The organism is Chitinophaga sp. GbtcB8 (genome assembly GCF_019091455.1).
In the GTDB taxonomy this organism is placed as follows: Bacteria; Bacteroidota; Bacteroidia; order Chitinophagales; family Chitinophagaceae; genus Chitinophaga.
Map to the genome: position 1 here is coordinate 57,672 of NZ_JAGXJN010000007.1, position 57,671 is coordinate 115,342.

Sequence of the window (57,671 nt, forward strand, 5' to 3'; positions counted from 1 at the left end):
CGGCATAGCGTTTTACAAAAGGACCGTCTGCATCTTCCAGCAATGCATTCTGAATGGGTACATAGTCGGCATTTACCAGGTCGGCATACAGGTAACAACCTTTTTCAAACAGCGCGGCATTATCTTCCACAGATACCTCTGTTTGATAGATCATGCCACAGGCTCTTGCCAGCAGGGGCTGGCGCAGGATGTGGGCAAACACCTGTCCCCAGCTCAGATCATCTTTAGTAGCCCAGCCAGGTTTCTTCTTGGTGTCTTTACGGATGGCGCAGTGGTAGCTGTCGTCCGTACGGGCATTGGGATGGCGGGGACTGGTGAAGTTGAATGATTCCCGGTAGCTTAGCGGCAGGTACTTACGCACGCTGGTTGATTCGGGGATCACTGCTTCTGCTTTATCGGTGGTATTGTCTACATTTATTTTTGCGCCCAGGTCAGCTGCAATAGCCTGCAGCAATGCTTTTTTATTGGCCGCTGCGGCGATGGCTACCGGTATTTTCACCGGCACACGGCCTGCTGCGGTGGCATTGCTCAAAGGCCACTCATCCAGCCCTTTCACCACGCCTATTTCGAACTGCGGTACCAGGTCGGCAAAGGGTGTGGCGTTATCATCCGGGGCTGGTAAGCCGGTGGCATATGGGGTGAACGGGTCCTGGTTGCGGGGGATCAATACAATGTTCAGGGTTAATTTTTTCCCGTCAAATCCCTGGGGAAACACCATTACTGTATATCTTCTCTTAGCTTCCATGTGTGCTGTTTTTGTAATGAATGATTAGGAGGTGATATGGCGGCGCTTATGCGATCTGCCGGTCTTCACCCCAGGTTTTTGAAAAGCTGATATCGATGATGAGGAAAATGCTGATGTCAAGCGCAAAGGTTACCTGTGCGGAGGTTTCTGTTTTATTGCCGGTCTTTTCTACAATGCCTTTGGCTTCTATGCTGATGGTTACACATACCAGGCCGCCCAGCAGATCTGCGTTTCCGCGGAACAGCATCATGGCGGTGATCACTACCTTATCCTTATCTGCATACATTTCAACACCTACCATAAAGGTTACGCTGGCATGGCCTACCACCGGCAGGCTTACTACTATTTGCACGCCAAAAGCAAAAGCCAGCGTAAGGTTGGGGCCTACTTTGGTATCGCAGGCTATCTTTACATCCACAGAGCCCTGGGCAAAAATAGAACCCACGCCTACGGACATACACATTACACTGAGGCCGCCATGGAATTTCAGGAAAGCGCCTGCTGTGGGCAACAGCTGCCCGGGATCAGTAGTAACCTTTAATGCGGCGTTGAAATACACACCCACACCTAAAGAGGCTTCCAGCTTCAAAGGTGTTTGCGCACTGTTATACAGGTCGTCTGTTGACGGAAAGCGCACCAGCGGAATATCTTTGGTGGCTTCAAATTTATATTCCCATATTTCACCGCTGTTGCTCATGGCAATCTTAAGCCCGCGTTTCATGGCTTCTGCATAATTGCCCTGGCTCAGCTGCGCAAGCACTTCCAGTATGTCTACTACCGGCTGCAGCGCATCACTGAACTCTATTTCCGGCACCGGCAGGCCTATGCCGCTATCCCCGCCTTCATAACCGCTTTCCTTGTTTTTGCTGGCATCAAAGTTTCCTTTGATGGTCATCAGCTTTTTCATATCGCCCAGGTCCACGATCATGGAGAGGTTGTTTAAACGGCTCTTCCATTGATTGCCCATATCGCTGGCAAAGGAATCTACATCAAAATTCAGCTTGCCATCGCCATAAGCGCTATCGGGCTGGGGATGTGTTTTTTTCTTGGTGGTGGCGTAATGAATGTAAATACGCAGGGCCTCCGTATCTACCAGCGGTATATCAAACGGTGGTACGTCAAAGTTCATGGCTTTATCCACCAGGCCGTCAATGCCTTTCTGCAACATGTTCATGCCCTGGTTCACTACGGATTCGCCTACTTTTTCCGCTTCTACCTTTAACAGCTCCAGCACCTGTGTACCCCCGTCTGATAACGCATTGGTAACAAAAGCTACGGCTGCATTACCGGCGCTGTCTATACCATTCAGCATAGGCATGGCCTTGCCGAAATTATCTATGGCATTGCCGATGTTGGGGAAAATGCCGTTGCCGGTCATCAGGCGGTAAGCATCTGCAAAAATGGGCGGTGTTTTACTTAACAGCATTTTTTGCAGCTTGCCATAAGATGGTGTAAGGAACAATGCTTTTTGCGTGGCCGTGCTTTGCAGGTAACCAAAGTTAATAGTGCTGCTGCCGGGTGCACGCAGTATTTCCAGCGGATGCGCTATGCGTAATAGCTGGCTGGTTACTACTGCAGGATCCACCACTACATCTTTTTTCCATTTACCGGTACGTATAAGCGGTACCGTGGTGCCGGTAGGCAGCGGCGTAACATCGCCTGTGCCGGCATTATGCGTTATCATGGCCCAGCTGCCATCTTTTGGCAGGAACACATTACCACGCGCGGCTACTACAAATACCTTGTTACCGCCGGCATCTACAGACGGGTTCACATCAAAGCGGTTCAGCCGCATCTGCTGATCGCTGTTGTTAATATCTACCACGCAATCCAGGTCGCCGCCAATGCTGTCGTTCTGCAAAGCCAGCAGGGCCCGCAGCTGGTCTACGGTCAGGGGTTTGCCGGCAGGCGCTACCTGCACATAACCCAATATTTTTTTAGATACCACGCGGTGCTCAATATGTCCCTGCACTACATTTTCTATTTCCACATCCGCATCAAAATATACGCCGCCGCATTTCACGGGTTCATGCAGGGCATTGCCGGTGGTATTGGTATAGATCTGGCCTTTGATACCGTTGAGGTAATCGGCGCCAATGGCTATATCATTGGTATCTGTGTATTCTGCTACAGAAGGCGCATCCTTGATGTTGCGCACATTGAACAGGCCTTTAATAATGCCGGGATGAAACTCATAAGGCTCATGCTCTGTTACAAAATCATTGGGGTTGGTGGTGTATGGGTCCACCCCTTTCTTTTTATAACGGTAAGAGAAATCAAACTTACCGTCGCTCTCTGCTTTCCAGCCGCTGTCTGTGCGGTACACATAACCGGTACCGGTGCGGAACAGCGTAATGGTGCGCACTACGCGGATGCCCCAGGGGTACAAAATGCTTCTTACCTGTATCACCTCATGCGCAGTACGGCCCAGCATCACATCAAAGCGCGCCTGGCTGGTTTGGGCCATGGCGGCGGAAGGGCTTAACCAGTTGCTGAACATGCTGGCGCCGTAACCGGTAATATCTATACGGCTTACAGGCACGCCCCTGGAATCTTTTACCAGGTTGGATAAGCTGAGCACACCCGTCAGAAATTCATTGTTGAATATTTCCGTTACACGGTGCCCCAGGTTACTGCCAATAGTAGGCTGGCCGACAACGTTTAACAGGTTATTCAGCTGCACTACATAACCGGGGAACATCGGCGAATCATTGCCCAGCTCCGGATCGGTTTTACCAAAGGTGCCTGCTGTCATGCGCAGCTGTATGCCGCCCTGCAGCTTGTAGGTGCCATCTGCCTGCTTGCGGAATACGGGCCGTATATTGGCCATATCCGGCTTTTTCGGCTCTATAAAGTGTTTGGATACATAGTTGATCGCTTTTAAACCAAATGGCAGCGTAAAGGCGGATACCGTGAAATTCTGCGGGTTATTCTTAAACTCATCCAGCAAAGAATTTACTACCGGTATAGGCGCCAGGGCCACGGGTTTGGGATTGTTGTTCCAGATGCGGGTAGGACCGCCATCATCCGGGAAGTACATAAACCCTGCTTCGGGATCCATGGGCAGCTTGGGCGAGGTATTGTCCAGCGGGTTATCCCGGTCCGGCGGTGTAAGGTTAATAACCGGCTCCCAGGCAAATTGCGGCAGTGTAAAGGAACGCACCAGCACACCGGGTGTTTTTACCTGCATACCTTCCACAATGAATGGGAAACCGGTATTGGTGGCCACTACCGCGGCTTCATTCACAGCAGCGCCACCGGCAATGCCTGGTGTGCCCGGCACCACGGTACCTGTTCTTACAATGATCATTTGCCCGCTAACGCTGATGCCTAACTGATTGGCGTTGCTGCTCACATCCAGCAGGGCAAAGGGCTCTGCATTCAGGCGGTTGCCTACAATGGCATTGTCCCACAGGTTGCCGTAGGTATATCCCTTGTTGGCTTCTGCGATCTGCCCCTGTAAGGCTTGTCCGTCCAGTGTGGTATCTAATGCAGGTTGCTGCTGGTCTGGTATGGTAGCTGTAAAGTCCGGGCGCAGGGTTAGCTTTTCCAGGAAAGCATTATTTTCTGCGCTTGTTTTTTCTAAAGAGGCGGCATTAATTTTTACGGCAGTGCTTACGGCGCCAAAGGACTTCAATGCCCGCGGCGTAACAGTTAGTTTGGCATTACGCGTTAGCGCGGCGCTGCGTGTAAGTATATTGTTGCTCACAGCCGGCGCGGGCGTTGGTGTGGGCACTGTTGCCGGGGTACCGGGCAGGTTGGCAATATCGCCAGGGGGCAATGCGCCAAAGTGGAAACCGGTATTCACATCATCTGTTTCCTGGTCAATGGGACTGTATCTCACGGCGCATAACAGCATGCTGATGGGCGTGGCTGCCAGGTTGCTGCGGGTGCCTCCCTCCCGGCCAAATAAACGCTCCCAGGTGCGCAGGTTGCCCACGTAAGGATCGGGTAAGGTAGGTAGGTAACGGTATAGCACAAACGCCAAAAAAAAGTTGGCACGGGTTACCTGCTGCCAGGTTTCATTACATTCACCGAATAACAAACATGCATTCACCGGGGATACAGTGAACACAGCATTTTCCAGCGCAATGGCCACCGGTTTTATAACCGGCGCTGCGGTTGCGGTGGTAATGGTATTATCGGCAATAATGTTATCATCATACAAATAAATTAAACGGCGGGTATCGCTGGCGCCCAGCATCAGCAGCGATGAGCGGGAACGGATATCAAACACTTCCCCGTTCACCTTTACCGGCCGGTCTGTTTTAAAATCACTGTTACATACCGTGCTCACAAACTCCTGCGCCTGCGGGCTGTTACTGCTGTAAAAGAAAGGGGAATTAGCGGTGAATGTGAGGTCTACGGAAGAACGGCGCGGGTGCTGTGCATCTTTCCAGAGATCCAGGTGCTGCGATGCCCCGGTAATATCGGATAAGAGGTCAATGATCACAATTGCGCCCGGCGTGCCTGCTATAACGGGCTGGGTCAAACGAACATCTTCTTCCTGCAGGTTGGTCCATACGGCACGCAGGCCTGCATCACATTGTAATAACAGGCCGCCGTTGCCTTCTGCTTCCAGCGGGTTATTTACATCCAGTACTGCTGCCGCCAGGCTCCAGTAACTATTTAAGACAGGCGCTGTACCGGAAAAAGTAACAAAGGGGCTTTTGCTTGATTTAATGGAAAGCTCTGCTACACTGGATTTCCAGGGTACCAGTATTTGATGAAAGGTATCATTATAAATGAGGGCCGGGTTAGGTACGGGCTGGTAATCAAATTTAAGGGAGCTGCCATACAGCTCGCATACGGCGCTGCCGATGGTCATGGTGGAAATACGTTTTGTATTGCCGTTCCAGGTAAAGTTCCAGGTATCCGGCAGCTGGTATTTAGCTGCACGCGCATCACTGCCGTAAGCGGATGTACCTGCTGCACCATCATCTGCATCCTGTACCAGCTGCAGGGCAAAGTCCATGCTGGTGCTGGGGTTCAGGGTGATCTTACCATTCTGCATGGTGGGCGCCAGGCTTAGTTTCAGCGTACCGCCTTTTACTTTTACCCCCACAAACCTATCCACCGGTGCGGTGGCGGAAAGCAGCCGTGCATTGATCCACATGCTGCCGGCTACAATGGTATAGTTGCTGGCAGCAGTACCAATAGGCACTACACGGCCTACGGATGCGGAGAACAATAATACCGGCTGTGTGCCCATGTATAATGTAATAAGCTTTACTACGCGGTACACATCGATCCATATTTCCCTGCCTTCATTATTGAGGAAAGGGCCCATGGTATCAACTGCTTTTGCGCCTGCGGCCCATTCCGGCACACTGCCCGACAGTTGGGCGCTGCGTACCGGTACGGTGCGCACATACACACGTAAACCATCATCTGTTTGTTGTTGGGATGCCTGTTTTGCAATAGCTGCAATGTTATCAAGACTGGCAGCGCTGATCTTTTCCCGGGCATAAAGATCTGAGTTGGCAAAGAGCTGCTCACTACCGGTATCGTCGCTATGCGCCAGGGATGCGGCTATGCGCTGGCGGGCCTGTTGCAATGCTTTTTCCTGCTCCGGTGTTGCAGCCTGCAAATGGCCGGTAATGCCTTCCAGCAACGACGTTAATTGGGGTTCCGTCATGGTGTCCTTGATTAAATAAAATGAGAATTTGGGGTATTCAGTGTTGGCCTGTCTATTGGGGTAGCAATTCCGAACGTGATTTAAAACTACAAATATTCTATAGAAAACAAAAAAAATAAATGCAAATTGAGAAATACTTTTACTGGCATTATAAAATTGCTGAAGACTCTTATACAATAGGATGCATACACATAACGGGATCCGGCATGCCGGAGATCTGTTACACCCAAGACGGATCCTCAGTGGCAAATAGTCAAATCCACGAACTTTCCCGGAAAAATGTTATATTCAGCAACATTCAAATCTAAATTCCATGTGTAAATTTATTATCAGAACTGGTAAGCATCATCAGTTCTTCTTTGATCTTAAAGCAGAAACCGGAGACGTTATCCTTTCCAGCGAAGCATTCCATACCAAGGCTGCCTGCAATACAGGCATAGAAGCGTTAAAGGCAGTAGCAAGTGATGACAACAAATTTGAGCGAATGAAGTCCGCAGACGACCATTTCTATTTCGTTATAAAAGCCGCGAATGGGAAAGCAATTGCGAAGAGTGTATTATTCGCTAATCCGGCAGACAGGAATGCTGCGATTAAGAGTATTGAGACTGAGGCGCATGATGCGGTTACGGTAGAACAGTAAAGCAAATCACTTACATTATGATGACCGCAAAAAAAAGCCCCCGCACTCTTGTGAAGAACGGGGACGAATGTGTACAACTAAAATAAAATGAAAAAAAATGCAATAAAATTAAAAATGCTTGTCTTGTTTGTTTGTCAAAAGCTGAGGACTTCAGGGATTTGAACCCTTTGAAATAAGAACCTTTGGGGGGTATTTATCACAGCAACCATGCTGTCCTTTTGTAGTAATTCAAAGATACTGCATTTATTATTACTCACAACTTTTTTTCGTACAAAACTTTTCCTGATCTTAAAATAACTGCAATGAATGAATGCGGTGTGCGCAGCTCATTTGCAACCTCTTCCGGTGTATAGAATAAACAGTCCACTCTTGTTACAGAAGAATAGAACGTGCGCCGGATATCCAGTCCCCGCAAGTGTTTTGGCAGGTCGCTATGTTTTATTACAAGTATGTCTATATCACTCTTACTGGTTTGCACGCCTTTGGCGTATGATCCGAATAAGTAGATCTTATCCGGATCATAACGCTGTATCAGGCGGTTGGTTATGGTGTCTATAAAGCTATCGATCATACGTTAACTATTCACCTGGTATTTGATCACGATCAACATTTCCCTGATCTCATCTTCCGTTAATAATTTGTAGCCGGCAGCAGCTGTTTTTTTGATCTTAATTTGCAGCGGGGCCAATACGGCGGGTGCGGGCAGCGCTTTATCCGCAATATGCCACTGCTCCCCTGCTACCCTGGCGGCGGTGAGCAGATCGGTATCTGCATCGCCAAACAAAGGTTTCACCTGGATCTTGTATTCATCCATATTATCCATATAACCGTAACAGGTAATGTTGCTGATCTTCACATTCAGGCTGCGGGTAAAGAACGGAAAGCGGTCTTTGGTAAGCGCAATATCCAGCTGCTGATCTGCATTATTTTCAGGATGCAGGAACTTATACCATGCGCTGGCATATTCATGTTTGGCATCCAGCAGCAGGTAACCTTCTTTCGGCAGTTTGGTCACCACCTGCTGCATCACGGTTTGTTTGAAAGCGCTGCCGCCTTCGCGTGACTGGTATTTCAGGTGAATGATCACATCTGCAATGGTATTAAAGTCAAACTGGTTACATTCCTTTGGCATATCCAAACGCCAGGTGCTGATAGCGCCTGCACCTTCAAACGGCAGAAAACGTTCGTCGCGGAAGTTCAGATCAAACAAACCGCTATCATTCTGCGCGCCGCTGGTAGCGATGGACTGAATAGCTGCAAAGTCCTGCACCAGGCTGGCCGGCTGCAGATCTGTTTTAGTACGGAAGCTATTGGTGAGCAATGTAAGCGTTGCATTAATGCTGGTGTACGGCCCTGTTACACATGGAATGGAAATGCTTACGGATCTAATGCGCCGCATATAATGACCGGGATAATCCAGGTCAAAGAGCATTTCAGCCAGGGGTATTTCGCAGGTGCCTTTGTTCTTCAGGTCTGCCAGCTTTTGCGGGGCCAGGTTAGCCAGTGAAATATGTTTGGTGATCTCATACTGGCGTTTGTTCTGATCCAGGTAAGCAATATCTAAACGTTTCAGATCATAGTGCAGCTTTTCACCTGACAGCAATCCTTTCTTCAAACTATCCCAGTAACCAAAGCTGATGAAATCAGAATCCTGCAGGCCTAATTCAAAGCGGTAAGCCTTCTCCGCTTTCTTGGCCACTTCATAGGCCATTTTATAGCTTTGGAAATAAGTGGCAGAGATCTGCGTGATCATCCAATCATACAACTGCTGATTGGTATACTTACCCCGCATGTATTCATCCGTTGCATGTGCATTGCTGATCTGCAGCCCCAGGTTATCCAATTCGCGGGTGGCAATATTCAGGCGTATTTCAGCAGCGGTGATCTGGCTTTCTATCTGATCCAGCTCTTTGTTAGCCATATCTATCTGGTGCTGCCATTCTTCCCAGCGCCGTTCATGCCCGGCCTTGATACCAGCCATGTTAGAGGAATGCTGGCTCATAAGCGACAGGAATGACAACACATCACTGGAAGCTTTTGCAGCCTGTGCCAGGTTTAAGCCGCCAAACTTGAACTTGGCCAGCGGGCTGCCGCCAAAGCCGGATACACCCAGGTCAATATCCGGGATAAGGGCTATGAGCGATGCGGCCAATTGTACGCCCTGTGCAGCTTCCTGGAAGGTTTGCGCTTCGTTCAGCTTATCAATATTCAATTGCTCCTGTGGTAGTACTTTACTTCGGCTGGCAAAATAATCACGGCGGGCTTCTGTGGTTATTTTGCTGCGGTTTAATCCTTCTATCTGCTCTTTCACTTCACTGATCTGCTGCTTGCGGATGTACTGGTTAGCTTCCAGCACTTTTATTTCCTGGGTAGCACGCAACAGCGACAAGCCTTCTGCATCTTTCTTTTCCAGCACGGATAACAGCGCGCCGCCTAATGCTTTTACATCATTACACAGCTCCTGCGCTTTGGATAAGATGATGTTGAAACGGTAGATGGGTGCATTCACACCGGCATCTTCCATTACACTGCCCAGGTCAATACCTGCGGCTGCGGCCTTTACCAGCAGAGCCGGATCAATAGGCGGCTGGAACAATGCCAGCTGACGGAACACACCTTCTATGTTCAGGCAATGCCTGATCTTATACAAACGGTCTGCTACCTTATCCCAGTAATCCAGCAGCTTATCATTATGCGGTATACAGAAATACAAGGTATCCACATCCGGCAGGTTCACCCGCTGCGCATCTACCACTGCGCCGGTTTTATTTACGGGTACAAAGTTCTCTGTTTCTACCAGCGCGTTGGAAAACTCGTCCAGGTTAGGTTCCAGCGATTCGTATGTTTCCTCGAACAAAGGCGCTTTGGATGGGATGATCTTTGGCCTTGGGCCTAACAGCACGGCTGCCATTACATACAGCTGCGTAGCCTCATTCACAGATTCCATTGAATCCTGGCTGAATAGATTATCCGCCCAGCTCAGTAAGTTGTCAATGAACTTCATTACAATGTTCTTCTGGTAAGCTACGGTGCGGTATTGCGCCAGCAGGTGCGGGTTAAAAGGATTATCGCGCCATTCATCTATCTGCTTTTCCAGCTCGGAGTTGGTTTTAGAGATCTGCAGCATCAGGTTCTCTATCTGTTGCTGGTAATACTGTGCGGAAGTAGTTTCATAGAACGGCCGCGTGATCCAGTACCGCTGGGGAGTTGGTATTTCCGCATGCGTAACCGGATCGGTATGATAAGTGCCTGCGGGGTTAAAGATATAATTGTACCAGCGGTATGCTTCATCAAAACGCTGGTTCTGGCTTAGCTTATTGGCAATGAAATACGGGATATGGAAAAACAATTCCCAGTTATAAATGGCATAAGGGCCGCTCATGTTAAAGTCAACGGTCTCCCTGGGGTACAAGCCTGTAATAAGGGAAGAGGCGCCGTATTCTGTTTTAAAATCAAAACCTGTGTTTGCCAGCTGGGTAGCGCGGTTTAAGATCCCATCTACCCCCAAACCGGCCAGCTTTTGCATGAAAAGCTCCACCATGGGATGGTAAAAAGCAAAACACTCATACCCTACCCTGTATTGCACAGCAGTGCTGCTTGCGGGCCTGGTTACGGTGAACTGTGAACCATTCTTATAATACACGGTGGGCCTGATGAAGAAGCTGCGCTTGCGGTCTTTGAACACAAAAGGATGCAGGGAATCAAACTGGCTGTCCTGGTGGCGGATGACCAGTGAGAAGGGTGTGCGGGAGGTTTTAAATACCACCCCATCATCCAGGCGGTTGCCATCTGCAATTTTTGCTACTACGGGTTGTGTGCCATAGGCATCATTCACCAGGTCATTGTACTTATGATGCACGCCTGTAGGCAAAATAAAATCAGGCTGTTTAAAGCCACTGGGCAGGGTTTGCACCTGGCGACCCAGCTCACCGTAAATATCTGTATTAGCGGTATCTGTTTTAAACAGCTCAAACGTAAGGCCGTTAAAAACAAATTCGGAAATATGCCGCAGCTGTTTACCTGCGGGCGACTGGCTATCAAACTCCGGCGATACGCTGTAGTATAAATGAAAACGCAGCTCACCGGCATTGTCGTAATTGGTGGTTTTCAGGTGATAGCTGTAATCCGGGCGGTAGTGGATGGTGGGCAGTATTTCCTTGGATATTTTCTTGGGCTGCCATTTACCATTTTTGAATACCGTCCATGCGATCTGGATCTTCCAGAACTTGTCCGGCTGCGCATTGGGTAATGAACCTGCGGCGGCGGGCGGTATGGTCATGTTGGGTTTGGGCTCGCCCATGAACACGGGCCAGAATACATGCAGCTTATTGTTGAACATTACAGGCATAATATGTTCGCCCGTGATGTCTGCATCAATCTTTTCCCAGGCGGTCCAGCGGTCGCCGTTCAGGAACTTGCGCATGTAGTAGTTGTGCGGTATACCTTTGGTCCTGCCTACAACATACATAATACTTTGCGGGCCTTTCTGCTGCTCAAACATACCGCAAATATCCAGGCGTGATACTGCTTCCAGCTTTTCAAGGTAGTTCATGAAAGCTGTTTCCACGGATTCATTGGTGATCTCGTTCTGCTGCAGGTCATTTTCCAGCTCCTGGAAAAAAGGCGTTTTGTTATCGCGCAGCTCCGGCTCTATCCAGTTCTCCGGGTACAGGAACACTTTGCGGTTAGCTTCCCAGATGCGGTAATTCTTCATCCACTTCCACTGGTTCCATTGCGGATCTTTTTCACTGTCGATGATCACTTTGTTATTGGCTTCCAGGTTCATGAAACCGCGCTGCACAAACAGCTGGATAGAGCCATTGGCCTGCACCATACGTGATGTGAGCTGGCAGGAGCTCATCTCCACATCCACCAGGTACCAGGCATACAGATCATCTTTTGTTTTCCAGTTATTGGCTGCAGTAGCCAGATTGGCCAGCATATAGGCACATAGCGCATCGCGCTTTTGTTCCCGCAGCACATCCTGTATGGGCTGGGTAATGCTTATCCATTGTGTATTGCTGTATTTGGCTTTTACAGCCAGCTTAATGGCCTGTGCATCTTCCTTACGCAGGTCCTGCGCTTTAGACCATTCTGCCAGCTTATCAGGGCCTACGCCGGTTATTCTTATCCAGCTGAATACTTTGTATAAGGTTTGATAGTAAGCGGGTTTTATGAAATCAGCATTCACAAATTTCAGTAAGGTGTTCAGCTTTGTGATGGCGGCCTTATCCCAACCGGTAAGCAATGCTAAACCATCCAGCCAGGTGGGTACATCCAGCGGGTTTGCGGTGGCGCCGGAAAGCACCTGTAAAAAGTCCAGCTGATCCTGTTGGGCAAACAGCTTGTTATAACCTATGATGGTGCTGATGTTAAACAGCTTGTCGATGCCTGTTGTTTGACCGTCTGCTACCGGCAGATCGTTCAGCGGCATCAGGTTAAAGGTGGCAGCATTGGCCAGCAGCCATTCCATTTCCCGTACGTTCAAACGCAGCTTGCTGATCAGGAAACCGATCTTGTACAAGAGGTACAGCGTTTTGTATACGTCTGCAAAGTTGGTCTTATTGGTTTCAAACTGGAACTTCTTAGGGTCGGCCGGCAATGGTGCGGTAAGGCGGTCATCGTTCAGAATATCCAGCAGCAGCTTGTTTACGCCGCTTAGCTTTAAGCCGGACAATACCTTCTTCAGCACGGGTACTTCAATGGTAAACCAGTCGGAGATGGATTGCGTGATCTGGTTTTCTACTTTCAGCTTCACATCTGCCGGTGCAGTGCCTGCCAGCTGTGCTTCTGTTTTAATAATGCGTATACTGGTACGATAGCCGTTAATGAGGTCAGTGATCACACTATCTGCAGGCGCTAATGGCGATGCGGGATAATATTTCAGCAGGGTTTGCGCTTCCGGTATGGTAATGCCAGTGGCCTGCAGCGTTTCAAACTGCTGAATGAACTGCAGGGTGTTATCCGGGCTGTCAAATGGTTTTACTACGCCCTGCAGGCTCGTGAAAACCAGCAACTCTTTTACGCTGATGTTCAGTGCAGCTGCTAAGGTGCTGTAGCGGAATAAATGGCTCAGGTTAGCCAGCGACAGCTCGTAGATGGGAGTAGCTGCCGGCGGAATATTCAGCAGCTGCAGTATGCTGAACATATCCGCTTCCGTAATGTTCAGCCCTGCCAGCACCACGGAGCGGTTATCTACTGCCGGATCATCTATTTTGGCAACTACCGGCGCAGCGGTTACTTTCACTACTTCAAAGTTTGCGTTCACCGGGTTTAATACGGCTTTGTTCAGGAACAGCCTTTGATACAACGCATCCCCTGAGCTGAAGTCAATATTTTCATAAAAAGCCAGCAGCTGATCTACCGGTAAAACCAGGCGTTTCTTCAGCGTATCAAACAGGCGCAGGTTATGCAGGAAAGCAATGTTCAGCGTACCGGCGCCTACCTTACCGCACTGGATCACCTTATCCACTTCCCACATGGCCCAGCCCAGCTTTTTCACCAGGCGCAGCACTTTATTAATAATGCTTAAAGTAGCAACGTCAGTGGCATTTTTCGCGATGGTTTTTATAGTATGTACCTGCGTATTACAGGTATCTCCATCATCAATGGTGATGAGCTGCCCGGCATTTACAGTACGCATGTTCAGCAGCGCTAACATTTCCTCATAGGAAAGGCCGGTGCGGTCCAGGAAAGCGCGTACATTATTCATGTCTGTAAGCGTTGCTGTGCCCCATATCTTCTTCTGCAGGGCCAAGGCATCTACCACCGGTGTAATGGCGGCATCATTCACCACCAGGTCTGCCGACATACCCGGCCAGCCGAACCAGGCTGCTGCCATTTGTCTTTTCCAGGCATCCTCATTCAGCGGGTTATTCACCGGCTTAAAGGTTTCTATGAGCGCTGAACGGGAGATCTGTAAGTGATCCAGGTAAGCCCGGCCCTCCTCTTCCCACAGGTGGAAAGGCAGCTCAAAGGGTATGCCCGTTGCCGTTAGTGGATTGGCCAGCTTATCATATGCAGCAGGTATTACGTTAGCAGGGTTGGCACGTAGCTCTTCCTGGGTGCCAACGGTTTGGAAACCGCCTGCTACACCGGCTACTGCGCTTTCCAGTATTTCATTCACTACATCAATGTAAGGTAATGGGGTGTTGGTATTATCGCAGTTCAGCTTGAGCTTGGCTATATCCGGGCGGCGTAACAGCAGCACATCCCGTACGGGCTTGTTATCTGTTGTATTACGTTCTTTCAGGAATTGCAGCAGGTCTACCATATAAGCTGCGGGGCTGTATACGGAGCGGCAATGTGCGCACTCGCAAAAATCATTGGAGCCGAACAGCTTTTCCAGGTTCGGGAAGTTTACCAGCTTATCTTTTAGCTGGTCTTTGGCTGCATCCAGGAAATTGCCTACTGCGGCGGGGTTCACCACGTTAAAGGCATAGTTCAGCTGGGAGAACAGGGCTACGGAGCCGGCATAACTTTTTTCAGATATTTCAAATACGCGGGCTGCTTCTGCGCCTGTGAGCTTGCCGGTGGTATCTTCCCCTTCCGTGCCCTTGATCACATAACGGTCCATGAACACGGTGCGGCCCATGCGGTAGATCTGTTTGGCGCTGTGAATATTATCATGCAGCAGTGTTTTCAGCGTGTCTTTATTATCCGTAAGGCGCAGCACACGTTGCAGCTGTTTCAGCGGAATGCGCAGCACAGCGGGGTCCAGGCCATTTAGTTTTTCTTTATTGGCCGGGTCAGTGAGGTAGTTATCTATGTTTGTTTTTTTCAGGTCAAAGTCCGGGCTAGCTGCCAGGAACCTGGCGGTTTCTTCCCGGTTAGGGATGTTAAAGTCTGCTTCATCTGCCAGTTTTTTGGCGATGCCTGCGGTGAGGTAAGCGGTGTCAAAATTGCTATCTATGATGGTGGCGTAAATGTTGATGGCTTCTGCATCTGTCATTTGCCCATCCTTGATATTATCCGGAAAACCGGGGCTGCCGGGCGGCTGGTGCACTTTGGTAATAAGGGCTACCCAATCTTTCAGCAGGAACTTTGCAAAATCTGCGATCTCCATTTTAGGATCTGCATCCAGCTGGGCTTTAAGGGCTGTTAATACCGGCGGATGGTTCTTTACCAGGGAACCTATTTCCAGCGTGGTGCGCACACTTTTTATTTCCTCGGGGGTAAGCATTTTCTTCACTTCTTCCTTATCCCAGAAAAGGGATAATGCTGCATCATGTTTGGTGAGCAAACCGGCCAGGGGCTGCTGTTTGTCTACCGGCAGCTTGGCTATATCCAGTAAGGTTTTTAAAGGTGTTTTGCCTACAATGAAGGGTATGTTCAGCGCTTCGGCTGTTTCCAGGTCCTGCAGCTGTTTTACAAAACCGGCAATTTGCGCATCTATCACCTGATCTACTGTTTGCGTGGTGCCGGGCGGTATTACGCGGGATACGGGGAAGCTGTTAATGTCTACTGCAGCGCGTAATGTTTTTTGCTGCATTTCCGGTGAAATAGACAGTATGCGGAAATAAATGAAATCCGTTACAGCCTGCAGCCCCGCTACCTTGCTTTCTGCCAGCAGGTCGGCCGGCATATCACCCGGCTGTTTTTGCCGCAGGAAACCAAAGATCACTCTAGCGGGTACTTTTTTAGCGACTTCTATTTTAAAGGCAATGATCAGGAACAGGAGCTTTTGCGTGGTGATGGAGGATGCGCCTGAAAGGAACAGGATATCCTTTTCAAACGCGGCAGGGTCCTGCCCTGTGCCCAGGGAAGCAATGGCTTTATCTTTACCGATCTTGTTCTGCAAAATATCTACCCAGGATTCAAATTCAGAACGGCCCAGGTATTTACCGCCGCCATATACCACGTTCTGCTCCAGCTCCAGGCTTACTGCAAAAATGGTAGGCGTTTCATAGGGCAGACCTGCGGGGTTGGTTATTACTATCACGATATCCACTCTTTCACCGGCGGGTTTGTAGGAAACCTGGTAAGCGCCATCAGCCGCGGTGGTGGCTACTCCCAGGCTGGTGCGCGCGGTAAAGGTCACTTTAAATACTTCTACCTTATAACCTGCTGCAGGTTTGCTGTTCTCATCACTTATCTTTCCCTTGATCACGGCATCCTGCACCACATCTCCGGCAGCTACGGCATTGCGGATAGCCGTGGCCGTTGCATCATCCAGCTTACCGGTTGGTTTAAGACCATACTTCTTTTGTATGGCGGTGATCTTGGCTGAAGTATCGGGGCCAAAGGTACCGGACTTATATTCTTTGGGGTGGATGACCAGCCCCAGCTTATTCATTTGCTTGTGCAGTGATGTAACCGGTTGCCCACGGAAGCCTTTTTGAAGGTTAACGGGAATAGCCATAATAATCTTTTTTGGGGTTTATGGAATTGTGGTTTTTTACATGCTTTAAAAATGTCCTACGGCTGATAGTCCTACCTGGCTCTTACTGAAATCAGAGAAATTAGGCACAAAGCCAACAGCAAAGTGGCTCAGCTGTCCCTGGCGGAAACTAAAGAAAGAGTATCCTACCATTGGGCCGCTGGGCGCTTCTATATCAGATGGTAATTTCAGCTGCTGGCTCATAATTGGCGGTATGGGCGATGGATCCTTGATCTTATCCACTCCTGGCATATATGATAATCCAAACACATGCCCGCGCGCGGAGAAACCGCCCGTTGAGCTGGCGCTGAAACCGCCCCATGCATACGTTAAGGGGGGTACGTAACCCCATACGGTGCCGCCTATATCATAACCGGAGGTTGATGCTGTACCCGTGGCGCTTACCTTCAGGGAAGGGATGCCAAATAAGCGCAGCTGCCCCTGCCCGGTGAAGTAGCCGGTACCATCCAGCAGCGTACCTTTTACGCCTGCGCCAAACTGCACCATCCACATTGCGTTCAGGTCCAGGTTAGCGCTGAAAGTACCATTACCACCGGGTTGCAGCTTTGCATCTGCATTCAGCTTCAGCTTGGCCAGGTTGCCAACGGAGGCAAAGCTGGAATCCAGCTGCAGGTGGCCGCCCCATAATTTAAGATCGGTGGTGCCGGTGGCCAGTGTAAAACTGCCGGCAGAGATATTGGTAAGGAAGCGCAGATTACCACGGCCGGTATACAATACCTGGCTAGCAATAGCCTCCGGATCGCCGGAAGCCAGCTGCCCCTGGTCTTTTACGTATAAGGAGCCTTTTCCGTAGGTGCCTACCCATAACCCGCTGCCCACTGTACCAAAGGTTAAGAATCCCCTGCCCTCAATGTTTGCCACACCTTCCCCGAAATTGCTTACCTGCGCATCTCCCAGCACTGAGCCGGTAGTGCTTAGCTTCAGGGGTGGTAAGGTTAGCAGGAAACCTGTTCTGCCATGAACGTTAGTTACGCCCGGCTCCGGGCTGTCTGAAGAAGAGGTAGATAATAAGCGGGTGCCCCGTAAAGGTCCCAGCTTAAAAGTGTTATCCTCCTTTTTGGGTGGCGTGGCGGTTGTAGCAGGATCTGTTCCCTGCGGATCATGCAGCATAATGGGATTATTGCGGCAGTAGCGGTACAGGTTACCGCCATCTACCATCCCTGCGGGATCGGTGGCTGTCCAGCGGGCCAGCCAGGGCGCATAATACCGTGCGCCATGGTAATACAAGCCGCTTTCCTCATCGCGCTCCTTACCGCTGTAACGGTACCGTTTAGGCGTCCCCGTATTATTGCGGGCTGCATGGTATGCTGTGCTGCCAAAAGGATAATATTCCTCGTAAGTGATAATGGCAGGACTGGCGGCGCCATCCAGCTCCAGGGAGGCGGTTTCCAAATGGTTGGCATACTGGTAACGCAGCAGGTCCTTCAGGCCCGCATCATTTCCCTGGGTGCGGGTTTCTGCAATGGCTATACGTTTTTTATCGTCCATGATGTGCAGGGTTTCCCTTTCCAGGGAGATAACATTGTTCTGCTTTTCGCGGTACACTTCGTAGCTGCCAATGTAGATGCGCTCTTTTACCTGCCCGTTGTTCTCTATTACTTTGCGCACCCGCTGCCCGGAAGCATCGTATACGTAATAGGCAATACCGCCACCGCCCAGGTTTACGGTTTGCAGCTGATCCGCAAAGTTCCAGGTAAGGTTAAAGCTTCCGCTCTGCAGGTTGCGCATATTGCCATGCTCATCATACAGGTAATCCGTGGGCGGTGTATTGTTCACTGTACTATGGAGCAATTGGTTATTGGTGATGTTGTATTCAAAGCTACGGGTCCAGCGCAGCTGGAACTGGCCGTTACCGGATTGATGTTTCATGCTGAGCATATTGCCTGCATCATCAAACGTATAACTTTGAATATAGCGTTGGGTTGCATTGCCATTCCCATTGGGCAAGGGCTGTATGTTATTATCAAACTGACCGGAGAATGGCTGTGCAGCCTGCTCCCGGCCCATAGCTTTTATGAGGCGGTAAGTAGCATCGTACACGTATTGCAGATGCGGTTCCACCACGGCATTGTTAAAATAAAAAGTAGGCTGGGCATTGTCCAGCAAAGCGGTTACGTTGCCTGTGGGGTCGTAGGTATAACGCAGGTCCTGCAAAATATCAGCGCCTGCATTGCGGGTGGTGATCATCCGCATCAGGCGGTAGGTTTGGGGATCGTACTCATAACGGGTAGCGGTGTTGTTGTCATACACAATCGTTTCCCGCTGCCCTTTTGCATTATAGGTGATGTTCTTTACAAACTCAATGGTTTCATTACGGCGTACCAGCAGCACCTTCATTTTTTGTAACAGGCCACCTGCATCATAAGCGGGCGTGCTTTTGCTGCCATCTGCATGCGTGATCTGTGTGGGCCTGCCTAAAGCATCATAGCTGAATGCCTGTGCAAATCCCTGGCTTTCCAGCAAGGTTTCCGGCTGGGGTGTATTCCAGCTCAGCACCTGTTTATACTCTTTGGCCAGCAGCTGTAAAGTGGCCAGCGGGGCGCCTTTAAAATCATAACTATCTGTTTGTACGGAGCCGGATTGATCAAGGTGCCGGAAGGTTTTCCCGCGCAGGTTGCGCTGCTTATCATCCGGCTGGCCTTCGCCATAAACCGTAAGGCTTACCTGTTTTTCCGGGGCGTTTTGCGTTACATCTTCCTTCAGCCATTGTTTCAGCGGGCGCTGCAAGCCATCATATTCAACCCGCATGCGGTGTTTACGATCGTCCCAGCCATATGCTTCTTTTGCTGCGGCGTTGCTGAATGTCCAGCGGCGGCCGGCTTCCATATTCTTCTGATAGAGCTTTTTGCCCAGCATATCGTAAGCATAAACTACTACGGTATTGCCACGGGCATCTATGTGCTGCAGCTCCTGCCCTTCTATATCCAGTATTACGCGGGTGGCCTGGAAGCTTTGCTGCTCCTGGTTATTATCGTCCAGGAACTTATTGTGCCCAATGGTGTAAAAGGGGTGGCCCAGGTTATCAATGTACACCTGCAGGGGGGTATGATCATGTACGGCTGCCTGCTGTGCTGCAGCCTGCTCCTGTGCGCCCATGGCGCCTCCCAGGCGTTGGGTGTACCAGGTGCTGGCTTTTACATTATCATTTACATCAAAGGTTTGCTGCTGCCAGGTATCAAATACTACGGTTGAAAAAGTACCGTCCGGCATGTCTGTTTGTATAACACGCCCTAAAGGATCATAGTGCAGCACGGGCGAGAACCCGATCTCTACCAGCGCCTGCGCGCTTTCATAGGCATGCGTTACTGCAAAATATGGTTCATATTGTTTAACGGCTTTGCCTTTGTTATTAAAAAGAGTTCTGCCATTGCCTACCCAGCGTGGATTCACATTTTGTACTAATTCCTTTTGCGCGGTGGCCAGGTTCAGCTGCCAGGCATCGCCGGCTGCGGCCTGTACTTTTTTCATTACCTCCTGCCCCATGCCGCCGGAGTAGGTAAAGCTGTATTGTAAGGGGCTATTGGCATTCTGCTTATGATGCACTTCCCGCACAATAGTGGCTACGGCACAGGGTTGTGCGCCCGCGGTATTACGGTAACGCTCTGTATCATATACAAAACGGCTGCTGGCATGTTGTAACAGTGCTGCGCCATGCGCTAAGGGATCCGTAAAAAAGTCAGCCACATCGGGGGCCGGCAGGTCTGTTACAAAAGCATCCAGGTCATCTGCTTCATTTCCTTTTCCCTTTACTGCCAAACCGGCTACCCAGCCGTGGATATTGAAGCAGGCTTCCGTAATATTATCGTTGCTGTCTTTGAGGATACGGGGTTGCAGCACCCGGAAATCGAACGCGGTAACAGCCGTAACATTGGTGACCGCATCGGTCATACTGCTTACCAAGAAATGGTAATTGCTGTAGTACTGCACCGTTGTTTTATTGCCGAAAACATCCACATACTTTTCCGGCAGGTAAAAATGCTGGGGTGCATTGGCTGCATATTCTACAGTGCCTGAAGGGGCCCACCATTCATTATCTGCATCCGTATCTGGGAAAAGGTTGCTGATCTTCAGCTCATTGCTGCGTATGTACTTAGCCGTTAGCAGCATGCTATCATCTACTTTGTTATCCGGTGTGTTATACACTCTAGTAACCAGTGCGCCTGTTAAGGCCAGCTGGTAGCCGGTATGCGGCAACCCCAGGCTTTCCTGCGTACCGTTGGATAAAGGTCCGCTGAGATCATCTTTATTGTACAGCACACGTGCATGTTTGAGCAATCTTTTTGCGGGCGCATCACCCGGTGTTTGCTCATAAGCCAGCAAGGCTGCTGTGGTAAAGGCCTGGCGGATGGCTGTTACCTGGAAATAAGTTTGTGCTGCAGTAATACCTGTTAACTCATACAAACGGGTGCCGGCTGTTGCACGCAGGCGGTAAGCGGTATCGGTGATCACATCATTAGTAAAAGTATTTTGTGCATAGGAGATGCGTACTTTGCTTTGTGCATTCCAAACTTCATCCGGAAGCCCATCCGGCCGTGTTTTACGGCCATAGCTCACGGTGGCTGCTTCCAGCACATTACCCAGTTCATCTATCACGGTGTTCAGCACATGCTGCACACGTACCTCAGCGGGGTTACGCTCATAATGAAAAGTAATGGCTTCACTTTCATGTACCAGGAAGGCAGCAAACGGTTGCTGCCCGCGTGGCTGCAGCAGCTTAATATGGCAGTTATGCGTGGCTGCCTGGTAAGGCACTTTCTCCTGTGGCGTGCCATCCAGCGCAAATGTTTCCTGCCGCAATACCATGCCTTTGCAGGCACGTAAGGCTTCCCGCAGCTCTTCGGCCGAGAGGTTATCCGGCAGCAAGGCATCCGGCAAAGCGTATTCCAGGGCTGCTGCGCCGGGCCAGTATTCATTTGCATAAGCAGTTAATAAGCGCTGCCTGTCAAGGAAAGCGCCGGTATGGAACCAGGTGCGGGTAAGCACCGGCGGCTGGTGCAGGTCCTGCTCTACAATATTGGAGGCGTCTTTTCTTACCCAGTGCTCAAACTGTTCCGTATCCTGCTGATCTACCCGGCCAAAACCACGGAACTCACGTTCCGCATGATCGTAATAACCATGGTGATAGCTGTAGGTATTGGCAAATACTACCTTGGTGATCTTATCCTGCACGGTTACCCTGCTCACGCACTGCACCGGGAAGGGTAAACGCGTGATCCAGGGCTGGCCGGCAGCTTTGTCCTGCAGGTAAAAGGCTGCAGCGCTTTTATACTCAATGAGGGTTTCCTTACCTAAATTATTTTTGATGCCGTACAGGATATGCGGTTTCTTTCCACCCATCAGGTCAATATAACGCATAGGGCTATCCGCAAATCCGGGTAAAGGCGATGACCATACAATACAGGAAGTGCCATTGCCTAGCAGGTCTGCTACTGAGAGCTGGCTGGGCTGCGCTGTAACCGGGAAAGGATCTATATTACAGACGTTGCTCCATGCATTGCCACCCAGGTTTAACCAGGCGCGGAAACGGTTTTGCCCCAGGTATAAAATATCTGTAGCGCCGGTGCCACTGATATCTGCCAGCTGTAAATAGGCGGGATTAAACAGCGCGGTGCTGTCAAACAGCGGCGCATTGGGCATATTCACCTTGGCGCCAAAACGGCCATAACCCAGGTTGGGCCAGTAGCAGATCTCCCCATTGCGGATACGTACAATATCCGTTAACCCATCACCACACATATCTGCCAGGAAAATACTTTGTGTTTCATCTGCAAAAAGAATGGCTGGCCCCTGCTCTTCATCAAAAGGTTTGGACGCCAGCTCCGGCGCATCATAACCCTGCGTACCCAGTGACGGATACCAGGTAAAAACATTCTCCTCTGACATGAGCAGCTCCGCACGCCCGTCGCCATTAAGGTCCAGCATTTTCAGGTTGGGATCAGCCAGGTCTATGTTGGGGATGTGCTCAAAACTTTTGAAAGGCCGCCAGTCATTATCATCATCCAGCTCAAAATATCCCTGCAGGCCAGGCGACTGCACCACTACCTGTTTGTTGCCATTGGCATCCAGGTCCTGCAGCTGTAAGGCACCGCTGGAAAAGCCCATCACTGAAGGTTTGGGCGCTACGGCACGGGCGTTGGTGAAGGCGCCGTTGCCCAGATTGTATTTGTAATACCAGGCTCCTGCCTGCTCTGTTAAGATACCGGCAATGCCTTCCCCGTAAAGATCTACCCAGCGGTAATCGCGGCTGAGGCCAACGGGGTCGTTAATGATATTTTCTTTGGTAATACTTTTTACTTCCTTGTTCCAGCTCAAAGGCTGGTACGCAAATTCCAGCGGCGGTAATGAAGCGGCGCGGTACGTATTGCCTTCCTTTACATAGCTGGTTTGCGTAATGGCGGCCAGGTATGCTACTTCCAGGGGCTGCGGCATATCATCAGCCGTTTGATACAGCAGGTCTAAGGATTTAACCAGGTAAGGCACGCGCGTGTCATTATCCGCCAAGCCAAATTCACGGTTCGTAAAATGATGGAATAACATTACGCGTTTGCACAGGCGGTATGTGCGGATCTCAAAACCGGCACGGTAATCGGAAAACGCATCTGCACGCGCGGTCCAGGGCTGGCTTTCCGTAAGCTCATTGGTGCTATGCTCACCGTAATCAAATAACAATTGAAATAAGAATGTTTCTTCTGGCAGGGGAATTACCGGCGCGTAAGGCTGCTCCGCATCTGCATAATACGGCGTAAGATTCCCGTAGCGCACGCTTTTCAGGTAGGTGTTGGTGGCGGCAGCACGGCCATTCAGGCGGTTCTTTTCAAAGAGCGTAGGGGCTACATTATCACTGTTCTCTGTTTTATAGGTGAACAGGATACAGTTACCTTTATCATCAAAGCTGATCTCCGGCAGCCATTTGAAAATGCGGGCCGCATCTTCCGGGTCTGTGAGGCGGTGCGATGGGCTGAGGCCGAAGAACGTAACCACATTATCTTTGGTGGTAACCTTCCAGTAGCAGCTGCCGGTGGCCAGGTGTATGATCTTTTCTATGCGGGCGTTATCGCCCTCAATGCGGGGACGGTAGCGTTTTACACGGAAGCCGCCTGCTGTTTTCTCCTCCGGCGTCCAGGTGTTGCCTGTGGCCTTCAGGTAAGGCACCAGGTCTTCCTGGCCGCTGAACATGAACACGTCACTTTCCTTTGCATCATTATAGCGGGGCAATTGCTTATCTGTTCTGCGTTGTATAGCCGGATACTGCAGCGCCCAGCCTATGCCAAAAATGCTGTTGCCGGTACCACTGTTATAACCTAATGACAAAGTGGGCTGAAACCCTCCCCTGCCAGGCGTTACAGGCAATGGCACAGAAAATGCCAGCGTACCGTTGGCGGTATTAACGGAAAACTTTTCATCAATACTTTTGATGGCACCTCCGCCTTTAGGCAAAGAAATTTGCGGCGCTGTTAATTTATCAAGCGTGGGAATTCCGCCCGAAGCGGATCTGTTCTCTGATGCGGCCGTTGCTTTTGTTGGGGGTTCAGTTCCTGCAAAAGCTGACGTGGCAAAGGTTTTTCCTTCTTTCATTTTGGGGTTACAGCATTTGGGGTTCGTCAAAATATTTTCACTGAACAATTACGAAGGTAAAAAATTGTGGAAAAACCGAGTATTTATTTTTCCTAACGGCGGGGATCAGGGAGAAAACGGGTGGGTTTGGGGAGTGAACGGTTCATTTAGTCCATGGCCGATGGTCTATGGTCCATGGCATAGTGCGGAGAGAAATTTATTACGGGGAATGGCTCGTAGGATAAAAAAATGAGCCGGATGTTTTATTATCCGGCTCATGATGTATAAGACCTAAAAGAAGATTTTAAATCTTTATGATTTTTTGTAGATGATGCGGTAGATGGTCCCTTTTGTATCATCAGAAATGTACAGTGAACCATCCGGGCCTTGCGCCAGGCCGCAGGGACGGTGTTTGGCATCGCCCGGGGAAACTACTTTATCTGTTCCTGCAAAACCGTCTGCAAACACTTCAAAATTACCGGTAGGTTTGCCGCCTTCAAAAGGAACAAATACTACATAGTAACCCTGCTGGTTTTCAGGAGAGCGGTTCCAGGAGCCATGGAAAGCAATGAATGCGCCGTTCTTATATTTTGCAGGGAACATATCGCCGGTATAGAACAGCAGCCCGTTGGGCGCCATGTGTGCAGGGAACGCGATCTGCGGATCTTCTGCTTTTTCACCGGCTGTTTTTTTACCATCACCGCCAAACTCAGGCGCCAGTATTTTCTTCTTTTGCTCCTGGTCGTAGTAAATATAAGGCCAGCCACAGTCTACCCCTTCTTTTAAGCGGTACATACATTCTGCAGGCAGGTTAGCTGATTGTGTTTCTGTGAACAGCTTGGGCCACATATCATGCAGCTGGTCGCGGCCGTGCTGCATTACGAAAAGCGCGTTCTGATCCTGGTTCCAATCCAGCCCTACTACGTTGCGCAAGCCGGTGGCATAACGCTTACCGGTGCCATAGGTCTGGTTCTGCTGATCGGCTTTGAACTGCCAGATGCCGCCTGCGGAATCCAGGATAGGGCAAGGTTTCATGCCTTTGGAACCAGCGGTGCGGTCTTTTTCCTGGCAGGCATTGGAATACGCGCCAATATTCACATAAATATTGCCGTTGTTATCCAGCACAATGGATTTGCTTTCATGCTGGTGACGGTCAATTAAACCGCCAATGATCTTTTCCGGCTGATCCGGGTTGGTTACATGGCTGCTGTCATCCAGCTTGTAACGGAACACGGCTGTATCAGAAGAGGCGTATAAATAGCCGTTCTTAAGCGTGATGCCGGTGCCGCCGTAATCGCCAAAAGCGGTTTGCTCATCGGCCTTGCCGTCGCCATTAGCGTCGTGCAGGCGAACGATGCCTTTACCGTCTTTTAAGCTGTTCAGCTTTACATAAATATCGCCCTGGGGTGTTACCACCAGGTGGCGTGCTTTACCCAGGCTGTCAGCTACCTTAATAGCGCCGAAACCAGCGGGTAGCTTTAAACCTACATTGTCTGCATCAGGTGTTAACTCAACCTGGGCAGTGGTATCCTTACCGGAACCTTCCCCACCCTGATGCCCACACGAAGTAAGCAAAACGGTACCGGCCAATGATACCAGTACCAGTCCTAAGCATGTTTTCTTCATAAGATATTTGATTGAGCCTTCAAATTAAGCTGATTTTTCCGTTTTTAAAAGTCCATCCGCTGCCCATGGTCCATAGTCCATGGTGCATTGCCTGCTGCGCAGCCTACTGTAGTACAAGAATAGGCTATAAAGGCGGCTTTATAGGCGGTAGCTACTAATTATTTAAATAGTAATGTCCTGCGGGGGGAGCAGGACATTACAGAGTATCACAACTGATGGATGGGAAATAAAGTCATGGTCCGTGATCAACGGTCCACTGCGCAGTACGCCATGGACCATCGACTGCAGACCATAAACTATTTAGTAGCCTGGATTTTGCACCAGCTTACTATTCCTGTTTATTTCATCGCGCTGGATGGGCATAAAATACATTTTATCCAGCCACAGGCGTTTTTCCGCTTCCATAGTAACAGGGGTGTACACGTAATTATAATTTGTTGGATCATAACGGTACACCGTGATCTTACTGCCGGGTTTTAAGGTGGCGGTAATATTAATGCCCTTCAAAGGCCGGCCCACGGTGTTCTGTGGGATCATCCAGCGGCGCACGTCGTAAAAACGCTGCTCTTCAAAAGCCATTTCAATTTCGCGCTCATGGCGGTAACGGGTGCGCAGCTCATCGCCGGAGGCAGTGATATCCGGCATAGCGGCACGCTTACGGATCATGTTCAGGTACGTGCGTGCTTCTGCGTCTTCGTGCAGCTCAATACAAGCTTCCACATAGTTCAGGATCACTTCTGAATAACGGAAGAACGGGTAAGGTACTTCCTGGTTATAGAACTGTGCATCTACCGTGGTATCAATAAATTTTTTGAAGTAGTAACCTGTAAAGGAGCCGTTCCAGTCTTCCACTGGTCCGGAGCGGGTATCCAGTCCGGGGTTGGGTACAGCCTGGGTGCCGTTCCATACTTCGTACCGGCCGGTCTGTGCCTGGTTAAACGGATCTTTGGCCTGCACATCTGCAGGACGTTTGCGCCAGTGTGAGCCATCGTAAATGATGGTGGCATAAAAACGCGGATCGCGGTTCTGGTAAGGGTTGGCCTTGTGGGCAGCATTGCTCCAGTCGAACGCGGTGCCATCATTCATTTCATAATCATCTACCAGCAATTGCGTGGGCGTGTTGCCTGCCCAGTTATGATAGCCATTCAAACCATTATACAGTCCAACGTTGCCGCCTGGTTCATCTTTATCATTTTTAAAGTAACGGGAAAAAATGCTTTCACTGTTATCTTTCAGGAACATGCCCTGTATGTTGGCGGTAGCCTCTTCCCTGGTGGCTGGGTCCGGGCTTTGAATAGCGTACATGTTGCGGTCAATGAGCGCTTTGGCGGCGTCTTTGGCCTTTTGCCAGCGCGCTGTGCGGTCGCCGCTTACATAACCCAGCAGCTCCGGTTGGGCAAAACCTGCAATAGTAGTGGCTTTGCTTTTGGCGGTGGGTATATCATGCAGGTCACTGGCGGCATAGATCAGTATGCGGGATTTAAGCGCCAGGGCTGCGCCTTCTGTGGCACGGCCTTTTACAGTGATGCCTTCCTTGGCTTTCAGAAAATAGGCGGCGGAATCACAATCCTTTACTATAAAGTTCACGCACTCTTCAAAGGTGCTGCGGGCAATAGTGTAATCTGTTTGGCCCAGCTTGTATACTTCCGTTACCAGCGGCACTGCGCCATAACCGCGCACCAGCTGGTGATAGAAATAGGCGCGCAGAAAATACGTTTCCCCCTTTAGCCTGTCTTTTACGCTGGCATCGTCAAATGGTACTTCGGCTATTTTACTAAAGAATTTATTACAGGCCCTGATCCTTTTATACATTTCGTCCCACTTCATGGTGCTGCGGTTGGTTACATATTCCGCATCGGTGGGGTTAATGGTGGCTTCTACCATGTTCTTCATACCATAACCATGGGTGAACATAGTTTCATCTGTAGCAGATGCCAGCATGGTTTCCAGGAAACCGCCGCTGCTTAAGCCGTTATAGATATCGTTCACAAATGCTTCTGTTAAACCGGGATCGCTGAACACCAGGTCTTCTGCGGCTTCGTCCCGGGGCTGGGTGTTCAGGAAATCCTTGTTACACGCGGTTATCATCAACCCTGCCACTAAGGCCACCCCCATGTATATACGTTTTATTGTGTGCTGCATACTGTTAATCTTTAAAATGTTAATGAAAACCCTGCATTGATCACTCTTGACTGCGGATAGTACTGCCCGTTACCATTAATGGATTCCGGATCCAGTATCTTCAGCTTGTCTACCGTAAACAGGTTCAGACAGTTTACATATACCCGCAGTGAGCTGATGCCCACACGTCTTTTCACCAGGTCAGACAGGTTGTAACCCAGCTCCACATTTTTCAGGCGTATGTAATTGGTGCTGCGGAACCAGTAGGTATTACCGGTGGCCCAATAGGTATCATTACGGTCGTTCACACGCGGATCTACACTGCTGGGATTATCAGGGCTCCAGCGGTGATCAAAGTAATCTTTGGTGAAGTTGCCGATCTCGCCGGATTCTGTGTTGATGTGTATAGCCCCGCCGGTAGCGCCTTGTATCAGCATAGAGAAATCGAAGTTCTTAAACTGCAGGTTGGCATTTAAACCACCGGTAAAGGTAGGCTGGCTGCTTTTTGTCATGCGCTCCTTATCATCGCCGTTTATTTTACCATCGCCGTTAATGTCTTTAAACTTCATATCACCGGGGCGCAGGTCGTTTGTAAGCGCGCTGTAATCAATGGTGTTGTTCTTAATATCATTAAAGTCTTTGAACACGCCATCGTATTCATAATAGATCTGTGTGTTCATGGTACGGCCGGTGGATTTCTGCCAGTCCGGTGCGCCGGGCGGCTCATCCCAGAACTTAATGGTGTTCTTGGCATAACCGCCGTTCACACTTACATTATAGCTTAGCTCACCTGCTTTGTTGGTATAACCTACGTTAAACTCCCAGCCTTTGTTATCTACCTTACCCAGGTTTTCTGCAGGCAGCGTCATACCGGTGCTTTGAGGAATAGAGGCATTCCTGCGCACCAATATGCCGGAGCGTTTGTTCATGAACATGTCCAGCTCAAAGTAGATCTTACCATCCAGCAGCTGGCCATCCAGGCCTACGTTGTAGTTATTGGCTACTTCCCAGGTAATGTTGGGGTTTGCCAAACGTGCTTCCAGTATGGATTTGGTGAGCGTGTTGTTCAGGATATAGCTGTTAAAGCCATAAGTGCCGTAGTACTGGTATTCCTGTAAGGTGAGGGTACCATCGTTATCATCATCAAAATAGATCTGATCGTTACCCAGCTTGCCCCAGGATGCGCGCAGCTTCAGGTAGTTCATGAAGCGTACATTGTCTTTCCAGAAATTTTCTTCGGAGATGCGCCAGCCTGCCAGCACACCGGGGAAAAAGCCGAAGCGTTTGTTAGACGGGAACATATAGGAACCATCTACCCGCCAAACAAATTCCGCCAGGTATTTTTCCTTATAGTTATAGGCTGCACGGCCAAAGTAGTTAAGACGTGCACGGTCCCAGGCGCCGCCGTCATTGGTTTTCTCTGCATCGCCGCCGGCAACCAGCTGATCGATGGCAGTGGAGATAAAGTATTTGCGGAAAGCGGAGAAGTTATCGTTATTCACGGTTTCCTTTTCCATACCAAATACCAGGTTCACCGTATGACCGCCTTTAAAGGTGCGGTCGTAGGTGGCTAAACCACGTAACAGCTTGTTGGCCTGGTCTTCATCCGCCTGCTCCAGCGTAGGCTGGTCGGTACCGCGTTTGCTGCGGTTCAGCTTCGGTGTTTTACCATCTGACTCATAGCTGGTACCATCCCAGGTATACAGGTACCAGGGTGTTTGCCAGTCTTTGGTGCGTTTAATGTATTTATCAAATGCAATGTTGCCGCTCAACTTCAGGCCTTCTACCCAGGGAATCGTGATGTCCAGGCGGGCATTGGTTTGCACGTAATAACGGCGGTCATGGCTATAGCCGGTTTGGGCAGTGGTGATCACTACCGGGTTGTTACCATACTCAATATCCGGACCGGGCATACCATTAGGCCAGAAAGCGGGCTCCGTGGGCTTTCCACGCATCAGCATACGGAAAATATCTCCGGCGCTGCGGGTGGGGAAGTTGCGGTTTTCCTGGCGGCCTAACATGTCCACGCTTACGCTCATGTATTTATTGATCTTACCATCCAGGTTAATGCGCAGGCTGTACTGGTCAAAACCTGTGGCGGATTGTTTATAGTAACCGTCCTGTTTCTGATAACCAAAAGAGGTGAGGTAACGGATAGCATCCGTACCGCCGGAGAGCTGCAAGGTATGATTGGATACCGGCGACCAGGTTTTCAATGTAGACTTGTACCAGTCTGTATTCGGATGGCCCCAGGGATCGGAACCATCTGCATACTTCGTCAGATCGTCTTTACTGAAAGGTGGTGTCCAGCTATTACCGGATGTGGGCGAGGTGTAGGTACCGCTTTGTTTGTAGGCGCTCCAGGCGTTGCTCCATTCTGCGGGGGCTACATTCTTGTACATGCTTAATTCATTCCTGATCTGCGCATACTCTTCTGCATTGGCCATTTCAGGGATATGCGTAGGTTGTGACCAGCCCTGATTAAAGTTATAGGTAAGCACCGGTTTACCGCTTTTACCGCGTTTGGTAGTTACCAGTATAACGCCATTGGCTGCACACGCACCGTAAATGGCGGCAGAGGCATCTTTCAGCACAGACATACTCTCAATATCTGCCGGGTTTAAACGTTCCAGGCCGCCGGTACGGGCTGCCACACCGTCTATTACCACCAGCGGATCATTATTACCTAGGGTATTGGAACCGCGGATGCGGATGGTAGAACCATCGTACCCTGGCTCACCGGTGTTTTGCATAGCGGTTACGCCGGGCATACGGCCGGCAATGGAGTTACTGAGGTTAGTGGCAGGCGATTTCACCAGGTCGGCGCCTCTAATAGTAGCTACAGCGCCGGTTACGGATTCCCGTTTTTGCGAGCCGTACCCTACCACTACCACTTCGCTCAGGCCTTTTGTATCTTCCTGTAACACGATGCTGAGCGGCCCCTGGCCTGTTACGGTGATGGTCTGGGACAAAAACCCTATAGCCGTTACCGTAATCTTTGAGGATGCCGGTACGGACAAGGTGAATGCGCCGGTAGCATCTGTAGTGGTACCTTTATTAGTACCATCTAACTTAATGGTGGCGCCGGGCACGGGCTGCTTGTTCTTATCCACGATATGGCCTTTCAGCACAATATCCTGCATCTCGCTGCCCCTGGGCGATATTACAATGAGATTTTCATTTACCATGCGGAAGCCGAAGCCGGTATTGTTCAGCGCCATGTCCAGCACTTCGGATACAGGTTTCTGCTGCACGTCTACAGATACCAGCTTATCCAGGGAAGCAGCATCTTCCTGGTAAATAAAACGGTAGCTGGTTTGCTGCGCTATCCTCCGGAACAGCAGCTTAATGCTTTTATTTTCCTGCTTCAGCGTTACTTTGGCTTCCTGCGAATAAACAGTGCTGGCAGTTGCCTGTAAAACGGTGGCGAGTAGAAAGAGAACAGTTAACTTCATACACAGTATTGACTTCCAGGCATAAGGATGCCTGTCCTCAAACAAGTCAAATTTTTTCATACATTTGGTTTGAAAGATTAATAAAATGGCATGCCTGGTAAGGATTCAGCTTACCAGCATGAGATTTTGGCTTTTACGGGAAATGCGGCCACATTTCCCGTTTTTTATTTATTGTATCTGGCTGATGGTAACATAACGTGGCTTTTAAGTTTAATAAACGGTTTATGTTTGTTTACTGCTTTAGTTTTCCTCATAAAGTAAGGCAACGTGATCCTTAAATTTATATTTACACCCGGTGATCAGGCTGATGGCTTTCAATGCTTGTTCCGGCGATTCATCCTTAAAGGAGCCGCTCATCCTGAAATGCGGTAAGCGTGTGCCCGTAATGGTTATCTTCATATCAAACCAGCGCTCCATCCTGCCTGCCAGCTCTGCCAGCGGTTCCCCGGTAAATATCAGCTCATTTTCTATCCAGGCGGTTTCCGCGATGGTACTGTCTTTCCCGATAACATCCACATTCGTGATGGAAAGCTCTTTCCTTGGATGTACGTTGGGCGCGGCCGCGGCTACGCTCAGCTTTTCCAGGGAGCTTAACAGGTAACGTTCCTGCGGGCGGCGTTTTACCTGTACCTCTATCTTACCTCTGATAAGCACGGCTTCCGCTTTTTTATCGCCGGCATAAGCGCGTACGTTGAGGGAAGTACCCAGCACCCGTACATTCATAACGGCTGTATTGATTATAAACGGTTTCCCTTCATTTTTTACCACGTCAAAGAATGCTTCCCCATCCAGCTGCACACGGCGTTCTTTTTCCATAAAATCATCGCCATAGGTAAGCTTACTGCTGGCATTGAGCCAAACCGTAGTGCCGTCCGGCAATATCAGCTTGGTGCGGGAGCCGGGGCGGGTCATCACCATATTGGGATGCCGCTTTTCCGCGATCTGTTTTACAGGTGGCTGTGGTAGCTTAAACAGGACGAGCCCTATTAATAATACCACGGCTGCGGCAGTGCTTAACCGGTACCAGCGGCGCCGTTGAGGCGCTTCGTGTCCATCTGACACTTTTAGTGGTAAAAGTTCTGTTTCCGGCAACAGGCCGTTTGCCTGCAACCGTTGCATATGCTGATCCAGCAGGCGTTTCGACTTTTCTTTTGGCCGGGGTGCGGAGCTGATCTCCGCATCGTTCCAGAGCCATTGCACGGTTTCATACGCTTCTGAGAATTCCGGGTATGCCTTTAGCAGATCCGCCAGCAACAACTTTTCTTTGGCTGTTAGCTCTCCGCTGATCTTTCTCAACAACAGTTTGTAAAAGATAGACTCCGGTCCGTTCATTTAAACAACATATGCTTGTAAGTATATAGACGGCGGAAAAATGGAGTTACCATTAAGCGGGGGGAAAGTTTTTTTTTGAGGGGAGGGATTTATCAGCGGGGGGGAATGCGGTTGAAGGCGTGGTACGGCTGATTGGCAGGTCCAACTCCGGACTGCGCCCGCCTGTTTGGATGGCTATTGGGCGTTGGGGGGCATGTGGGCTTTATAGGACTGTTGGGCTGCATCAAGCCGGGCACGCCGGGCAAGGTCCGTCATTTGGACCTGCGCAATCAGCCGGGCGGTAGTTCTTTCCCGGGCATTGTGGCCTTACTGGGATCTCTGTAAATCTATTCCAGGGCGGGATAGGATGATGGCCGCGGCATCACGCCAGGCAAGGTCCGTCATTTGGACCCGCGCAATCAGCCGGGCGGCGGTTCTTTCCCGGGCATTGTGGCCTTACTGGGATCTCTGTAAATCTATCTGCTTGCAGGATGGTGGGCCGGTAGGCCGGTGGACTGCCCGCCACCCCCCTATTATTCTGTCCAAATAGCCCTGCTACAAATTCTATTTACCCCCCTTATCAGGAACTATTCAGACACTACTTTTGCCATATAAAACCTCACATTATGAAAGCAATACAGTTAACCCAGTTTGGTATTGAACATTTACAGCTCACAGATATCCCGATGCCTGCCATTGGCGAAAATGAAGTGCTGGTAAAAACCACTGCCGTAGCACTTGAATTTCATGACCTGATCGTGGTGGAGAACCGGATCCCTTTTGGTATACCGCTGCCGCATATCCCGGTTTCTGAAGGAGTAGGCATCGTGGAAAGTGTGGGGAGTAAAGTAAGCCGCTGGAAAAAGGGCGACCGTGTTATGATCCCGTTTATTTCCCGTTGGGAAGCAGGAAAAAATACGCCTTATAACGATCAGCTGAGGACCGGTTTTTCGCTGCCCGGGCTTTTGGCTGAATACACTGTGCAGCCGGAGAATACTTTGGTGAGAACCCCCAACAACCTTACCGATGAAGAAGCAGCCCCCTTACCGGTGGCCGGGCTAACGGTTTGGACCTGCCTTGTTGAACAGGCCAATATCCGGGCAGGACAAACGATCCTGGTACAAGGCAGTGGCGGCGTGTCGCTGTTTGTTATACAAATAGCCAAAATGTTTGGGCTGAAGGTGATTGCCACCACCGGCAGCCAGGAAAAAGAGCAGCGGCTGAAAGACCTGGGTGCAGATGAAGTGATCAATTATAAAACGTTCCCGGAATGGAGCAATGAAGTAAAACGCCTGAATGGCGGCATGGGCGTAGATGTAACGCTGGATGTAGCCGGCACAGATACCATTGAGCAAAGCATCCTCTCTGTAAAACAGCACGGTTTTGTTGGATTGATTGGCCTGATGACAGGCACCAAACTAACCATAGACCTGGTTCCGCTTATTACGAACTATGTGCGGCTGCAGGCGTATTCGGTTGGTAATGCGCAGGAATTAAATGACTTTGTAAACGCTATTGAAAAAAATAACATCAAGCCGGTTGTGGATAGTGTTTTCCCCATCGAAAAAGTGCAGGATGCTTTTCAGCGGTTTAAATCAGGTAAGGCATTTGGAAAGGTGATCATTACATTATAACAGGTTTATGGCCGCGGCACGGCGGCGCCTCTATAGCGCTGTTCCACTGATTCGCCGTTGTAGGTAGTTATTACTGTGAGGTGCCGTTCCTCATCTCCTTCTTTGGATTTGTCTACCACGGTTACGGTGATGGCAATATTGGCCAGGAATTTCCAGTCGTTGGCATCTTCTTCAGCATATTTCCACTCTAACCTTTGAGGGGTTTCATACACGGCGGGGAAATTTGTAATGCGGGGAACCGATCTGTGAATACGTGCTGCATCGGTGCCGATGTAGTCATTGAGCATCCCATTTTCATCAATAACGGTTTGCTGCGTTTCAATTGCTGACGGGGCTTCCAGGTCGTTACGCCCTACCTCTATCACTTCCCGGATCTGGATGCCCTCCAGGTCTTCCTCCTCACCGCTGGAACTGATAAAACCGGTAACAAACCTGGCTCCGTATTTACCACTCTCCTCTTTAAATTCAATTACCCACTCAGACTTTTCAATGCCTGCAGGGTATGCGGGCTCCCCACTTACCTCTTCCCCACTTACCTCTCCCTGATCTTCTTCTTCTTCTTCTTCTGAGTCTTCCATTACATCTTCTGTATCAATGGGCGTTTCATGCTGCGGTGGTGGCTGCTGTTGTTGACGCAGTACTGCGTTATAACGGTTTGCCACCTCCTGGCAAAAGTTCCGGTAACCTGTACCTGACCAGTTTTGCGCATCCATGGCTCCTAATACATTAAGCAGCAGCTGCTGATCTATGACGTCAGTCCTGTACACTGCCGGTAAGCGGGCATATGCCTGCTGCGCGTTCCATACCTGAGCGCCGCCCTGCGAATGCGGGCTGGCCGGCTCCGCATTTGCACGGAAAGCAGACGTGCCTGGCAAGGCAGGTGCCCCCGGCAAAATATTAATAGTCCTTTGCACCACAGGGGCGCCAGCCTTTAACTGGAAGGGGTGCAGTACATTATTTTCAACAGATAGTGTTTTTTGCAGAATGAATTTTGGTGGTAAATGCGCTTTCATTTGTATGGGAGCCGGTTCCCCTAAAGGTTCTTCCATTGCGGCATCCATCTTTTGCAGGGGCGATACTGCAGGCAGGCTTATGCCTTTGGAGGTATTGTTTTCCGCTACAGCCGGAGTAGATGTATGCGTTATTGCAGCAGGATAGTTTTGCTTCAACATGACAATAGTGACTGGTTATCTGAAGGGGCTTACCTTACCGAATATAACGATAATCCCCGTAACCTAAGCCAGTGTCTTAAACTTCACAGACGCCGCTACTTTTTTCAGCGCAATGGACATCTGTACCTCCACCGTATGTACGGAAATACCCAGCAGGGCTGCTACTTCCTTGTACTTAAACCCATCTTCCTTTACCATTTTAAAAATAAGGCGGCAGCGGGCCGGCAGTATATTGATGGCGCTTTCTATTTTGCGGATCATTTCCTTGGAAATAACCTGCTCCTCCGGTGTGGGGGATTGATCCTTCACCAGCAGGGGATCAATATCATTAAACTCTATGCTGTGCAGATGGCGTTCTTTTTTCAGGAAATCCAGGGCCAGGTTGCGGGCCATTGTATAAATATAATTACGTGGCTGCACGGCAGCAGGCAGCGTATGGCGGCGCGCCCATATTTTTACAAACAGGTCGGAATAGAGCTCCTCTGCAACTTCCTCCGCTCCTACCAAAGCCTTAATAAAAGCAATAAGCGGGGCTTCCATGATCCCGAATAACTGCTGGTAGGCGGCCATATCATCCTGCTGGCAGATGCTATCAAACAAGTCTTTTATAGCTTGCTGGTTATGCATAGATAGTGCCTGGTTAAGAGTTCTTCAATGATTGATACAGTATTATATATACGGGGAATGAATACGACGACGATCGTTTTCCATAACGTTCTCCCTATCCTAAAATGCTACATAGTGTGCTATCAATCACCAAAATAACAGGAAAAAAAACAAAATCCAAATCCGGTTTTAAATAGAATTAATTATTCCTTAATAAACACTATCTTCAGTTTTTGCAAACTTTGCCTACGAAAATCTAAAGGTACGTGGAAGAGATACTTGCATTAAAAGAGGGACATACGGAAACATTTGAGCAGGTATATCATACCTATCACGAAAAATTATATTTCTATTTCCTGAAGCATACCCGCTCCCAGCTATGGTCCGAAGAACTTTTGCAAACTACGTTTGTTAAGCTGTGGCATTACCGGCAGCAGCTCTCTACCACCCATACCCTTTCCGAACAGATCTTCCGCATTGCCAAAACCTCTCTTATTGATATGGTGCGCCATAATAAGCACCATCAGAACTTTCTGCAATCCTATACGGCAGACCTGCTGCAAAAAGGGCTGAGCGCAGAGCCGGCCAGCCGCGATACCATTCACCAGCTGCACCGGGAAATGGATAAGCTGCCGCCTGTGCGCAAAAAAGTTTTTATGCTAAGCCGCATAGACGGCCTTTCCCACAAAGAAATTTCCAGCCTGCTGGCCATCTCCCCTAAAACAGTAGAAGTGCACATTACCAAGGCTTTGAAGCAATTGCGCCGTGCGCTGCTAACCTTTCTTTGCTGATCCCTGCCCTTCCCTGTTTAAATAAGTTGTTAAGCAGTAAGGGATATTTCCCGCCTGAACGTAGTGTATATATAAATGTGCAAGTTGTTATGGCGTTATCACGGGAGTTATACCAGCGGTTCCTGAACGGGCAGTGTACGGAAGCAGAGGAAATAATGGTGCTGCAATACTTCAGCGAACATCCGGACGAGATGGAGGAACACCTGCAAACAGCAGACTGGGAAACTTTTGAGCCGGAGCAAAGATTGCACCCGGTGGTAACGGAAAAAGTGCTGGACCGCATCCGCCATCGTATCACCCAGGGAAAACGCTGGCAGATAGCGCTGCGCGCGGTGGCTGCCGCTGCGTTCATAGCCGGGCTTATAACACTGGGCTGGCTGCTGGTAAGCCGTTATCCCAACAACAATGCCCCTGCGCAATTAGCGCAGGCACAACCCGCAGCCGTGATATACCGGCAGTATAATAATACCGGCAAAACCGCTTTACGGCTGGTGCTGGACGATAGCTCCACCGTGCAGCTGTTACCCGGCAGCCGGCTGCAGTACCGGCAGGGATTTGACAGCAGCCAACGCGCGCTGTGGCTGCGGGGTACGGCCCGTTTTAATGTAACAAAAGATCAGCACCGGCCCTTTACCGTGTATGCAGCTAATACTGCTACCACTGCCCTGGGAACCAGTTTCAGGATTGCGGCAGATAGCATTACACAACGGGTAACCGTAAAACTATACAGCGGTAAAGTAATGGTGCAGCCTTACGGGAAAACAATCCCGGCATTCAGCACCCAATACCTGCAGCCCGGCGATGAGCTGGTATATGCAGGCAGCAGCGGGAAAATGCTGGTACGCAAAACAACCTTGTCAACCGATAAAACCATTAATAATACAACAGACCGGGAGCAGGCGCTGGTTTATAACAAACGGCCGTTACCGGAAGTACTGGAAGCATTGGAGCAGCATTTCGGCATACAGATCACCTATAACGCTAAAGCCTTATCCGGTATACGTGTAACCGCGGAGTTCAGCGATACCGATACGCCGGAGCAGGTATTACAGACCATTGCCTTACTGAATGAGCTTACATTAACACGTGATACGGCGGGCGGGTACATTTTAAAGAAATAAACTGTCACAGCACTACATTAAAAAAGACCGCAACAGCGGTCATGGAAAAGTATTGTCTTAAAAATCGATCATATGAGATTCATCTACCAACATCTTTCACTCTTACGGTTATACGTAGCGGCATTGCTGCTGGCGCCGGCAATGGTACTGGCGCAGGACAAACCCTATGTGACCGGTGTGGTGCAGAATGAGCTGGGCGAAAAAATGCCCGGCGTTTCTGTAAAAGCCACGCCGGCGGGCAGCAACAGCCCGGCTTTCCAGGTAACGGACGAAAAGGGCTGGTTCCGTTTTATGAACCTCACGCCCGGCGAACGTTACAGCTTCAGCTTTTCATTTGTCGGGTATAAAACCCAGCAGCTGGATGGCTACACCATTAAAAGGAATGAACCCATTAACCTGATCATACGCATGAAGCTGCGCGATGATTCCCTGGCGCAGGTAGTAGTGGTGGGTTATGGCACACAAAAGAGATCCAATGTTACCGGCGCTATTTCGCAGGTGGGACCGGAGGTATTTGAAGACCGGCCCGTGACCAACGTGGCGCAGGCTTTGCAGGGCGCAATTCCCAACCTGAACATTACTTTCAGCGATGGGCAGCCCGGACGTGGCGGCATCTTTAACGTACGCGGTTTTACCTCTATTAATAAAGGCGGGCCATTGATCTTAATTGACGGTACACCAGGTGATATTAATCTCCTGAACCCCGAAGATGTAGCCAGCGTAACAGTATTAAAAGACGCTGCCTCTGCTGCCATTTACGGCGCCCGTGCAGCTTTTGGCGTAATACTGGTTACTACCCGCAAGGCAAAAAGCGGGCAGGTGCAGGTACGCTATTCCGCCAACTTTGGCTGGAGCAACCCTACCCGCTTACCGCATTTATTGAACGATCCGCTGGCAGCAGCTACCCTGCAAAACGAAGCCTATAAAGGTTATGCGGGCTCTGACCAGCCGGGTATGCCGGCCGTGATAGCCTACCTGCAGCAACGGCAGCTGGACCCTACCCTGCCGGAGCTGGGTGTGGATGCTACAGGTAATTTTATACGCGGCGCTAATACCGACTGGTACCATGAATTTTATAACGAACGCCAGCCCTTTGCCAAACATTTCCTGAGTGTGGCGGGCGGCAAAGGCAATACGAATTATTATTTGTCGGCCGGGTACCTGAAACAAAGCGGCGCTTTCCGCGTAGCTACGGATGATTATAAACAATACAGCTTCCGCTTAAAGCTGGAGAACCAGCTGGCCAGCTGGATAAAGCTGTATGATAACGTAGAGATGGTGCAGGGCATTTATGATGCGCCTAACAAGATCGTTTCCGGCGGCTTTAATGTGTACCGCTACCTGTCGTTATTTGCCAATCCTTATGAGGCTATTAAAACGCCCAGCGGCAACTATACACAGGCAGGTATGCTCACCTTTGGACAGTTAGAGAACGGCGGCCGCTCCAATCTGAAAAACCAGCTCCTGAAAAATACAGCCGGCTTTCAGACCAACTTCTTAAACAACAGCCTGCACATTAATGGCGACTATACCCTGCTGGTTACACAGAACCGCAATGATGTGCAAAGCCTGCGTTTAAAGTATGAAAGCAAACCCGGTGTGATCAGCAATTACTCTAACCCGGATTATTACCAATCCTCGCTGGGCGAAGTGAATGACCATATTGTGAACCTGTATGCAGACTATTCGCACAGCTTTGGCGACCATCACCTGAAAGGGCTGGTAGGTTATAACCAGGAGCTGTATAAGTACAGCTATTTTTCTTCCCGCAGGGATGATAATATTACACCTTCGCAAGGTTCCATTGACCTTACTTCCGGTGTGGCCACTGTGGGGGATGATAAAAGGGAATGGGCTACCCAGGGTGTGTTTTACCGTTTGAACTATGATTATAAGGACCGTTACCTGCTGGAATTTAACGGGCGTTATGATGGCACCTCCCGTTTCCCGGACAGCAGCCGCTTTGGTTTCTTCCCTTCTGTTTCAGCAGGGTGGCTGGTTTCAAGGGAACCGTTCTTTGAACCGGTGAAGAAGGTGCTGAACAATTTTAAGCTGCGTGCATCATACGGCTCCCTGGGTAACCAGCTGGTAGGTGAATATGATTATATACAACCCATGAGCGTGTACAAGGTTACAGATGTGCTGGACGGCGCGCAACCCTTAGGCATTAAAGCGCCCGGCCTGGTGCCATTGGGCTTTACCTGGGAAACAGCTACCACGCTTGATTTTGGCGCTGACCTGACCACGCTGAATAACCGGCTGGACATAGGTTTTGACTGGTATAACCGCCGTACCATTAACATGCTTACCAAAGGCAAAACATTGCCGGCAGTGCTGGGCGCCAGTGAGCCCCGGCAAAATGCAGCCGATCTCTCCACCAAAGGCTGGGAATTTTCTATGAAATGGAGCGACCAGTTCCAGCTGGGCAGCAAGCCTTTCTCCTACCATGTATCTGTAGTACTGGCCGACAGCCGCTCTGTGATCACCCGGTTTGACAACCCCAATAAATCACTGGTTGATTATTATGTAGGCCAGGAGCTGGGCGAAATATGGGGTTATAACACCCTGGGCTTTTTTGCTACAGACGATGAATATGCCAAGTACGGCGTAAACCAGCAAAAAGTGCAAAGCACCTCTTACAGTCTGAACGGGCACCCGCTGGCAGGCGACATTAAATTTGAAGACCGCAACGGCGACAAGAAAATTGACAATGGAAAGAACACTGTAGATGATCCGGGGGATATGATGAAGATAGGCAACAGCCTGCCGCGTTATACCTACGGCATAGGCGCAGGCGCCAGCTGGAACGGCATTTCGCTGGATGTGTTCCTGCAGGGCATTGGCAAGCAGGACTTCTGGCCAGGTTCGGAATCCGGCATTTTCTGGGGATTTTACAACCGCTGGAACCAGCCGGTGTATGACCATATTTACAACAACTACTGGACGCCGGAGCACCCTGATGCCTATTTCCCACGGCCACGGGCATACGATGCGCTGAACGACACCCGGCAGCTGGGCGTAAAACAAACCCGCTACCTGCAGAACGCAGCTTACCTGCGGGTGAAGAATGTTAGCGTAGGTTATACGCTGCCTGCCCGGTGGATGCACAGCATAGGTTTGAGCAGCACCCGCCTGTTCTTTTCCGGGCAAAACCTGTTTGAGTTCACCAAACTGTCCAAAGCCTTTGACCCGGAAAGCATTGGCGACGAAGCGGACAGCGGCCAGGTTAACGGTAACGGGTATGTGTACCCGGTGCAACGTACCTACACCTTTGGGCTGGATGTGAATTTTTAAATGATCTCAAAAATCAGCAGCAATGAAAAAGTTTTTAATAATACTGGGTCTAGCGGCATTATGTGCCTGTAAAAAGAACTTCCTGGGCCGCAGCCCATTAAGCGATATTACCGCCCCTGCATTCTTTAATACAGAGAAAGACCTGGACCTGTATGTGAACAGCTTTTATGCTGACCTGCCAGGCACCGGCATTTACTCCGACGACATATCCAGCGACAACGTGGAACCCGGCGTGATCAGCGACCTGATAGCCGGCCGTTTGGTAGTGCCTACAGATGCCGCTGCTGCGGACTGGACCTGGACCTCCCTGCGGAATGTGAACTACTTCCTGGCGCATTACAACAAAGCAGATGTAGCAGATTCCGTTAAAGCGCACTATGCCGGTATTGCACGTTTTTTCCGGGCATTCTTTTACTTCAGGAAAATGCAGCGCTTTGGCGATGTGCCCTGGTACAGCCAGCCCCTGGAAGCCAACAGCCAGGAGTTATACAAAGGCCGTGATCCCCGCAAGCTGGTAACAGACAGCATACTGGCGGACCTGGATTATGCAGCCGCACATGTGAAGGCTGCCAAAAACGTATCACGCATTACCAAATGGGCGGCGCTGGCGCTGAAAGCAAGGGTATGCGTATTTGAAGGCAGCTACCGCATTTATCATACAGAGCTGGGATTAAGCGATGGCAGCCAGCTGCTGCAGCAGGGTATTGCAGCTGCACAGCAGATCATGCAAAGCGGTACCTATAAATTATACAGCACCGGCAAACCGGAAAGCGACTACATTAACCTGTTCTCCGCCGACGCAGCTAATACAGATGAATACATACTGGCACGGGTATACGACCGTACGCTTACCAAAACACACCAGGCGAACGGCCAGTTCCTGGTACCTACATTAAGCGCACCGGGGCTTACCAAAAGCCTGATCAACTCTTACCTGATGAAGGATGGCACGCCTTTTTCCAGTCAGCCGGGTTATGCCACCATGCCTTACTGGGAAGAGGTGAAGAACCGCGACCCGCGCCTATCGCAAACCATTCGTACACCAGGTTACAAACGTATTGGCACTACCGCTACCCTGGTACCGGATTACTCCAATGCCATGACAGGTTACCAGTGCGTAAAATTTGTAACGGGTACAGACCAGGATGGCAACAATACCAATTCCAACGACCTGCCGGTATTCCGCTATGCAGAAGTGCTGCTGAATTACGCAGAGGCCAAAGCTGAGCTGAAACAGTTTACCCAGGCCGATGCAGACCTTTCCATAAACCAGCTGCGTACCCGTGTGGGCATGCCGGCCATGCAGGTAGCTACCCTTACCGCAGACCCGCTGCTGCAGGCGCAGTACAATATAACGGATGCGGTTATACTGGAAGTACGACGGGAGCGCCGGGTAGAGCTGGCCATGGAAGGTTTCCGCTACCAGGATGTGCTACGCTGGAAAAGAGGCCCGCTTTTAGCGGAGAATTTTAAAGGTGCATACTTTCCCGGTGTGGGCATCTACGACCTGGATGGCGATGGCAAGAACGACCTGGCCATTGTAAACACCATGCCGGCCAACCCGGATAAAACATTGCAGTACCTTTCCCTGCAGCCGGATCATGCGCTGAGTGAAGGTACCAGCGGTAATATTATTGCACATCCGTCCGCAAACAAGAAATTTGTAGATCCTAAGCAGTATTTGTACCCGCTGCCAAGGACGGAGCTGCTGCTGAATACGAATTTGACACAGAATCCCGGCTGGGAGAATTAATAATTAATAGTAGCGTGCGTGCGGAAATAAACTAATGCATATGAAATATTTTGTTGTTTGCTTTTTGGGGATGATGATGTTGTTGTGCGGGCCTGTATTTGGACAGGATACGTTGTTCAGGTTTGCGATGGTGTCTGATACACATATTGGGAGTGAAACGGCGAAGGAGGATCTTGAAAGGACCATACGGGATATTAATGCGCAGCCGGATGTCGCCTTTGTAATGTTCTCCGGCGATATTACGGAGTTTGGGTCTGATGAGGAGCTGCAGCTGGCTAAAAGCATCATCAGCGAGCTGAATAAGCCCTGGTATATTGTGCCGGGCAACCATGACGCCAAATGGTCGGAGAGCGGATGTAATACCTTCCGTACCGTGTTTGGCGCGGAAACCTTCAGCTTTCAGTACAAAGGGTACTGGTTCCTGGGTACCAGCTGCGGGCCTAATATGCGCATGGGGCCGGGGCAAATACCGCGTGAGAATATTGTGTGGCTGGAACAGCAGCTGCAGCAACAGCCGGATAAAAAAATGCCCATCATTTTTGTGAACCACTACCCGCAGGACAGCAGCCTGAATAACTGGTACGAAGTGCTGGACCGCATGAAGGACCGCAACCTGAAAGCTATCATCTGCGGGCATGGCCATGCTAATCACAAATACAATTTTGAAGGCATACCCGGTATCATGTGCCGCTCCAACCTGCGCGCAAAGGCTGCCATTGGTGGTTACAACCTGGTATCCATGGTGCATGATTCACTGGTGTTTAATGAGCGCAGGCCGGAACAGGCCACACTGCCCGCCTGGCATGCTGTGGCATTACATACTGATGAAGCGCCGCAGTGGATGCCTAATCCGCCCCGCCCCCGCTTTGATATGAACAAAACCTTTCCGCAGGTACATGAAAAATGGAGCCTGCAGGAGCAGGGAGATATTGGCAGCGGCGTAGCCATCGTCAAAGACAAAGTAATTTATACGAACACCAATGGCGATATAAAAGCCGTAACGCTGAAAGCCGGCAAACCCGTATGGCAGTTCACCGCCAAAGGGAAAATATATGCTACCCCGTTAGTGCAGGGCAGTAATGTAATTGTACCCTGTACAGATGGAAATGTATATTGCCTGGATGCACGCAACGGGCAGCTGCGCTGGCAGCAGGCCACACAAAAAGCCATCGTAAGCTCCGCAGCACTATTCCGCAATACGGCCATAATAGCCGGTTCCGACGGGCATTGCCGTGCATGGGATATTAACAGCGGGCAGCAGTTATGGGACTTTGACAGCGTGCGCAATTTTGTGGAAACCAAACCGCTGATCTATAACAACAAAGTATACTTTGGCTCCTGGGGAAATGATCTGTATGCATTGGATGCTGCTACCGGCCACCGCAGCTGGACCTGGAACAATGGGGCCAGCAACCGCATGTTCTCCCCTGCTGCCTGCTGGCCGGCAGCCTGCAGCAATAAGCTGTTTATTGTAGCGCCGGATCAGTACATGACCGCGCTGGATGCCAATACCGGGCAGCAGTTATACCGGCACCGGGATACCGCTAACCGCGTGCGGGAATCCATGGGCCTTTCGCCGGACAGTAACCGCTTATACGCCAAAACCATGCAGGGCGCAGTGATTGCCTTTAACACGCATTCCGCAGACCAGGAAGTAATATGGAAATCGCCGGTGGCGCTGGGTTATGAGATCTGCCCGTCTCCTATTAATGAATACCGGGATGTAGTGTATGTGCCTACGCAGTCAGGTGTGGTGTATGCCTTGTCTGCAAAGGATGGCAGCTTAAAATGGATGCATAAATTTTCCAATTGCCTGGTAAATACGGTGCAGCCGGTGAATGAGAAAACACTGATAGCAACAGCAGCAGATGGAAAGGTGGTTTGTTTGGAGCTGTAAAGGGTTATTTCTCCTTATTTCTCCGGTAACCCATTGGCAGAAAATATAACCAGAAGAAGCCTATCAGGAACAAGACCAGCGAGGCAATGAATGCAGGCAATGCAATATCCTTGTTCTGCCCAAGCGCATTATTAAGGCCGGTATACAACAGCCAGATCTGCATGCTGACGTTTAAAATAAGTATAACGATCAGCGCAGACATGAGCGTGTTGGTCTTGTTCGGGTGTGCTTTATTCTGCGCGTCTTTAAAATTGCTCATCTTTTAATTTTTGATGATTACACTTTATTATGTCCGGAGCCGGCGGCTTTCACATATACATCATCGCCATTCAGCAGCACTTCCAGGGCCGGCAACGGCCTTGGAGGCGGCCCGGCCAGCACTTCACCCGTCATCGCATCAAAGAAACCTTCATGACAGGGGCATACGATCTGCCCGCTGCCAGGTTTATAATACACAGCGCAGGAAAGGTGTGTGCATTTCTGCTCATACGCCCTCCAGTTACCATCTTCCAAACGGATAAGGATATACGGGATATTGCTGCCTTCCACAACAAAAGACCGTGTGCCTCCCAGGGGAACATCCATTGCCTTGCAAACAAAGTGTTCGCCCTTTACTTCTTCCGGCGGAAAAAAGTTGGCTTTTACGGCTACATAAGCGCTGCCTGCTGCCAGTCCGCCGGATACCAGGCACAGGAACCGGGCAAAATCCCGCCGGCTTACTTTAGTGGATTGCGTTCTTTCTATTGGAAAATCCTGTTTCCAGTTCGGTTCTTTTTCAGTTTGGTCAGACATACCATTCAGTTTAATGTATTTTCAGGTGCGTGCTTCCTTTGGGCATCATGATATTTACCTTGGTGGTAACTTCCTGCTGCCCAAAAATGAATGTATTTACCGGCGTACTGTTAGGGCGCATGCGGCTGATCTCTTCCCGGGTGCCATAGAACAGGGCCTGGCTGGGGCACACAGTGGCGCACATGGGCTTTTTACCGGCACTGGTACGGTCGTAGCACATGTTGCACTTCATCATCATATCGTACTTCTCCTCTTTTATAGGCACGCCAAAGGGGCAGGCCATCACGCAATTGGAGCAGCCGATGCAACGGGCGGTGTTGGCAGTATGCACCACGCCAAAATCATCTTTCGAGATAGCATCTGCAGGACAAACTTTAGCGCATACCGGATCATCGCAATGCATACATACCTGTACCGTGGTTTGTATGGTAACGGCCCGTTCCACATAATTAACATGGATCATGCTTTCATGGCCATTGGTCTCACATTCAGCGCAGGCCATTTCACAGGCTTTGCAGCCAATGCAGCGCTGCATGTCTACAAAGAATTCCATGTCTGTTTTATAGGAGGTAACTTCCATTGTGAGCGTATTTAATGTGGTCAGATACTATCAAATGCATTTGTTTCACCGGGTTGGGTAAACACGCCCAGCGGCTCCAGCCGGCAGGCGCATACTTTAAATTCCGGGATCTTGGATACCGGGTCAAGCGTGCCGATGGTAAGCTGGTTAGCAGATTTCCTGCCGGGCCAGTGATACGGGATGAACACGGTATCTTTACGGATGGTTTCTACAATATTCGCGGCAAAATCCCCGGTGCCCCGGCGGGTGCTTACCCGCACGGTTTCACGCTGCCGTATGTTGTAACGCTGCGCCAGCTCAGGATGTATTTCCAGTAAAGGTTCCGGCATAAGGCCCACCAATTTTCCAATACGCCTGGTTTGTGTGCCGCTGAGATATTGGGATACTACCCGGCCGGTGGTGAGCACTATGGGATATTCACTATCTGTTACCTCAGAAGGCTCCCGGAATTTTACCGGGTTAAAATGCGCTTTGCCATCCGGTGTGGCAAACTTTTTATCTTCCCATAACCTGGGCGTACCAGGATGATCTTCTGAAGGACAGGGCCAGAACACGCCCATATTATCTTCTACCTTTTTATAGGTGATGCCGTAATAGTCTGCCGAGCCTCCTTTGGAGGCGATGCGCAATTCATTGAAGATGGCTTCCGAATTTTCATAGCTGAATTTATTGGCCTCGCCAAGCCTTGCGGCGAGATCTAAAATGATGGAAGTATCTGTACGGGCATTCCCGGGAGGGCTAACGGCCTTGCGTATACGTACTACTCTGCCTTCCGCAGTGGTAACAGTACCGTCTTCTTCTTCATGTAATGAGCCTGCCAGTACAAGATCCGCATGGCGGGCAGTTTCGCTTAAAAAGAAATCTATGCACACATAAAATTCCAGCTTCTCCAGCGCTTCCCTTACATAATTATTGTTGGGTAATGATACCAGCGGATTAAAGCAAATAGATAACAGGCCCTTTACTTCTCCCCGGTGTATAGCTTCTATCAGCTCCCATGCTGTGAGCCCTTTTTGCGGCAGCTCCGGCTCAGGGATGCCCCATACATCCGCAATATATTTTCTGTGCTCCGGGTTACTGATATCGCGGTTGCCCGGCAGCTGATCACATTTATGCCCGTGTTCCCGGCCGCCCTGCCCGTTGCCCCGCCCTGTAATGGTGCCATAACCGCAGTAGGGGCGGCCAATGCGGCCGGTGGCCAGCACCAGGTTAATGCATCCCAGCACATTTTCCACGCCTTTGGAATGGTGTTCTATGCCGCGGGCATGCAGCAGGAAGCTGGTCTTTGCCCTGCCCCACAATTCCGCTGCCTGGCGGATCTTTTCTTTCTCGATGCCCGTAACGGTTTCGGCCCATTCCAGGGTATAGTCCTGCACAGCGGCAAGCGTATCTTCAAAACCGGTAGTATGGTTATTGATAAAATCGTGGTCCAGCATATCATGATCCGCCAGGTATTTCAGCATGGCGCCATACAGGGCGGAATCCGTTCCCGGTTTTACCGGTAAGTGTAGATCTGCGGTTCGGGCAAGTGGAATAACCCGTGGATCTATTACAATCAGCTTGGCGCCGTTATCTCTTGCCCGCCAGAGCCAGTGTGTGAGGGTGGGAAATGTTTCGCTTACATTGGCCCCGGTTACAATGATCACTTCTGCATGTTCAAGATCTGCGTAGTTATTGGAGGAGCGGTCCATTCCAAATGCCTTTTTATTACCGGCGCCGGCGCTTACCATACATAACCTTCCATTGTAATCCAGGTTAGCTGTTTTTATTGCTACGCGGGCGAATTTGCCCATCAGGTAGCTTTTTTCGTTGGTGAGTGAAACGCCGGATAACACAGCAAATGCATTTTTGCCATAAGCGGCCTGGATGCGTTTAATTTCTGTAGTTGTCCTGCCGAGCGCATGATCCCAGGAAACAGGTTTAAAGCCTTCACCTTCCACTCTTTCTATTGGATGCAGCAAACGGTCGGGATGATTATCCTGCAGGTAACGCTGCACGCCTTTGGGGCATAAGCGTCCCTGGTTAAAGGGAAACTCCATCCATGGCTCAAAACCTACTACCTTATTATTTTTAACCAGCAGCTGTATACCGCATTGCATACCGCAAAAGCAGCAATGCGTTTTCACCGTGGCATCCGGCTCATCCCTTCCGGGATAACCTTCCTGCGGGGCAAAGTTGAGGTGAGGACCAAAACGGGTAATAAGCTTTTCGGGGGATACGGGTAGTTTTGCCATGCTGGTCGTATTTATTTTTCCGGTGGTACCGGGATGATTATCCAAAAAATGTTCCTCCCTCCTGCCGTGCTTTCAGGTGCGCTTTGGCCAGGAGTGAGCGTTTGCCTTCAGGGCTGTAGTCGAGATGCGAGGTGCCATCTTCCAGCGTAAAATCAAACCCCAGCTGTTTAGTGACTATCTTCAGATCATCCACATGCAGCTGCGTGGTAAATTCTTTGCCGGTATGCGGACACACGGCCATACCTTTTTTCTTCCCTTCCTGTTTATAAATATGCGCGCCTATTTGTGCAGGCCGCTGTATAATATGAAAGAACTTGCCGAAGGGGATCCATACCAGGAAAAGGATTACGGAAATGGCATGGGTCACCGACATAAAATCGTACGCAATGCCTTTCATAAATGCGTAGCTGAAATTCAGCCCCAATCCTGTAACGGCTATAAAGATGAGCAGGATGAGCGGCAGCAGATCGCCTTCAAAAGTTTGGGAAGCGATGAGGCCTGCATTGGTGAGCCTTCTTACAAGAAATATAACTGCGCCGGCAATTACCAGCCAGGAGCACCAGGTGAGGGCATGGAAAATTAAAAATGCCAGTACAGATCCCAGCTCAAAGCTCATCACTTTAAAACCGAAAAAATTAGCGTTATATAATTTGATGGCGCCAGGGTCCAGTGCGGTAACGGGGTCCAGCGTAAAGTTGATCCATCCCAGCGTAAGCGGAATGGTGATGGCAAAAGCTGCCAGGCAACCTATAGCCAGCATAAAATGGGCCAGCCACCGTTTTTTGCCCCTGGGGTAAATGAAGCGCTGGAACAGGAGATTTTTTATGGAATCTATCAGCAGCGTATATACGTGTACGAAAAATCTGCCGGTAAAGATCAGCTGCCAGGTACGCCTGAAATACATGCGGGTGGGCGGTCTTTGCAGCCATACACAATAACGGTAAATGACGCCGAACACGGCAAAGAGGGTACCAAATAAATAAGCAATTAATGCGGGGTCAAAATTCTGCAGCTTCCTGGACCCATAAAATGAGATCACCACACAAACAAGCGTAACAACAATTGCAATAAAGGCTGCTTTTTTATTGAGAGAAAAACGCATGGGCACCTTTTTATGGTTATCCGGAAGAAAACAATGACACTATCTTTTCTTCGCTGATGCAAGGTCAATAAACAAACCGATCAAAACAATGACCCAGGTCAGTAAAGCTAATATAACAAATAATGCCGAAATGGGTTTAAGGAAAGTAAACCCTGTTATGCCTGCATAGGTGTAAGTACATACGCCGTACATGCCAAGGGGAAACACCATGGACCAGTACTGGGGATCATACTTTAACGGTACCCGGGCTATAAAATGGCGGTAGGCAAACATCAGGAACAGTAAAGGGATCCACCAGCTGGCAAAAGCCCAGAAGAACATCGTGAACGACTGTATGAAACCTGCCCACTCTTTTAATGCTTCATGTACACGGGCATACGCTACCAGGCGGGAACCTGCAAGCGTGATGATGGCTACGGCTCCCATGTTGATCCAGTATGGAGGTGTAAGCGTTTCTGCTTTCATGCTGAAAAAAAGCCAACGGTAAAGGATCAGGCCGATGAGCACAAAATAAAACATGCCGCCTGTCATATATGAACACAGCGAGATAAATGCGATCAGCCAATGATAGGAGCTGCTGTTGGCAATAATAGCGCCCAAAACAGCCACCGATTCTGTAGCAACCACTATCAGCAGCCAGGCGCCGCTAATGCTTTGCTGCAGCGCAGGTTTGGGCTCTTTGAGGATATTGACCAGGAAAAAAGTGTAAAGGATCAGCGCCCAGAGTATAAACCCGGCTATCCATAATACCAGCGCTATATCCATACGGCCGGTAATAATGGCTACCTGGCTTCCCAGCACATTATTACCGGCTACCAGTGTCAGGAAGGTTACTCCCCTGGCGGAATGATGAAGATCATTCCATACGATCAGGGGGTATTTTATAATGCGCAGGATAAGAATGATCCAGAGCAGCCCGTAAAAAAATACATTCAGGCCCAGGAAAAGATGGGCCAACCAGGTATACTGCCACAGGAACATACCAATGGATACAATACCTGTGGCCATTACCAGGGCAAAATAACCGGGAAAGAAATTTTCCAGGGAAGTGGCCATAACCGGCTGACCAGGATGTGCGAGTGAGGCTTGCGGCATGATGAGGGTTTTATATAACTAAGACCGTTCAATGGGGCTGAACGGCGTTGCTACGGTAACATCCACCTCTTTGGATTCACTAAGCTTATGCAGCTCCAGGATAGTGCTGTTGCCGGTTTCCCGGTACATGGGCACAAAGCGGCGGTTAAAGTGGATCTCTTCGTACGTATAAGAAGTGCGCTTTAATACAAAGTTGGAGAACACATCATCAAAGGCGCGGATGAGCACATAAATTTCTACGTCAGCGGCTTTCAGATCATCCTGGTTTAATCCCTGCAAAGGACTGTTCTCATCTATAGGATGCACTACCGTCCAGTTCATGGGCAGGTTCTGGATCTTGCTGCGTTCCAGGGGCAGATCATAGAACTGGTATGCGGTTTTACCATTTTCCGTTACCAGCAAAGCAGTGGTCACCTTTACCTCTACATCCGTAAGCGTATGATTATTTTTATAGGATGCAAAACGGAACATGAGCCCCGTCTTATCCTGGTAGGGCGCTATCACTGCATAATCACTAAACATGAGGAAAGCTTTGGGCTTGGAAAAACGACCGTAGATCAAACCTGTAAATACCGCCAGGTACAGGAAACCGTTCAATGCTTCCAGGGAGGCTACCAGGTTGGCGCCGTCTCCAACAGGGTTTACACGGCCATAACCTACTGTGGTAAAGGTTTCTGTGCTGAAGAAATAGATCTCTTTGAATACCTGCCACCTGCTATGCCCCATCATCCCTACAAATTCATGTGCGCCCAATGCCAGGTAAATGAGCGTGTAGATGAGGTTAATGGAAAAAAAGAACAGCAGGATGGCGCAAAAGAATTTCAGCGGGGACAGGTTGAGCATGAAGTGGTAAAGGCTCATGCGCTCCCAGTAAGGACGGCCTTCTTTGCGCAGGTTAAAGGTGCCATCCTTGTTCACAAAACGTCCTACAGAACCGCTGGAGCTGCTGCCAAAACCAGTATCGTTGTTTATTTTGGAAAATGGGTTGATGCGGAGTGCCATACAGGAAATTTGTATAGCAAAACTAAGGGTTAGTTTCTATATTTTCTACGCAGCCGTTCATCCATACTCACACTGCCTGGTCCCATAATAAACAAGGTAAACAGCATCAGGAAATAATACAGCGGGATCTCAAAACCATTATCACCCGCGCTGAAACCATTGGGCCAGTGTACTGCAAAAATTGCTACCAGCACTACGATCATTAGCGGAATGGTAATAAGGCGGGTGGCAAGGCCCAGGGTAAGCAATACTACCCCTGCGGCTTCTGTAGTAGCGGCCAGGTAGGCGCTTAACGTGGGCATGGGAAAGTGCATGCTGCCAAACCATTCTGCAATGGCATTAATATCGGACCATTTCATTTTGGCAGGTGTATAAAAACCGTAGGCCAGTATGAGCCGTAATAACAATAAGGGTACTGACCTGGCTTTTTCCAGGGATGCCGCCGTGCCGGCGTAGGATGATAAGATGCTCATTAGTGTTTGCTTTTAAATCCGATGATCAGCCGGTTATCCAGCGATTGTGTGATGAAAGCATGCGCCGCAGCCTGTATCTCCGGGCTAAGCTGCAGCTGCCAGGCGGCGCAGCATTGGCGGATCAGGGCATCCATGGTTTGCGGGCCTTCCTGTAATATTTCCAGCATGGCTACCAGCGCCGGCGAAAGATTTATGAAATTCACCTCCCCGCTGTCCGGCTTTCGGAATAATACCAGGAAATAACCGCCTTTATCAGCCGGCGTGAGCTGTTTAGCCGTTTTCAGGTGAACGGGGTATTGGAATTGCTGTAAATGATGTTCGGGATTCAGGACTAATTCATCTGTTGAAATATCGCCTATGGTGGTGTAAGCGGCCGGCCGGTCTTCCATCATAAACAGCTCCACTTCCAGCCATTCCAGCCAAAGCAGCTCTAACAGGAACGGGTATTTGTTTTTAAGCTTATGTTCTTTGGGCGATAAATATTCGAATAACTCCTTGGGCATGTACCATACCTGCGGCGACTGGCAGGGATGATTGGAAAAAAATTCCTGCACCAGCGCATTCCACTCTCTTGTTGTAAGCAAATGATGTGTGAGCGGGTAGGCTGATTGCAACATATCATCTACCACGTTGTACACCAGGCGGCGGTACTGCGTTACATGCTGCTCCCGCACACCGGGAATAGCGCTGTACTTACCGGTGCGGCAATAATCTGCCAGGGCCGACTGGTGCTGGTGGGTAGTTTCAGGCAGTTGCATAACGCGGGTTTTTCAGGTGCACATTTTTGATCTGCTGCAGGCGGTTGATCTCCTGCTGCAGCTCATCCAGCTCAGGGATATTAAAATCCCTTTCCAGCAGCACGGGAACGTCACGGTCCAGGCGCTGGATGGTATAGGCAAACAGGTCGTATACCGGGTCTATGATAGCTTCTCCGTGGGTATCAATGATCAGATCGTCCGATACTTTTTCATGGCCGGCCATATGAATGTAAGCTACTTTATCCATGGGCAGCTGGTCTATGAATGCTTTGGCATCGTACTGATGGTTAAAGCCGTTTACATATACATTGTTCACATCCAGCAGCAGGTTACAGCCTGCTTCTTCCAGTATGGCATTAATGAAAGCGATCTCTGTAAGCTCCGGTGCTACCGGTGTGTAATAGCTTACGATCTCAATGGCGATCTTCCTTTCCAGGAAATCCTGCACCTGCCGGATACGGCGGCTTACATGACGCACGGCTTCCGCTGTGAACGGAATAGGCAGCAGGTCATATAAATGCGCGTTATCACATTTAGAGTAGCTGAGGTGTTCGGAATAGATCTGCGCATTGGTATCCCGCAGGAAGGTTTTTACCTTTTGCAGGAAGTTCAGGTCCAGCTCGTCGGGGCTGCCTACAGAAAGTGAAAGGCCGTGTGTGTACAGCGGATATTTTTCCAGCGCCTGGTTAAACAGTTTTTTCCAGTAACCGCCCACCCCTATCCAGTTTTCCGGCGCTACTTCAATGAAGGCCGGGTTGAATGAAGGGCTTTGCAACAGCGTGGTTGCAAAATCTTTTCTGAAACCAATTCCAACCATGGTACGATAAGTATTACGTGTAAAAAAAGTTGGCAGTAAGGTGTGTTACTGCGTAGTGCTTTTTACGGACTACCTTTTAATAGTGGCAATCGTTAGTTGGCGGTGGGCAGTAGTGGCGACTACTGCCCACTGCAACTAACTTTAACAACTGGCAGTTAACAACTTTAAGGACTGCACACTGCCAACTAACAACTGCCTGTTATTACCTGGCTGCCGGTTTTACTTTGGTGGAGTCGGCCTTCATCTTTTTCTTACCACCTTTTTTATCACCGCATTTGCCTTCGCCGCACTTACCATCTTTTCCGCATTTTCCATCTTTACCTTTTTTCATGGAAGCGGAATCTTTCTTTTCGCCACAGGCCAGCTCCAGGGTACGGGCATGGCTGGCACCGTCCATCAGGCGGGTTCTTACGGCTTCGCCGGTACCCAGGTTGTTGAAGCTAAACAGGTCTGCAGCATTTGCCTGCAGGTTTGCAGTAGCCAATAAGGCGCCGGCCAGCAGAGAGCCGGTTAACAGAACTTTCTTTTTGTTCTCCATTGTTGTCAGTTTTTATATGTGATTAGAATTTTTGCACGTATAGCCGGTATATTTACACCAACCTGACACTGTAACCAACAAATTCTTAATTCTTTTCCAGGCGGTTTGTGATCTTTTCTTTCAGTGCGGCCTGCTCCTCTTCTTTGGGTGCTTGAGGATGTTCATGCTCGTGATGCAGCTCCGTCAGGATCCGATGCAACAGCCGGCTGTGTTTTTGATACCGGTGACACATGCCACAGAGACCGGTATGCAGGAACAGCCGTAATTTCTCTAACGCGGACAATTTAAAGTAAATGTCCTTTTCAATCATTTCCGTAGCAATCGTACAGGGAAGAAATATTTTTTTTAACACTCTTTTCATGCCCCATCTACTTTTTAAACCAGTTATTCTCCAGACAATTTCTCAGGTGCAGCTTAGCGCGGTGCATGATCTGCCAGAAATTAGACGGTGTTATCTGAAGATCCTGACAAATATCCTTCCCTTCTTTTTCTTCCAGGTATTTTAATTTTACCGCTGCCAGCCAGTTGCCGGGCAGCAGATGCATACAGTGCTGCAGAATTTTCCGGAAATCCGGGTTGTCCAGGATATGCGTATCCGTAGTATTCCAGGTTTGCGGACGGCGTTCTTTGCGCCACTCATCCTCCTCATCAAAGAAGAAAGATAAGCCGCCCTCTGTTTCGTTAACAACCGGATGGCGGAATTGTTGACGGAAATGATCGCTGATCTTATTATTCAGGATAGAAAAGAGCCAGGTTTTAGGCTGACTTTCCTGTTTAAACTTATCGAATGACTGTAACGCGGCCAGGAACGTATCCTGTACCAGATCTTCTGCCAGCGCCTTGTCGGTAGTTTTATGATAGGCCCAGGCGTACATTCCGTTTGTGTACAACTGTACCCATTCGCGGATGATAGCATGATGACCGGTTACTGCTCCTTTAGCTGCGCTCATAAACAAAGTGTAGGTAAACAAAAATAGGGATATTCATAACATTCTAATGAGCCGGTCATCCAATTTATGCTGATTTTTACAAATATTTAAGAACTGCCCCTTTACTCCCCACATTTAGCTTATCCAGTGGCATAATTACTGCTCTTAAGCTGTTATGAGATACTATGTTCTGGCATCCGATTATGATGGTACGCTGGCTCACCACGGCGGCGTTACCGATGAAGTAGTAGAAGCATTGAAAGCGCTGAAGGCCAGTGGCCGCAGCCTGCTGCTGGTAACCGGCCGCGAGCTGGATGAGCTGAAGGCCTTATTCCCCGCACATGCGGTATTTGACCGTATTGTAGCAGAAAATGGCGCCTTAATATATAATCCCGCTACATTGGAAGAAACCACCCTGGGCGACGCACCGCCCGAAGCTTTTGTTGCCGAACTGCGTAAACGCGGTGTGCAGCCCCTTTCCGCAGGCCGCATAATAGTTGCTACCTGGGAACCGCACCAGGATACTGTGCTGGAAGTGATCAAACAATTTGGCATAGAACGGCAGATCATCTTTAACAAAGGCGCCGTAATGGTATTACCCCCAGGCATCAACAAATCCAAAGGCCTCAATGCAGCCTTAGATGCCATGGGATTTTCCATGCATAACGTAGTGGCCGTAGGTGATGCCGAAAATGACAGCGCTATGCTGCAGGTAGCTGAATGCGCGGTAAGTGTGGCCAATGCGCTGCCTACCCTGCAAAAGATCAGCGACTGGATAACACCGGCCGACCATGGTGAAGGGGTTATGCAGCTGGCTGCCCGCATGCGGGAAGACGACCTGCTGACGCTGGACCTTATGCTGAAAAGGCACTACCTGCCGCTTGGCGACCGCTATGATAATGCGCCCTTCCTGGTGAGCCCCTATGGCAGCAACATTATTCTTGCCGGTAGCAGCGGGGGTGGAAAAACCACATTCACCGCCGCGTTTATGGAGATATTGCTACAACGCGGCTACCAGTTCATTATGATAGACCCGGAAGGCGATTACCTGGAGCTGCAGGGAACGGTAACCATTGGCGATGTGGCGCAGCCACCTGCCCTGGAGCCGCTGATGCAGCTGCTGGAAAGGCCGCATCAAAGCGTGATAGTTTGCACACTGGCTTTATCTATGGAAGAGAAGCCCGCTTTCCTGCAACAGCTGCTGGCGGCTGTTTTAGACCTGCGCCAGCACAAGGGCCGCCCGCACTGGATACTGCTGGATGAAGCGCATCACCTGGCGCCTGCTGAAGCTAACCCGCACTTCTTTACCCCGCTGCATGCCTTTACTAACTATATTGCCATTACTACACGGCCGGAGCTGTTACATCAGTCACTGCTGGACCAGGCTACCACCATTATGGCGGTGGGGCAAGCGCCGCATGAAACCATTCATCATTACGCCAGCTGCATTAAAGCAGCCCTTCCGGAAATACCCATTGCGGACCTGCAAAAGGGCGAAGCCCTGGTATGGCACCGCCCCTCCGGGGAAGCACCTTTCCTGATACGCACCTTAGTTCCTCAAAAAATACTACAGCGGCATAAACGTAAATATGCTATCGGCGATATGGGACCGGACAGCTTCATCTTCACCGGGCCGGAAGCAAAACTGCAGCTCAAAGCCAGCAACCTGCTGCGCTTTGTAGAAATTGCGGAAGGTGTGGATGATGATACCTGGCTCTTTCACCTGCAACGGCATGATTACTCTGCCTGGATGCGTAACAGTGTAAATGATGAAACGCTTGCAGAGCAGGTGGAGAAAATAGAAGATAAAGAGCCGGATGCGGGAGCATCGCGGAACGCGATTGCGCAGCTGGTGAAGCTGCATTATACAGGGCCGGCGTAGATTATTGGCGATTGTGTTAAGGCGGTTGTTTACACGCCTTTTTTAATAAAACATTACATGAGAATATTTCTTGCAGGTCCGGCTACGGCCTGGTGCCCGCCTGTTTAGTTCTCTATTAAACCGGAAATTATCGTATCAGTGTATTTGTGCTATTAGGCTTCATCAAGCGTATCACACCGGCCAAGGGCCTCCGCCCGGACCTGCCCGCGAAATACCATCATCACAATACTACTACGAGCGGGGGTGCCTCAATTCAAGTGATGGTTGGATAACAAATAAACTAACGATAGCATAACGGCAGCTTTAAAAGCCCTCTTTTTGAGCATAAACGTTTAACTGCGCACACCACAACTACACCCCTGAAACATTACACTACCACGCAGTAATACCAAGGTCCATAGTTCCAAACTATGGACCTTGGCCGGCGTGACACGCACGGTGAAGCCCTGATAAAGCACCCAGGTATGTACGCTTGATAAAGCCCCATAGACTTCATCACAGGCGGGCACAGACCGGAGTTGGAACTATGGACCTAACAGCCTGATGAATCTACGCAACACCTACCTTTCGCCCTTTCCGCGTTCTCAGCTTCCACACTACGTATAACGTTAAACCTACAACCACCATGATCACCTGCATCAGCACCCAGAACATAGTGCTGAAATCGCGCATGGCCTTGCCGCCCCAATCCATGAAGTGGTGTTTGTGAAA

The 57,671-nt window shown here is 49.8% G+C and carries 34 protein-coding genes (2 of these 34 cut by a window edge); 9 read left to right on the plus strand and 25 right to left on the minus strand.

Going from position 1 to position 57,671, the window contains the following annotated elements:
* Positions 1-745, minus strand: the start of a protein-coding gene (locus tag KVT36_RS09400; RefSeq protein ID WP_217603242.1) for a hypothetical protein. It extends 3,629 nt beyond the left edge of the window; 745 of the gene's 4,374 nt are visible here — the first part of the coding sequence; its start codon is at positions 743-745; its stop codon lies off the left edge, out of view.
* Between the two features lie 46 nt (positions 746-791).
* A complete protein-coding gene (locus KVT36_RS09405; RefSeq protein ID WP_217603243.1) occupies positions 792-6,383 on the minus strand; it encodes a hypothetical protein in 5,592 nt (1,863 codons plus the stop codon).
* A 313-nt stretch (positions 6,384-6,696) separates the two neighbouring features.
* Between KVT36_RS09405 and KVT36_RS09410 the strand changes: the two genes are divergently transcribed.
* Entirely contained in the window at positions 6,697-7,023 is a 327-nt protein-coding gene (locus KVT36_RS09410) for a YegP family protein (protein WP_217603244.1), read from the plus strand.
* A gap of 253 nt (positions 7,024-7,276) precedes the next feature.
* Here KVT36_RS09410 and KVT36_RS09415 read toward each other — a convergent pair whose 3' ends face one another.
* From KVT36_RS09415 to KVT36_RS09425, 3 genes are read right to left on the minus strand one after another with little or no spacing between them, the layout of a single operon-like run.
* Positions 7,277-7,594, minus strand: coding sequence for a nucleotidyltransferase domain-containing protein (locus KVT36_RS09415; protein ID WP_217603245.1), 318 nt, complete (start codon positions 7,592-7,594; stop codon positions 7,277-7,279).
* A 3-nt stretch (positions 7,595-7,597) separates the two neighbouring features.
* On the minus strand, positions 7,598-16,384 hold the full coding sequence (locus KVT36_RS09420; RefSeq protein WP_217603246.1) for a neuraminidase-like domain-containing protein: 8,787 nt from the start codon (positions 16,382-16,384) through the stop codon (positions 7,598-7,600).
* Between the two features lie 45 nt (positions 16,385-16,429).
* Complete coding sequence (locus KVT36_RS09425) at positions 16,430-23,860, minus strand: SpvB/TcaC N-terminal domain-containing protein (RefSeq protein WP_217603247.1); 7,431 nt, start codon at positions 23,858-23,860, stop codon at positions 16,430-16,432.
* Between KVT36_RS09425 and KVT36_RS09430 the strand changes: the two genes are divergently transcribed.
* Positions 23,835-24,230: a hypothetical protein gene (locus KVT36_RS09430; protein WP_217603248.1), complete on the plus strand. Its 396-nt coding sequence runs from the start codon at positions 23,835-23,837 to the stop codon at positions 24,228-24,230. The genes KVT36_RS09425 and KVT36_RS09430 overlap by 26 nt on opposite strands.
* 59 nt (positions 24,231-24,289) lie before the next feature.
* Here the strand turns inward: KVT36_RS09430 and KVT36_RS09435 are convergent, their stop codons facing one another.
* The 4 genes from KVT36_RS09435 to KVT36_RS09450 form a co-directional block, all read right to left on the minus strand.
* Positions 24,290-25,603 (minus strand): sorbosone dehydrogenase family protein, encoded by a 1,314-nt coding sequence (locus tag KVT36_RS09435; protein ID WP_217603249.1) that lies wholly within the window; start codon positions 25,601-25,603, stop codon positions 24,290-24,292.
* A gap of 300 nt (positions 25,604-25,903) precedes the next feature.
* Complete coding sequence (locus KVT36_RS09440; RefSeq protein ID WP_217603250.1) at positions 25,904-27,745, minus strand: RagB/SusD family nutrient uptake outer membrane protein; 1,842 nt, start codon at positions 27,743-27,745, stop codon at positions 25,904-25,906.
* A gap of 11 nt (positions 27,746-27,756) precedes the next feature.
* The gene (locus KVT36_RS09445) at positions 27,757-31,239 is read right to left on the minus strand and encodes a TonB-dependent receptor (protein ID WP_217603251.1); all 3,483 of its coding nucleotides are present in this window, start codon (positions 31,237-31,239) and stop codon (positions 27,757-27,759) included.
* 180 nt (positions 31,240-31,419) lie between these two features.
* Positions 31,420-32,511: a FecR family protein gene (locus KVT36_RS09450; RefSeq protein WP_217603252.1), complete on the minus strand. Its 1,092-nt coding sequence runs from the start codon at positions 32,509-32,511 to the stop codon at positions 31,420-31,422.
* Between the two features lie 605 nt (positions 32,512-33,116).
* Between KVT36_RS09450 and KVT36_RS09455 the strand changes: the two genes are divergently transcribed.
* Entirely contained in the window at positions 33,117-34,124 is a 1,008-nt protein-coding gene (locus tag KVT36_RS09455) for an NAD(P)-dependent alcohol dehydrogenase (RefSeq protein WP_217603253.1), read from the plus strand.
* A 5-nt stretch (positions 34,125-34,129) separates the two neighbouring features.
* Here the strand turns inward: KVT36_RS09455 and KVT36_RS09460 are convergent, their stop codons facing one another.
* Both KVT36_RS09460 and KVT36_RS09465 read right to left on the minus strand, forming a co-directional pair.
* Positions 34,130-35,296, minus strand: a complete 1,167-nt coding sequence (locus KVT36_RS09460; RefSeq protein WP_217603254.1) for a hypothetical protein — start codon at positions 35,294-35,296, stop codon at positions 34,130-34,132.
* Positions 35,297-35,359: 63 nt separating this feature from the next.
* Positions 35,360-35,923, minus strand: a complete 564-nt coding sequence (locus KVT36_RS09465; protein ID WP_217603255.1) for an RNA polymerase sigma-70 factor — start codon at positions 35,921-35,923, stop codon at positions 35,360-35,362.
* 245 nt (positions 35,924-36,168) lie between these two features.
* On the opposite strand from KVT36_RS09465, the gene KVT36_RS09470 reads away from it, so the two are divergent.
* The 5 genes from KVT36_RS09470 to KVT36_RS09490 all read left to right on the plus strand — a co-directional run bounded on the left by KVT36_RS09470 (position 36,169) and on the right by KVT36_RS09490 (position 44,758).
* Positions 36,169-36,693 carry an RNA polymerase sigma factor gene (locus tag KVT36_RS09470; protein ID WP_089916855.1) on the plus strand — a complete coding sequence of 175 codons (525 nt, stop codon included), beginning with the start codon at positions 36,169-36,171 and terminating at the stop codon, positions 36,691-36,693.
* Positions 36,694-36,782: 89 nt separating this feature from the next.
* Positions 36,783-37,814, plus strand: a complete 1,032-nt coding sequence (locus KVT36_RS09475) for a FecR family protein (RefSeq protein WP_217603256.1) — start codon at positions 36,783-36,785, stop codon at positions 37,812-37,814.
* A gap of 72 nt (positions 37,815-37,886) precedes the next feature.
* A complete protein-coding gene (locus tag KVT36_RS09480; protein WP_217603257.1) occupies positions 37,887-41,108 on the plus strand; it encodes a TonB-dependent receptor in 3,222 nt (1,073 codons plus the stop codon).
* 22 nt (positions 41,109-41,130) lie between these two features.
* Positions 41,131-42,861 (plus strand): RagB/SusD family nutrient uptake outer membrane protein, encoded by a 1,731-nt coding sequence (locus KVT36_RS09485; protein WP_217603258.1) that lies wholly within the window; start codon positions 41,131-41,133, stop codon positions 42,859-42,861.
* 40 nt (positions 42,862-42,901) lie between these two features.
* Positions 42,902-44,758: a PQQ-binding-like beta-propeller repeat protein gene (locus KVT36_RS09490; protein ID WP_217603259.1), complete on the plus strand. Its 1,857-nt coding sequence runs from the start codon at positions 42,902-42,904 to the stop codon at positions 44,756-44,758.
* Between the two features lie 4 nt (positions 44,759-44,762).
* Here KVT36_RS09490 and KVT36_RS09495 read toward each other — a convergent pair whose 3' ends face one another.
* The 13 genes from KVT36_RS09495 to KVT36_RS09555 all read right to left on the minus strand — a co-directional run bounded on the left by KVT36_RS09495 (position 44,763) and on the right by KVT36_RS09555 (position 55,099).
* Complete coding sequence (locus KVT36_RS09495; protein ID WP_217603260.1) at positions 44,763-45,017, minus strand: DUF6755 family protein; 255 nt, start codon at positions 45,015-45,017, stop codon at positions 44,763-44,765.
* Positions 45,018-45,034: 17 nt separating this feature from the next.
* Complete coding sequence (locus KVT36_RS09500) at positions 45,035-45,550, minus strand: ubiquinol-cytochrome c reductase iron-sulfur subunit (protein ID WP_217603261.1); 516 nt, start codon at positions 45,548-45,550, stop codon at positions 45,035-45,037.
* A 10-nt stretch (positions 45,551-45,560) separates the two neighbouring features.
* Complete coding sequence (locus tag KVT36_RS09505) at positions 45,561-46,130, minus strand: 4Fe-4S dicluster domain-containing protein (RefSeq protein ID WP_089916824.1); 570 nt, start codon at positions 46,128-46,130, stop codon at positions 45,561-45,563.
* A 20-nt stretch (positions 46,131-46,150) separates the two neighbouring features.
* Positions 46,151-48,364 (minus strand): molybdopterin oxidoreductase family protein, encoded by a 2,214-nt coding sequence (locus KVT36_RS09510; protein WP_217603262.1) that lies wholly within the window; start codon positions 48,362-48,364, stop codon positions 46,151-46,153.
* Positions 48,365-48,401: 37 nt separating this feature from the next.
* Complete coding sequence (locus KVT36_RS09515; RefSeq protein ID WP_217603263.1) at positions 48,402-49,466, minus strand: hypothetical protein; 1,065 nt, start codon at positions 49,464-49,466, stop codon at positions 48,402-48,404.
* Positions 49,467-49,505: 39 nt separating this feature from the next.
* Positions 49,506-50,561 carry a tellurite resistance/C4-dicarboxylate transporter family protein gene (locus KVT36_RS09520; protein ID WP_217603264.1) on the minus strand — a complete coding sequence of 352 codons (1,056 nt, stop codon included), beginning with the start codon at positions 50,559-50,561 and terminating at the stop codon, positions 49,506-49,508.
* 18 nt (positions 50,562-50,579) lie between these two features.
* Positions 50,580-51,563 carry an ion channel gene (locus KVT36_RS09525; RefSeq protein ID WP_217603265.1) on the minus strand — a complete coding sequence of 328 codons (984 nt, stop codon included), beginning with the start codon at positions 51,561-51,563 and terminating at the stop codon, positions 50,580-50,582.
* A gap of 29 nt (positions 51,564-51,592) precedes the next feature.
* Positions 51,593-52,036, minus strand: a complete 444-nt coding sequence (locus KVT36_RS09530; protein ID WP_217603266.1) for a DoxX family protein — start codon at positions 52,034-52,036, stop codon at positions 51,593-51,595.
* Positions 52,036-52,794 carry a DUF2063 domain-containing protein gene (locus tag KVT36_RS09535; protein WP_217603267.1) on the minus strand — a complete coding sequence of 253 codons (759 nt, stop codon included), beginning with the start codon at positions 52,792-52,794 and terminating at the stop codon, positions 52,036-52,038. Before KVT36_RS09535 ends, KVT36_RS09530 begins: the two co-directional genes overlap by 1 nt.
* On the minus strand, positions 52,781-53,611 hold the full coding sequence (locus KVT36_RS09540) for a DUF692 domain-containing protein (RefSeq protein ID WP_217603268.1): 831 nt from the start codon (positions 53,609-53,611) through the stop codon (positions 52,781-52,783). The genes KVT36_RS09535 and KVT36_RS09540 overlap by 14 nt, the downstream gene beginning before the upstream one ends.
* 202 nt (positions 53,612-53,813) lie before the next feature.
* Entirely contained in the window at positions 53,814-54,149 is a 336-nt protein-coding gene (locus tag KVT36_RS09545; RefSeq protein ID WP_217603269.1) for a hypothetical protein, read from the minus strand.
* An 85-nt stretch (positions 54,150-54,234) separates the two neighbouring features.
* Positions 54,235-54,510: a hypothetical protein gene (locus KVT36_RS09550; RefSeq protein WP_217603270.1), complete on the minus strand. Its 276-nt coding sequence runs from the start codon at positions 54,508-54,510 to the stop codon at positions 54,235-54,237.
* Between the two features lie 7 nt (positions 54,511-54,517).
* Positions 54,518-55,099: a sigma-70 family RNA polymerase sigma factor gene (locus KVT36_RS09555; RefSeq protein WP_217603271.1), complete on the minus strand. Its 582-nt coding sequence runs from the start codon at positions 55,097-55,099 to the stop codon at positions 54,518-54,520.
* 154 nt (positions 55,100-55,253) lie between these two features.
* Between KVT36_RS09555 and KVT36_RS09560 the strand changes: the two genes are divergently transcribed.
* Entirely contained in the window at positions 55,254-56,960 is a 1,707-nt protein-coding gene (locus KVT36_RS09560; protein ID WP_217603272.1) for an HAD-IIB family hydrolase, read from the plus strand.
* Positions 56,961-57,509: 549 nt separating this feature from the next.
* Here the strand turns inward: KVT36_RS09560 and KVT36_RS09565 are convergent.
* Positions 57,510-57,671, minus strand: partial view of a PepSY-associated TM helix domain-containing protein gene (locus KVT36_RS09565; protein ID WP_217603273.1) — the 3' end only. Its footprint extends 1,374 nt past the window's final position; the window shows 162 of its 1,536 coding nt (coding positions 1,375-1,536); the start codon falls outside the window, past its right edge — the gene reads right to left on this strand; the stop codon is at positions 57,510-57,512.

Bases quoted from the DNA above. Each gene is read 5' to 3' on its own strand.
- KVT36_RS09405 (WP_217603243.1), bottom strand. From the start codon at position 6,383: ATGACGGAACCCCAATTAACGTCGTTGCTGGAAGGCATTACCGGCCAT.
- KVT36_RS09410 (WP_217603244.1), top strand. From the start codon at position 6,697: ATGTGTAAATTTATTATCAGAACTGGTAAGCATCATCAGTTCTTCTTT.
- KVT36_RS09415 (WP_217603245.1), bottom strand. From the start codon at position 7,594: ATGATCGATAGCTTTATAGACACCATAACCAACCGCCTGATACAGCGT.
- KVT36_RS09420 (WP_217603246.1), bottom strand. From the start codon at position 16,384: ATGGCTATTCCCGTTAACCTTCAAAAAGGCTTCCGTGGGCAACCGGTT.
- KVT36_RS09435 (WP_217603249.1), bottom strand. From the start codon at position 25,603: ATGAAGAAAACATGCTTAGGACTGGTACTGGTATCATTGGCCGGTACC.
- KVT36_RS09440 (WP_217603250.1), bottom strand. From the start codon at position 27,745: ATGCAGCACACAATAAAACGTATATACATGGGGGTGGCCTTAGTGGCA.
- KVT36_RS09445 (WP_217603251.1), bottom strand. From the start codon at position 31,239: ATGAAAAAATTTGACTTGTTTGAGGACAGGCATCCTTATGCCTGGAAG.
- KVT36_RS09450 (WP_217603252.1), bottom strand. From the start codon at position 32,511: ATGAACGGACCGGAGTCTATCTTTTACAAACTGTTGTTGAGAAAGATC.
- KVT36_RS09455 (WP_217603253.1), top strand. From the start codon at position 33,117: ATGAAAGCAATACAGTTAACCCAGTTTGGTATTGAACATTTACAGCTC.
- KVT36_RS09460 (WP_217603254.1), bottom strand. From the start codon at position 35,296: ATGTTGAAGCAAAACTATCCTGCTGCAATAACGCATACATCTACTCCG.
- KVT36_RS09465 (WP_217603255.1), bottom strand. From the start codon at position 35,923: ATGCATAACCAGCAAGCTATAAAAGACTTGTTTGATAGCATCTGCCAG.
- KVT36_RS09475 (WP_217603256.1), top strand. From the start codon at position 36,783: ATGGCGTTATCACGGGAGTTATACCAGCGGTTCCTGAACGGGCAGTGT.
- KVT36_RS09480 (WP_217603257.1), top strand. From the start codon at position 37,887: ATGAGATTCATCTACCAACATCTTTCACTCTTACGGTTATACGTAGCG.
- KVT36_RS09485 (WP_217603258.1), top strand. From the start codon at position 41,131: ATGAAAAAGTTTTTAATAATACTGGGTCTAGCGGCATTATGTGCCTGT.
- KVT36_RS09490 (WP_217603259.1), top strand. From the start codon at position 42,902: ATGAAATATTTTGTTGTTTGCTTTTTGGGGATGATGATGTTGTTGTGC.
- KVT36_RS09495 (WP_217603260.1), bottom strand. From the start codon at position 45,017: ATGAGCAATTTTAAAGACGCGCAGAATAAAGCACACCCGAACAAGACC.
- KVT36_RS09500 (WP_217603261.1), bottom strand. From the start codon at position 45,550: ATGTCTGACCAAACTGAAAAAGAACCGAACTGGAAACAGGATTTTCCA.
- KVT36_RS09505 (WP_089916824.1), bottom strand. From the start codon at position 46,130: ATGGAAGTTACCTCCTATAAAACAGACATGGAATTCTTTGTAGACATG.
- KVT36_RS09510 (WP_217603262.1), bottom strand. From the start codon at position 48,364: ATGGCAAAACTACCCGTATCCCCCGAAAAGCTTATTACCCGTTTTGGT.
- KVT36_RS09515 (WP_217603263.1), bottom strand. From the start codon at position 49,466: ATGCGTTTTTCTCTCAATAAAAAAGCAGCCTTTATTGCAATTGTTGTT.
- KVT36_RS09520 (WP_217603264.1), bottom strand. From the start codon at position 50,561: ATGCCGCAAGCCTCACTCGCACATCCTGGTCAGCCGGTTATGGCCACT.
- KVT36_RS09525 (WP_217603265.1), bottom strand. From the start codon at position 51,563: ATGGCACTCCGCATCAACCCATTTTCCAAAATAAACAACGATACTGGT.
- KVT36_RS09530 (WP_217603266.1), bottom strand. From the start codon at position 52,036: ATGAGCATCTTATCATCCTACGCCGGCACGGCGGCATCCCTGGAAAAA.
- KVT36_RS09535 (WP_217603267.1), bottom strand. From the start codon at position 52,794: ATGCAACTGCCTGAAACTACCCACCAGCACCAGTCGGCCCTGGCAGAT.
- KVT36_RS09540 (WP_217603268.1), bottom strand. From the start codon at position 53,611: ATGGTTGGAATTGGTTTCAGAAAAGATTTTGCAACCACGCTGTTGCAA.
- KVT36_RS09545 (WP_217603269.1), bottom strand. From the start codon at position 54,149: ATGGAGAACAAAAAGAAAGTTCTGTTAACCGGCTCTCTGCTGGCCGGC.
- KVT36_RS09550 (WP_217603270.1), bottom strand. From the start codon at position 54,510: ATGAAAAGAGTGTTAAAAAAAATATTTCTTCCCTGTACGATTGCTACG.
- KVT36_RS09555 (WP_217603271.1), bottom strand. From the start codon at position 55,099: ATGAGCGCAGCTAAAGGAGCAGTAACCGGTCATCATGCTATCATCCGC.
- KVT36_RS09560 (WP_217603272.1), top strand. From the start codon at position 55,254: ATGAGATACTATGTTCTGGCATCCGATTATGATGGTACGCTGGCTCAC.